The 57671-nt window shown below is 46.5% G+C and carries 58 protein-coding genes and 2 pseudogenes (1 of these 60 running past the window's edge); 12 read left to right on the top strand and 48 right to left on the bottom strand.

The window, feature by feature from the left end; genetic code table 11:
* Positions 1-216: 216 nt before the first annotated feature.
* Both AS030_RS16765 and AS030_RS23955 read right to left on the bottom strand, forming a co-directional pair.
* Entirely contained in the window at positions 217-399 is a 183-nt protein-coding gene (locus AS030_RS16765) for a hypothetical protein (RefSeq protein ID WP_061973716.1), read from the bottom strand.
* An 88-nt stretch (positions 400-487) separates the two neighbouring features.
* Positions 488-643 (bottom strand): hypothetical protein, encoded by a 156-nt coding sequence (locus tag AS030_RS23955; protein WP_162264561.1) that lies wholly within the window; start codon positions 641-643, stop codon positions 488-490.
* Between AS030_RS23955 and AS030_RS16760 the strand changes: the two are divergent.
* A pseudogene (locus AS030_RS16760) lies at positions 578-841 on the top strand (AAA family ATPase); the annotation flags it as partial. The gene AS030_RS23955 and the pseudogene AS030_RS16760 sit on opposite strands and share 66 nt — an antisense overlap.
* Before the next feature lie 9 nt (positions 842-850).
* Here the strand turns inward: AS030_RS16760 and argH are convergent.
* From argH to AS030_RS16700, 12 genes are all read right to left on the bottom strand, one after another.
* Positions 851-2359, bottom strand: a complete 1509-nt coding sequence (gene argH / locus AS030_RS16755) for an argininosuccinate lyase (protein WP_061973712.1) — start codon at positions 2357-2359, stop codon at positions 851-853.
* A gap of 21 nt (positions 2360-2380) precedes the next feature.
* Positions 2381-4066: an ABC transporter permease gene (locus AS030_RS16750; protein ID WP_061973710.1), complete on the bottom strand. Its 1686-nt coding sequence runs from the start codon at positions 4064-4066 to the stop codon at positions 2381-2383.
* Positions 4063-5175 carry an ABC transporter ATP-binding protein gene (locus AS030_RS16745; protein ID WP_061973709.1) on the bottom strand — a complete coding sequence of 371 codons (1113 nt, stop codon included), beginning with the start codon at positions 5173-5175 and terminating at the stop codon, positions 4063-4065. The genes AS030_RS16750 and AS030_RS16745 overlap by 4 nt, the downstream gene beginning before the upstream one ends.
* 26 nt (positions 5176-5201) lie before the next feature.
* Positions 5202-6290 carry an extracellular solute-binding protein gene (locus tag AS030_RS16740; protein ID WP_061973707.1) on the bottom strand — a complete coding sequence of 363 codons (1089 nt, stop codon included), beginning with the start codon at positions 6288-6290 and terminating at the stop codon, positions 5202-5204.
* Positions 6291-6358: 68 nt separating this feature from the next.
* Positions 6359-8866, bottom strand: a complete 2508-nt coding sequence (locus AS030_RS16735; RefSeq protein WP_061973705.1) for a PIG-L family deacetylase — start codon at positions 8864-8866, stop codon at positions 6359-6361.
* Between the two features lie 15 nt (positions 8867-8881).
* A complete protein-coding gene (locus tag AS030_RS16730) occupies positions 8882-10084 on the bottom strand; it encodes an ROK family transcriptional regulator (protein WP_061973703.1) in 1203 nt (400 codons plus the stop codon).
* A 376-nt stretch (positions 10085-10460) separates the two neighbouring features.
* A complete protein-coding gene (gene pdxA / locus AS030_RS16725) occupies positions 10461-11471 on the bottom strand; it encodes a 4-hydroxythreonine-4-phosphate dehydrogenase PdxA (protein WP_061973701.1) in 1011 nt (336 codons plus the stop codon).
* Complete coding sequence (locus tag AS030_RS16720) at positions 11455-12756, bottom strand: four-carbon acid sugar kinase family protein (protein WP_061973699.1); 1302 nt, start codon at positions 12754-12756, stop codon at positions 11455-11457. The genes pdxA and AS030_RS16720 overlap by 17 nt, the downstream gene beginning before the upstream one ends.
* Positions 12757-12791: 35 nt before the next feature.
* Positions 12792-13772 carry a 2-keto-3-deoxygluconate permease gene (locus tag AS030_RS16715; protein WP_061973697.1) on the bottom strand — a complete coding sequence of 327 codons (981 nt, stop codon included), beginning with the start codon at positions 13770-13772 and terminating at the stop codon, positions 12792-12794.
* Between the two features lie 160 nt (positions 13773-13932).
* On the bottom strand, positions 13933-15633 hold the full coding sequence (locus AS030_RS16710; RefSeq protein WP_061973695.1) for a sigma-54-dependent Fis family transcriptional regulator: 1701 nt from the start codon (positions 15631-15633) through the stop codon (positions 13933-13935).
* Positions 15634-15734: 101 nt separating this feature from the next.
* Positions 15735-16637 (bottom strand): AEC family transporter, encoded by a 903-nt coding sequence (locus AS030_RS16705; protein WP_061973693.1) that lies wholly within the window; start codon positions 16635-16637, stop codon positions 15735-15737.
* A 223-nt stretch (positions 16638-16860) separates the two neighbouring features.
* Positions 16861-17205, bottom strand: coding sequence for a winged helix-turn-helix transcriptional regulator (locus tag AS030_RS16700; RefSeq protein WP_061974183.1), 345 nt, complete (start codon positions 17203-17205; stop codon positions 16861-16863).
* A gap of 319 nt (positions 17206-17524) precedes the next feature.
* Between AS030_RS16700 and AS030_RS16695 the strand changes: the two genes are divergently transcribed.
* Positions 17525-18736 carry an MFS transporter gene (locus AS030_RS16695; protein ID WP_061973691.1) on the top strand — a complete coding sequence of 404 codons (1212 nt, stop codon included), beginning with the start codon at positions 17525-17527 and terminating at the stop codon, positions 18734-18736.
* A gap of 43 nt (positions 18737-18779) precedes the next feature.
* Here AS030_RS16695 and AS030_RS16690 read toward each other — a convergent pair whose 3' ends face one another.
* The 3 genes from AS030_RS16690 to AS030_RS16680 form a co-directional block, all read right to left on the bottom strand.
* Complete coding sequence (locus AS030_RS16690) at positions 18780-19718, bottom strand: pseudouridine-5'-phosphate glycosidase (RefSeq protein ID WP_061973689.1); 939 nt, start codon at positions 19716-19718, stop codon at positions 18780-18782.
* The gene (locus AS030_RS16685; RefSeq protein ID WP_061973687.1) at positions 19703-20806 is read right to left on the bottom strand and encodes a carbohydrate kinase; all 1104 of its coding nucleotides are present in this window, start codon (positions 20804-20806) and stop codon (positions 19703-19705) included. Before AS030_RS16685 ends, AS030_RS16690 begins: the two co-directional genes overlap by 16 nt.
* A gap of 85 nt (positions 20807-20891) precedes the next feature.
* Positions 20892-21386 carry a sigma-70 family RNA polymerase sigma factor gene (locus tag AS030_RS16680; RefSeq protein WP_061973685.1) on the bottom strand — a complete coding sequence of 165 codons (495 nt, stop codon included), beginning with the start codon at positions 21384-21386 and terminating at the stop codon, positions 20892-20894.
* Between the two features lie 258 nt (positions 21387-21644).
* Between AS030_RS16680 and AS030_RS16675 the strand changes: the two genes are divergently transcribed.
* The 3 genes from AS030_RS16675 (at position 21645) to AS030_RS16665 (ending at position 22359) form a co-directional block, all read left to right on the top strand.
* On the top strand, positions 21645-21860 hold the full coding sequence (locus tag AS030_RS16675) for a DUF1659 domain-containing protein (RefSeq protein ID WP_061973684.1): 216 nt from the start codon (positions 21645-21647) through the stop codon (positions 21858-21860).
* A 48-nt stretch (positions 21861-21908) separates the two neighbouring features.
* Positions 21909-22127 carry a DUF2922 domain-containing protein gene (locus tag AS030_RS16670; protein WP_061973682.1) on the top strand — a complete coding sequence of 73 codons (219 nt, stop codon included), beginning with the start codon at positions 21909-21911 and terminating at the stop codon, positions 22125-22127.
* 94 nt (positions 22128-22221) lie between these two features.
* Positions 22222-22359, top strand: coding sequence for a YvrJ family protein (locus AS030_RS16665; RefSeq protein WP_061973680.1), 138 nt, complete (start codon positions 22222-22224; stop codon positions 22357-22359).
* A 72-nt stretch (positions 22360-22431) separates the two neighbouring features.
* Here the strand turns inward: AS030_RS16665 and AS030_RS16660 are convergent, their stop codons facing one another.
* The 7 genes from AS030_RS16660 to AS030_RS16630 form a co-directional block, all read right to left on the bottom strand.
* A complete protein-coding gene (locus AS030_RS16660) occupies positions 22432-24039 on the bottom strand; it encodes a catalase (RefSeq protein ID WP_061973678.1) in 1608 nt (535 codons plus the stop codon).
* Between the two features lie 134 nt (positions 24040-24173).
* Positions 24174-25049, bottom strand: a complete 876-nt coding sequence (locus AS030_RS16655; protein ID WP_061973676.1) for an ROK family protein — start codon at positions 25047-25049, stop codon at positions 24174-24176.
* Between the two features lie 116 nt (positions 25050-25165).
* The gene (manA, locus tag AS030_RS16650; RefSeq protein ID WP_061973673.1) at positions 25166-26122 is read right to left on the bottom strand and encodes a mannose-6-phosphate isomerase, class I; all 957 of its coding nucleotides are present in this window, start codon (positions 26120-26122) and stop codon (positions 25166-25168) included.
* Positions 26123-26283: 161 nt separating this feature from the next.
* Positions 26284-26793, bottom strand: coding sequence for a M23 family metallopeptidase (locus tag AS030_RS16645; protein WP_061973672.1), 510 nt, complete (start codon positions 26791-26793; stop codon positions 26284-26286).
* A gap of 145 nt (positions 26794-26938) precedes the next feature.
* Complete coding sequence (gene panF, locus AS030_RS16640; protein ID WP_061973670.1) at positions 26939-28393, bottom strand: sodium/pantothenate symporter; 1455 nt, start codon at positions 28391-28393, stop codon at positions 26939-26941.
* Positions 28390-28668, bottom strand: a complete 279-nt coding sequence (locus tag AS030_RS16635) for a YhdT family protein (RefSeq protein WP_082635860.1) — start codon at positions 28666-28668, stop codon at positions 28390-28392. Before AS030_RS16635 ends, panF begins: the two co-directional genes overlap by 4 nt.
* Before the next feature lie 126 nt (positions 28669-28794).
* Positions 28795-29208 carry a CHRD domain-containing protein gene (locus tag AS030_RS16630; protein ID WP_162264560.1) on the bottom strand — a complete coding sequence of 138 codons (414 nt, stop codon included), beginning with the start codon at positions 29206-29208 and terminating at the stop codon, positions 28795-28797.
* A gap of 309 nt (positions 29209-29517) precedes the next feature.
* Here AS030_RS16630 and AS030_RS23735 point away from each other — a divergent pair, with 309 nt between their 5' ends.
* Positions 29518-29679 (top strand): Spo0E family sporulation regulatory protein-aspartic acid phosphatase, encoded by a 162-nt coding sequence (locus AS030_RS23735; protein WP_162264559.1) that lies wholly within the window; start codon positions 29518-29520, stop codon positions 29677-29679.
* Between the two features lie 29 nt (positions 29680-29708).
* Here the strand turns inward: AS030_RS23735 and AS030_RS16625 are convergent, their stop codons facing one another.
* The 3 genes from AS030_RS16625 to AS030_RS16615 form a co-directional block, all read right to left on the bottom strand.
* Positions 29709-30110 carry a thiol-disulfide oxidoreductase DCC family protein gene (locus tag AS030_RS16625; protein ID WP_061973668.1) on the bottom strand — a complete coding sequence of 134 codons (402 nt, stop codon included), beginning with the start codon at positions 30108-30110 and terminating at the stop codon, positions 29709-29711.
* Between the two features lie 18 nt (positions 30111-30128).
* Positions 30129-30899 (bottom strand): VOC family protein, encoded by a 771-nt coding sequence (locus tag AS030_RS16620; RefSeq protein WP_061973666.1) that lies wholly within the window; start codon positions 30897-30899, stop codon positions 30129-30131.
* A gap of 73 nt (positions 30900-30972) precedes the next feature.
* Positions 30973-32169: a M20 family metallopeptidase gene (locus AS030_RS16615; protein WP_061973664.1), complete on the bottom strand. Its 1197-nt coding sequence runs from the start codon at positions 32167-32169 to the stop codon at positions 30973-30975.
* A gap of 152 nt (positions 32170-32321) precedes the next feature.
* Here AS030_RS16615 and AS030_RS23730 point away from each other — a divergent pair, with 152 nt between their 5' ends.
* Entirely contained in the window at positions 32322-32483 is a 162-nt protein-coding gene (locus AS030_RS23730) for a hypothetical protein (protein ID WP_156412589.1), read from the top strand.
* A 55-nt stretch (positions 32484-32538) separates the two neighbouring features.
* Here AS030_RS23730 and AS030_RS16610 read toward each other — a convergent pair whose 3' ends face one another.
* From AS030_RS16610 to AS030_RS16580, 7 genes are all read right to left on the bottom strand, one after another.
* The gene (locus AS030_RS16610) at positions 32539-33495 is read right to left on the bottom strand and encodes an ABC transporter permease (RefSeq protein ID WP_061973662.1); all 957 of its coding nucleotides are present in this window, start codon (positions 33493-33495) and stop codon (positions 32539-32541) included.
* Entirely contained in the window at positions 33470-34420 is a 951-nt protein-coding gene (locus tag AS030_RS16605; RefSeq protein WP_061973660.1) for an ABC transporter ATP-binding protein, read from the bottom strand. The genes AS030_RS16610 and AS030_RS16605 overlap by 26 nt, the downstream gene beginning before the upstream one ends.
* Positions 34421-34588: 168 nt before the next feature.
* The gene (locus tag AS030_RS16600; protein WP_240482377.1) at positions 34589-36619 is read right to left on the bottom strand and encodes a beta-galactosidase; all 2031 of its coding nucleotides are present in this window, start codon (positions 36617-36619) and stop codon (positions 34589-34591) included.
* Positions 36620-36740: 121 nt separating this feature from the next.
* Positions 36741-37733, bottom strand: a complete 993-nt coding sequence (galE, locus tag AS030_RS16595) for a UDP-glucose 4-epimerase GalE (RefSeq protein ID WP_061973656.1) — start codon at positions 37731-37733, stop codon at positions 36741-36743.
* Positions 37733-38911: a galactokinase gene (locus tag AS030_RS16590; protein WP_061973654.1), complete on the bottom strand. Its 1179-nt coding sequence runs from the start codon at positions 38909-38911 to the stop codon at positions 37733-37735. The genes galE and AS030_RS16590 overlap by 1 nt, the downstream gene beginning before the upstream one ends.
* Positions 38912-38913: 2 nt before the next feature.
* Positions 38914-39894: a galactose-1-phosphate uridylyltransferase gene (gene galT, locus AS030_RS16585; RefSeq protein ID WP_061973653.1), complete on the bottom strand. Its 981-nt coding sequence runs from the start codon at positions 39892-39894 to the stop codon at positions 38914-38916.
* A 171-nt stretch (positions 39895-40065) separates the two neighbouring features.
* On the bottom strand, positions 40066-40452 hold the full coding sequence (locus AS030_RS16580) for a VOC family protein (RefSeq protein WP_061973651.1): 387 nt from the start codon (positions 40450-40452) through the stop codon (positions 40066-40068).
* Positions 40453-40581: 129 nt separating this feature from the next.
* Between AS030_RS16580 and AS030_RS16575 the strand changes: the two genes are divergently transcribed.
* The 4 genes and pseudogenes from AS030_RS16575 to AS030_RS16560 all read left to right on the top strand — a co-directional run.
* Positions 40582-41784, top strand: coding sequence for an ROK family transcriptional regulator (locus AS030_RS16575; protein WP_061973649.1), 1203 nt, complete (start codon positions 40582-40584; stop codon positions 41782-41784).
* Positions 41785-41896: 112 nt separating this feature from the next.
* Complete coding sequence (locus tag AS030_RS16570) at positions 41897-43465, top strand: hypothetical protein (RefSeq protein WP_061973647.1); 1569 nt, start codon at positions 41897-41899, stop codon at positions 43463-43465.
* Positions 43466-43471: 6 nt separating this feature from the next.
* Positions 43472-44164: an OmpA/MotB family protein gene (locus tag AS030_RS16565; protein ID WP_061973645.1), complete on the top strand. Its 693-nt coding sequence runs from the start codon at positions 43472-43474 to the stop codon at positions 44162-44164.
* A 6-nt stretch (positions 44165-44170) separates the two neighbouring features.
* A pseudogene (locus AS030_RS16560) lies at positions 44171-44461 on the top strand (phenolic acid decarboxylase); the annotation flags it as partial.
* A gap of 14 nt (positions 44462-44475) precedes the next feature.
* Here AS030_RS16560 and AS030_RS16555 read toward each other — a convergent pair.
* The 3 genes from AS030_RS16555 to AS030_RS16545 form a co-directional block, all read right to left on the bottom strand.
* The gene (locus AS030_RS16555) at positions 44476-44985 is read right to left on the bottom strand and encodes a GNAT family N-acetyltransferase (protein ID WP_061973643.1); all 510 of its coding nucleotides are present in this window, start codon (positions 44983-44985) and stop codon (positions 44476-44478) included.
* A gap of 109 nt (positions 44986-45094) precedes the next feature.
* Entirely contained in the window at positions 45095-45772 is a 678-nt protein-coding gene (locus tag AS030_RS16550; protein ID WP_061973641.1) for a class D sortase, read from the bottom strand.
* On the bottom strand, positions 45773-46825 hold the full coding sequence (locus AS030_RS16545; protein WP_061973639.1) for a processed acidic surface protein: 1053 nt from the start codon (positions 46823-46825) through the stop codon (positions 45773-45775).
* A gap of 319 nt (positions 46826-47144) precedes the next feature.
* Between AS030_RS16545 and AS030_RS16540 the strand changes: the two genes are divergently transcribed.
* The gene (locus AS030_RS16540) at positions 47145-47417 is read left to right on the top strand and encodes a hypothetical protein (RefSeq protein ID WP_061973637.1); all 273 of its coding nucleotides are present in this window, start codon (positions 47145-47147) and stop codon (positions 47415-47417) included.
* A gap of 241 nt (positions 47418-47658) precedes the next feature.
* Here the strand turns inward: AS030_RS16540 and AS030_RS16535 are convergent, their stop codons facing one another.
* The 11 genes from AS030_RS16535 to murA all read right to left on the bottom strand — a co-directional run.
* On the bottom strand, positions 47659-47865 hold the full coding sequence (locus tag AS030_RS16535) for a hypothetical protein (RefSeq protein WP_061973635.1): 207 nt from the start codon (positions 47863-47865) through the stop codon (positions 47659-47661).
* A 216-nt stretch (positions 47866-48081) separates the two neighbouring features.
* A complete protein-coding gene (gene fabZ, locus AS030_RS16530; protein WP_061973632.1) occupies positions 48082-48510 on the bottom strand; it encodes a 3-hydroxyacyl-ACP dehydratase FabZ in 429 nt (142 codons plus the stop codon).
* A 134-nt stretch (positions 48511-48644) separates the two neighbouring features.
* Positions 48645-48953, bottom strand: a complete 309-nt coding sequence (locus tag AS030_RS16525) for a DNA-directed RNA polymerase subunit beta (RefSeq protein WP_061973630.1) — start codon at positions 48951-48953, stop codon at positions 48645-48647.
* Between the two features lie 14 nt (positions 48954-48967).
* A complete protein-coding gene (locus AS030_RS16520; RefSeq protein ID WP_061973628.1) occupies positions 48968-49789 on the bottom strand; it encodes a flagellar hook-basal body protein in 822 nt (273 codons plus the stop codon).
* 15 nt (positions 49790-49804) lie between these two features.
* The gene (locus tag AS030_RS16515) at positions 49805-50623 is read right to left on the bottom strand and encodes a flagellar hook-basal body protein (protein ID WP_061973626.1); all 819 of its coding nucleotides are present in this window, start codon (positions 50621-50623) and stop codon (positions 49805-49807) included.
* A 112-nt stretch (positions 50624-50735) separates the two neighbouring features.
* Positions 50736-51737: a rod shape-determining protein gene (gene mreB, locus AS030_RS16510; protein ID WP_061973624.1), complete on the bottom strand. Its 1002-nt coding sequence runs from the start codon at positions 51735-51737 to the stop codon at positions 50736-50738.
* Between the two features lie 191 nt (positions 51738-51928).
* Entirely contained in the window at positions 51929-52195 is a 267-nt protein-coding gene (spoIIID, locus tag AS030_RS16505; protein ID WP_026677325.1) for a sporulation transcriptional regulator SpoIIID, read from the bottom strand.
* A gap of 735 nt (positions 52196-52930) precedes the next feature.
* A complete protein-coding gene (locus AS030_RS16495) occupies positions 52931-53716 on the bottom strand; it encodes a stage II sporulation protein SpoIIQ (RefSeq protein WP_162264558.1) in 786 nt (261 codons plus the stop codon).
* A 311-nt stretch (positions 53717-54027) separates the two neighbouring features.
* Positions 54028-55050 carry a stage II sporulation protein D gene (gene spoIID / locus AS030_RS16490; RefSeq protein WP_061973618.1) on the bottom strand — a complete coding sequence of 341 codons (1023 nt, stop codon included), beginning with the start codon at positions 55048-55050 and terminating at the stop codon, positions 54028-54030.
* Between the two features lie 335 nt (positions 55051-55385).
* Positions 55386-57047 (bottom strand): M4 family metallopeptidase, encoded by a 1662-nt coding sequence (locus AS030_RS16485; protein ID WP_061973616.1) that lies wholly within the window; start codon positions 57045-57047, stop codon positions 55386-55388.
* Between the two features lie 263 nt (positions 57048-57310).
* On the bottom strand, positions 57311-57671 hold the 3' end of the coding sequence (murA, locus tag AS030_RS16480; RefSeq protein WP_061973608.1) for a UDP-N-acetylglucosamine 1-carboxyvinyltransferase. 956 nt of this gene lie beyond the right edge of the window; 361 of the gene's 1317 nt are visible here — the last part of the coding sequence; the start codon falls outside the window, past its right edge; it ends in the stop codon at positions 57311-57313.

The following is a 57671-nucleotide window of genomic DNA, read 5'->3' as shown; positions in this document are numbered from 1 at the left end:
AGAAAGAAATTTGACTCCGATAATGATAAAAGCGATCATGAGTATGATTCTAAAGAGCAGCGTTAAAAATCCGCATATACTCACCTCCTATTGCTTACTTCTAAAATTCACTATATATGGAATACCCTTCGTAAAAATTTCGAGTACTAAATAAAAAAGCCCTAACATGGAGGGGCTTCCACTTGCTATAGAACCTTATGTACGGTCTGAAACTCATTAACAATTCTTTGGTTCCTCCCTTTTTCCTTGTGCAAAGGCAGCCGCAAGGAGAAAAAGGAAAGCGAGTCCATAGCCAATGGTTGGCGCATACTCAACGTATTGATGGAACCCCATACCCCCTGAGACCGATGCAGAAGAAAGAAGAAGGAACATGACCGTGTAATTTTTGGATCGTTTCATTTCAGGCACCTCCTGTTTCTCTCATTATACTATAATATGAATATTATCTTTTTAGATCGGAGGTAGATATCTTGGATCTGTATTCTCCTTATTTCCGAAGCATCCGGCTGAACCGGGACAAGGTTCCGGGATTCAATTCTTTTCCTTTCAATTTGGCGGCTGTAAAATCGTTGAACGAATTCTGGACGAGCCGGAAGCTGCCCTTTCTCCCCTCAGGCAGCTGTCCATGGTTTCCAGGATTCATGAGCTCGTCAGCGACCATTCGCAATTTATTATTGCAACCCACTCGCCCATTATAATGGCGTATCCTTCAGCTAAAATCGTGGAACTGACTGGAGATGGGATGCAAGAGGTGAACTTGGAGGAAACCCAGCATTATCAAGTGATGAAGCAATTTTTTGATGATCCTGACCGTATGATGCATCATTTGCTTAAGCCCTGAATCTCTTTACTATTTATCTGCAATCCTGTCTTGAACGGCTGTATCCAGCAGCTGGCTGCATTGATTTAAGTAAGATTGTTCGTCTGCAAGTCTTTGGACCAGCTTCTCATGGGTCTTTTCGCGTTCCGAAATCATTCTGCTGACTTCCACGGGGTTTGTGCCTCCCTGAATCCTTCGCCGCTGCACAAATTCCAGGGGATTTGTGATTGCCGCCCACTCTTCGTTGGTTAAAGTCACATCAAAAAATGGTTTGATCCAGCCGTTTACCGTGTCTGCCGAGACTTCATACAGCTCTTTACCGGCTGCTGCGCAATTTTTAGAAACCACACTGGCAATTTGGTGGGCTTTGCGGAAAGGCACTTCCTTATCGCGGGCCAGCACATCTGAAAGCTCGGTGATCGTGATGAAGGACTGGTTTGCCCGCTGTTTCATTTTTTCTACATCCACTTCCATCGTTGTGATTACAGCTTTCATGAGCTTAAGGACGCGGGAGGCTTTTTCATAGCTTCGGTACAAGTGAGGCTGCAGGTCATCCTCTGTATCCACGATATCTCCAAACGGCGTATTGTGGATCATATGAATGGCGGCCATCGCTTCGGCAGCGGCCGAACTGGCCAACGAGCGGGAATGTTCAATCGACACCGGATTTCGTTTTTGCGGCATGATGCTTGAAATCTGCACGTAGGGATCGGCTACACGAATAACACCAAACTCACGTGTAGCCTGCTGAAGAAAATCCTGAATCCAGCGGCCGGTATCGGTCATGAGGATCATTACAGCAGATGCCGTCTCCAATAAGTAGTCTCCTCCTGCAATGGCATCATAGGAGTTTTCAACAATACTTCTAAACCCAAGAAGTTCACGGATCCGGTCTCTGCTGATGGGAAAGCTTGTCGTGGAGAGCGCAGCCGCGCCCATCGGAGAAGCATTAACCGTGTGATAAGCTGACCAAAGCCGGCGAATGTCCCGGTCCAGTATGTCGTAGACCGCCAACAAATAATGGCCAAGCGTGGTGGGCTGGGCCGGCTGGGTATGAGTATAGGCGGTCATCACAGTTTCGGTATGCTCCTTTGCCTGTTCCAACAGCGCATCACCAAGCCCGAGTGCATGATCAATGAGCGTTAAAATATGCCGCCGTAACACAAGCCGGTACATCGCGACACCCATATCATTCCGGCTTCTGGCGATGTGAACTTTCCCAGCAAGGTCCGGACCGATTTCATCAGCAAGCCTGCTTTCCATCATAAAAAATAGGTCTTCAAAAAGAGGATCATAAATCAGCTGGCTGCAGTCGATCTGCCTTACTTTTTCCACACCGGCCAGAATCCTCGCCGCTTCCTCCTTTTTAATGATATTCTGCTCGGCAAGCATCACGACATGCGCCCTGTGAATGGCAAACATCTCTGTAAACAGGTAATCGCGCTGATCATTGAACACATGCTTTAGTAAATGTTCCTCATACGTTTTCCCCGGAAATGTTCGTCCTTCTTCCTTTATAAATGCTTCCTTAAATTTCATTTTTAGTGTCCTCCTTCTGCATTAGAGGGACCGCTCGGCTTTGATGCCGAAAAACTTGTTCGAAATGAACAGCACCAGGCCGATCAGGCTGATTTGAATCATTCCATAGGCGGCCGCCTGCCCCATGTTGAACATGCGGAGCTGGTTCATAATTTCAATTGAGATCGGCCGGTTGCCGAGCGTATACAGCAAAACCGACGTGGGAAATTCGCCGACCGCTTCCACAAATGCCAGCAGCGTGCCGGCCATCACTCCCGGCATCACAAGTGGAAGCACGACTCTCCGAAACAGATAAAACCACTTGGCCCCGAGGTTGCGGGCCACTTCTTCAAGGGAGTCATCCAGCTGTTCGAGTGTCGCGTTAGTCGAGCGGACAACCAGCGGGATATGCCGGATAAAATAGGCAAGCGGCAAAATCCAGAAGGTGCCCACCAGGATATGCCCAAACGTAAATATGGAGGATTCATTAAACGCCAGCACGAGATTCATCCCCACCACCGTAGCAGGCAATGCCCACGGAAGCATCACCATAATATCCAGCATATTCTTGCCGACAAACTTTCGTTTCACGAGGACATAGGACGTCAGCACGCCAAACACCAGATTTCCGAGCGTGGCCAGAAACGCCAGAATCAAACTGTTCCGCACCGGGTTCCATATTTTTGGCTCTGTAAATAAAAATAAATAATTTTCTCCATTAAACGCGGAAGGATAGGTTTGATACGTCCACGTGCCGTCCGGGACGAGCGACAGGATCAAAATGGTCATGTGCGGAAGAAGAAGAATGATGACACCCACAATCCCAACCGCAACCATCAGTCCTTTTAACAAAGGATTTTTGATTTCACTGCGGTGAGCGCCAATCCCTTTGGTGGCCATCCGGTAATCACGACGGTTCTGGTACCATCTCATGAACAGCAAAAATGAGATGGATACGATGGATAAAATGACAGATTGGGTGGCAGCCATGGACAGGTTGCCGTTGACTTTTGAAAAATAGATTTGCAGACTGAGCACCCTGAAGCCCCCCGCCAGCAGGAAAGGAGCACTAAAAGAAGCCATGGAGGTCATAAACACCAAAAGCGATGCTCCCACAATCGCGGGGGTCAAAAGGGGAAGCGTCACCTTTCTGAACACGGTCATCCGGCTGGCGCCCAGGTTGTATGCCGCTTCCTCAAGAGAGGGATCAATGCTCCGGATTGTGCTCGAGACGGTCATATAAAAGTAAACGTACATCGTATACGCATGAACGATAAGGATGCCGGACACACCGCCGATTTTAAACGGCACATTTTCCAGTCCGAACAGGTCTTTCATCGCATTGGGAACAAGCCCCGACTCTCCGTACAAAAACATGAACGCCATTACTCCAACAAGTGACGGAAGAACAATTGGAAGGATGGCAGCGCTCGAGAAGAAACTCCTGCCCGGAAATTCATATTTGTTAAAAATAAAGGCAAGCGGCACACCGATCAGGGCGGAAAAGAAAACACTCAAAAGGGAGATATAAACCGAATTCCAAAGCGCCTGCAGGTTGGACCGGCTTTCAGAGGCAAAGAAATCTTTGTAATTTCCGCCGCTCCAGCCTTCCTTGTTTTGAAAGCTCTCAATCAGTGTGCGCAGCGATGGATAGAGAACGTACGCCACCAGAACAAGAACAACCGGGATTAAAAGGAGAAGTGTGAAACGATGGTCCCGGTTCTTCATGAAATCCTCCGTCCTTCCTTTGGCTCCAGCACACGCGGAACGACACGCACACGGGATTCAGGGAGCCTTACCCACACCCGGTCCCCGGGCTCGGGCTCCGGTTGTGCCATGGTGTTCAGCACCATCGCCTGCACCACTTTTCCACCAAGTGAGATAAAGAGATTAAGAGAGGCTCCCGTGAACTGGGCCAGCTCGATGGTCCCCTCATACACGTTTTGCAGATTTACAGGGGGCTCCCCGTACACCTCTACTGCCTCGGGCCGTATCGAAACGGACAAAAGCTCTTCTTCAGAAAACGCAGCCGGCATCTCTGCCATAAGCCTCTTGTTGTTGTCATCCTCCCATGAAAACTGAAGTATTTCTCCTTCCCGCCCCTCCATCTGGATCGGAATCAAGTTCGTCTCCCCGATAAAAGAGGCCACAAAGTCATTGGCCGGTTCGTTGTAAATTTCTTTGGGCGTGCCGATTTGCTGGCATTCTCCCGCATTAAACACAGCGATCCGGTCGCTCATCGAGAGCGCCTCGATCTGGTCATGCGTAACATAAATGGTGGTAATTCCATAGTCCCGCTGCAGCCGCAAAATTTCCGTTCTCATCTCATCTCTCAGCCTGGCATCCAGGTTACTTAGCGGCTCATCGAGCAACAGGATTTCCGGTTGAATGACCAGAGAGCGGGCGAGGGCCACCCGCTGCTGCTGGCCCCCGCTCAACTGGCTAACCTGCCGCTTGATAAAAGCATTCAGCCGGACTTTGGCAAGCGCTTCCTCTACTCTCTTTTTCACCTCGGCCGATGCCAGCTTCCGGACCTTCAAACCGAATGCGACATTTTCATAAACCGTCATGTGCGGAAACAGGGCATAATTTTGAAAAACCATGCCGGTATTACGCTTTTCCGGGGCGACTTTCGTCATTTCCCGGTCCCCAAAGAAAATGGAACCTGTTGTAGGGTAATAAAATCCGGCAATCATCCGGAGTGTCGTCGTTTTTCCGCAGCCGCTCGGACCCAGAAAGGTAAAGAATTCCCCTTTTTGAATGTCCAGACTGAGTTCTTTTACCGCCTGAACGGTTTTAAATGACTTTGTGATGTTTTTCAGCGTTACGGATGACATGTCCAGCTCCCCCTCTCCTCGAAAAACTACTCTTTTTGTTCTTTTTCTTTGTTTTTAATGTTGTTATCCCAATATTCCATCCACCCGTTGGACTTGCTTTCAAAGACCTTCCAGTCAATGTCCATGGGCTTGATTTTTGTTTCTTCAATCCATTTTGGCAGGTTATCAATATCCGTACGGGTCGGGATGCGGTAATGCTTTTCAGCGAGAATTTTGTTGGCTTCCTTGGAATTCACAAACTCATAGAACGCTTTCGCTGCTTTTGGATGTTTGGCATTTTTCACAAGAGCGATTCCTTCGGTCAGTACAGGCGTCCCGCTCTCGGGAATGACAAAGTCAAACGGATAATTTTTTTCTTCCTTCAGCATGACAACGTCCGGCATATCCCAAACCGATACCGTTCCTTCCCCTTTAGCCACTTTGCTGTACATGATTTCAGGGTTCGCGGAATACTCTTTCGTGTTGGCATCAAGCTTTTGCAGCCACTCGTAGCCTTTCTTGGGATCCTTTGAATCTTTGTAATCGCGGTATATCATTGCGGAGAAAATGGTATTCATCGTTCCGGATGCGAGAGGATAACGAATAATAATTTTATCCTTCCATTTGGAATCCAAGAGGTCATCCCAGTCCTTTGGCGCTTCTCCCTTTGACAGCTTCTTGCTGTTGTACATGATGACTTCGGGCGTCTGGCTCGTTCCGCTCCATGCCCAGTCTTTGTCATGAAACTCATCTTCGAGTGCCTTGGCGTACGTTGGTTTATACGGCTCGAGCAGCCCTTCCCCCTTCGCCTGGTTGAACATGACAGAAGGAGCGCCCCACCAAACATCGGCCTGAGGATTTTTCTTTTCCGAACGAACCCGGTCCAGCACTTCCTGGGATCCGATATCGAGCCATTCCACATCGACATTCGGATTTTTAGCTTCAAACTTTTTTTCAAATTCCTGCAGAATATCCTTGCCGTGCGGTGAATAGATGACAACCTTTTCTTCCAAATTACTCTTGCTTTTATCTCCGCTCGCTTTGTCAGTCTGGCTGCCCGCCATGCATCCGCTTAAGAGCAGCGATAAACTGACAACAGCACCTGCTATAGAGGATAATGCTTTTTTTCCAGCCATTACGGTTCACTCCTTTAAAAAAATAATTAGGGAAAACAGGAGAGGCGCTGCTCTCCTGCTTCCGTTCCTTACTGCTCTTTGGAGTAATCAATTAAATTCGTAAAAATCCGGTATCCGCCCGGCACGTTGTTTTGGATTTGGCGGTACCATACGAGATTGGTATACAAATAGCTTCCTTTTCCATAGTCCGTCATCAAAATGCCTCCGTTAAATGGCTGCTCACCGGGATCGGCCATACTGACAAACGTCTCAAAATGGTTGTCCCAATCACTTGGGTAATAGAGACCCCGTTCCTGTACCCAGTGGTCCCAGTCACTGTCGGTAATTTTGTTTGGTGTATTAAATAAAGGATGTTCCGGCTTTGTCATCGTTACCTTTGCATTCTCGTCCGTTACCCTCCAGCGGATAGACGGGCTGCCGATCACAAGCTTGTACGGCGCTGATTTTTCAGCATCCCACTTGTCTTCCGGCTTGTGATATTGAACCACCAGGTGACCGCCATTTTTCACAAAATCCAGCAGCTTGCTGTTATTTTGAAGCAAATCCTCCCTGGAGAGGTATGCCCTTATGCCGACCACAATCGTGTCGAATTGGGAAAGGTCCGCTGATTCCAGCTCACCCTTTTCAAGGGAGACAACGTTCATTCCTACCGCACGCAGCTTGCCGGACACGCTGTCAAACCCGCTTTCCACATAGCCGATTTTTTTATCCACATCAAAGTGGAGTGGAAAAGCGGTTGCTTTCGTTCCCGCATCATACAAGTAATAGAAGGTGCCAATATGAGGGTACGAGATGACCTGAACCGATGTGCTCAGCTGTTTTCCGTTCACCCTGGCTTCCGGCTGGAGGTTGTAGTCGTTCTCTTTTACCGATTGAGGAAGGTCTATGGTAAACGTGGCACTTTGAACTTCACCCTTCTCCTTGAAGGTAATCTCCTGATCATTGTTGGTCACGTTCCAGCCTTCTGGGGCATTAAGATGCAGCACCGCTGATTCTTTTCCGGCAGTATTGTTTTTCGCTTCTACCTTCACTTGGATTGAATCTTTCAGGTCGGCCGTATTGACCACCAGGCTCTCCGGATCATTTGTAACCGATACATCCGGCAGGACCGCTGCTGTCTGTTCCGGTTCATACGTTTTTTGTGATGTTGTTCCATGAACCTTATAAGCAATACTGGCCGTGATGACAGAAGGATCATACGGCTGATAATAAGAAGCATTCTTCGCAACCTTAATTCCGTACGTGAATTTTTGCGATTGGCCGCGCTTCAGCTTTGTTTTTGGTACATTCCCCGCCTGTTTCCAGCCTTTTGGCAGGTGAAGGGCTGGCTTCACGTATTTGAGCGTTTGCTTTCCGTTATTTTTTACAGTGACGGTGACTCTTGCAGAGCCGCCCTGAACAAGTACAGGCTGGTTGAGATCCACACGCACATCCACATTGGATGCTTCTGCCGCCAAATTCATAAGCTGCTTTTCTTTAATATCGAGACGGAAAAGCAAATCACTCTTTGTTTCCGTTGGCATTGAGCTGTTTTTCACAAGTTTCTCCAGCTTTTCGGTATGCTTGATGGCCGGATATACATCTTTGGCAATCGCCGCTCTGTTCGGATATTCTTCAATCATCCCATCAAACTCTTCCTGCAGCTTTACCAGCTTCTTCTTCACACGTTTATCGCTGAGCGTGCCGGCATACTCTTTAAAATCATAAGGAATCTCATTAAAAAGAGTTTGTTCTTTTCCCGGTGTTCCCACTCTGGATTTCTCAAGCTTCAGGTTGATGGTTCTTGGTACAGCAGGTATGTCCTGGCCCATCCCCTGGCTTTTGTGTAGAAAACGGGATTCTTCACCGATTTGCGGATAGGTTTTGCCATATACGTCATCCATCATGCCGATTTCAAAGGAAGTGGTCGCATTTTTCTGGTCGGAGGGCAGATAAAGCTTCTTGATGGCCCATGGCTTGAGCCCTTCTTTCAGCTGCTCCGGAAACACATTGGGATCTGCAGCATCCTGATAGGCTTTAATCGTCAGGTAATTCATCGTTCTGTGGTGGCCGTGCTCCGTATCCACATCCAAAAACGAGGGCATAACAATATCCGGGCGGTATGTACGAATCATGCGGATGACCCGTTCATAGGCAGTTTGTTCTCCCCATTTCGCCAGCGTTTCTTCTTTTGATTTGGAGAACCCAAAGTCATAAATTTCATCGCTCGGTTTGCGGCTGAGGTGGTACACCGTTACCCCTGTCACTTTTGAGGCTTCAATCAGCTCTCTTGAACGAATGATGCCGAGCGCATTTCCGAGCTCGTTACCGATTTCATTCTGGCCTCCTTCTCCACGGTTCGCGATCAGGCTCGCCGTCCTTACCCCTTTTCCACGGGATAAGTAGGCAAGCAGGTCGCTTCGCTCATCATCCGGATGGGCGCCTGTATTGAGGAAACTGATGATGGTATCAAGGGGCTTTAACGCACTCCATAGATCTTTCGGCTTTTCACTTGCTGTTTGTTCCTGCGCACTCGCTGGAACCATCAAGATAGAGGTCAACAGGACAGATATCATAACAGCCATGAAACGTTTCATGAATCCATCTCCTTTTTACAGCTCTTTAAGTACACTTTCCGTTTCCCTAAGCACAAGCGATACAGCACCGACAACCCCGAGGTTTTCTCTCAAAGCTGTGGGAAGCACCGGGGCCGATACCGGAGCAAAATCTTGGATGGTCTTCTGAATCCTGGGCAAAAACCAATCTGCACTTCTTGAAATGCCACCTCCTAAAAGAACAACTTCAGGATTTATAATTGAAATCATGTTGGCTGCAGCAAATCCAATATGATCAATTACCTCATCAAGGACCTTACCTGCTGCCCGGTCTCCATCCTTCGCTTTTTGAAAAACATCCTTTGCGGAGAAATGATTTGGAAAGAGCGACTCTGGCTGGTCTTTTAGTTCCTGCTTCATGCTCTGGACGATTCCGGCGCCTCCCACATATTGTTCTAAAAAGCCGTACCCCTCATGTGGTGGCGGAAGGTCTGCACATCTCGCTTTAGCCATATCCGTGACCATATAGCCGATTTCGCCTGCAGCCCAAGTCGCTCCACGGTAAAGCTGGCCATTGATCAGCATTCCGCACCCTACTCCAGTACCAATGGAAATCAGCACCACATGGTCCATCCCTTTGGCCGCGCCAAGCCACTGTTCACCAAGGACAGCCACATTCACATCGTTATCCACCATGACCGGCCACGGAAATAAAGCCTCCGCCTCTTTTTTTAAAGGATACTGCGTCCAGTTCAAACTAGGGGCATCAATTACTACTCCTCTTTCTGTATCCGTCATTCCGGGCGCGCCAATGCCCATGCCGAGGATGTCATCAGGATTTAGGGAAGCTTGATTCAAAAGGTTTTCTACGTTTTGCTTCAATGCTTTCAAAAGCGATTTCTTTTGGGTTTGGGTTGGAAATTCATCGGCAGCAAGCAATTGGCCATCGAGATCACAGATGCCCGCCCTTACCTTTGTGCCCCCCATATCGATTCCGATGACGTGAGCCGCCCTGGAGTTGAATAACAGCTGGATAGGCTTTCGCCCGCCAGCCAGGCCGGCGCTTCCCGGTCCGACTTCTTTTAGCCAATTTTCCTGAAGAAGCTCCTCCACAAGGGCAGAAACGGTCGGTTTGGACAGCTGAAGCTGATCGGCGACTTCAGAGCGTGAGATCGGTCCTTTTTCTTTTACACAACGGAGAACACATCGCTTGTTCTTTTCCTTCATAAAGGCGGTCCCGCTCTTGTGATTGGATTTCATCACTTCTCTCCTTTTATTTAGTCTTCCTTTGATCAATGGGATGATGAAGCCTCTTGATGTGGAAATAAAAGTGGGGATAAAAAAATGGTTAGTTAGTAAAGATGCCTAACTTTGCGTCCATTGTAAGAGACGTATTCTGAAAATTCAATCACAAAGGCTTCGTTTTTCCAAAATGAGGAAATGGTCGTGGGTGTTAGGCAGGGGGAGGTAGATAGGAAGCAGGGTGGCATAGTAAGTTGGAACCAAGGTGGGTGATTAGTTGCGGATTGGAGCACATTACTAGCGGTTCGACAAAAAATAGTTGCATATCACGTCATTTTCATAAAGAACAAAAAAAGAGAAAGCATCTTCTGCCTTCTCTTCCTCTTTTAAATGATTAAACTCTTTTTGGAGCCAGTTCAACCGCCTGGCGAAGCGCCTCGGACATGCTTTTTTCTTCGGCAATGCCTTTTCCGGCAATATCGAAGGCTGTTCCATGATCGACGCTGGTACGGATGATCGGAAGCCCGACGGTAATGTTCACGCCTGCATCGAGCCCGAGCACTTTTACCGGCCCGTGGCCCTGGTCATGGTACATGGCGACGACGATATCAAAGTCACCGCGAACTGTGCGGAAAAACAAGGTGTCTGCAGGAAGCGGGCCAACTACCTTAATGCCCTCTTCCTGAGCTTTCCGGACGCCTGGGATTACTTTTTCTTCTTCCTCCCCATAGCCGAACAATCCATTTTCACCGGCATGCGGGTTAATACCGCAGACCGCAATCCTCGGTGTTTCAATGCCTGACTTTTTCAATGTATCATGAGCCAGTTTGATGACACGGTACACTCGTTCAGGATTGATCATCTTCACCGCATCCAAAATGCCAACATGAGTGGTCACATGAATGACTTTTAAATTCGGCGCAGAAAGCATCATGGAAAATTCGTCGGTGTTGGTCAATTCAGCAAGGATTTCGGTGTGGCCAGGATACTTGTGGCCGCCTTTATGCAATGCCTCTTTATTAAGAGGAGCAGTACAAATCGCATCAATTCTCTTTTGGTTGGCCAGGTCAATGGCTTTGCTTAAATATTCAAACGCAGCATGTCCGGCAATGGAGGACACTTCTCCTACCGGAAGATCTCCAGGTACAAGATTCAGATCCAGACAGTAGACCGTTCCAAACTGAAAATCAGGGTTGTCCAGTTCTTCTTCTGTGATCGTTTGAACGGCAAGCTCACTGTTCACATAGCTTTTTGCACGCTCGAGTATTTTTGCATCACCGATCACAAACGGTGCACAAAGATCATAAATTTCCTGGTGAGCGAGACTTTTTAAAATAATTTCCGGTCCAACTCCGGCTGCGTCTCCCATAGTAATTCCGACAATACTTTTATGATCTTGACTCATATTCCAGCACCTCTCCTGTCATGTATTTCAACGCGTGTACCAAGGATTGTTCGTTTCCGAATCCACCAGCCTTGGTGACCGCCCAATATTCACTGTTTTCGTTGCTTAATTTGCCGATCGGCAAGCCTGCCTCGATTTCGGACCGGAGCTCCATCCTGTCCATGCCAAGCTCTGAACATACCGCCTTAGCCGTATCTCCACCTGTCAAAACCAGTCCCTGTATGGCAGGAAACTCAATTAAAAGGCTTCGGGCAATGCGGCCAAGCTCTCTTGAAATGGCTTCACCAATCTGATTTTTGTCCATGTTCAGTTGAACACTGAGCTTTTCTGCAGCTTTCCTATTCTCCTCGCAGCTGTCAACATAAAGGAGAAAATGCTTTTGTTCCTTCTTTTGCTTTACCTCATCCACAATCGTCTGCACATCATATGTTTCTTGGATAAGATCGGCAGGATCCATTTCGAGCATGCAGACGTCATTCATTTCTTTTACCCTGTCAAGCTGGGTTTTTGTTGTCCCTGACAAGCTCGCAGAAACGGTCAGGGTTTTTCCGATTTCCCTTGTTTCATCATTCGCTTCTTTGGGGGGTTGCAGGCCAAGCGCATCCGGAAGGTATTCAATCAATCCTGCTGATCCTGCCCACAGCGCTTTTTTTTGGAAGGATGCAAATACAGATGCTGTTTTCTTTAAATGCTCTTCGGTTTCAGCATCACAGACAAACCATGTTTTCCCTTCATCCAGCGCTTGAGCGACAGCTGCTTTGACCTCCGGAATCGAACGGGACAGCAGCTGTGTATCGATCGTTTGAATCTGACCAGTAGCATGCCCCGTAAGAAGTGTGGGAATATGGCTTTCGTTCACTGGCGTTTTTGGGTCTCTCCCAAACTCCGTTTTTTCCACAGGACATCCGTCAACAAACAGAGTGCCGTTGATGGTCTGCCTTTTGAGCTTCGGGAAGGCCGGAGAAATCACTACCATTTCCGGCCTGTAGCCGTCACTTACGGCTTTCAGCTCGCTTCCGATATTCCCCCTGAGGGTAGAATCCATTTTTTTATATACATGGACATCCTCTCTGTTTTCAAGAAAGGTAACCGCCTGCCGTGCCCGGTCATATGCTGTTTCTTCCTGTACAGCCCGGCTGTCCGTATCATAAATCACCACATCAGCCCGATCTCCCTCTCCCCGGGAGGCATCAAACCAAACGTTGGACCGAAAGCCTTGTTTTGACAATTGGACGCCGGAATCATTTGCACCCGTGAGATCATCCGCCAGTATAAATAATTGCATGTAAGAAAACCCCTTTTTTAAAAACTTTTTGATCGTTAATGTGAGACGTTGACTTCTCCCCGGGTGTTTTTCTTTTGTGTGCGTTTAGCGAGCCATGCGGTCAGGATTGGCGTAAGAATAGCGGTGACAACAACCGCTGCGGTCACCTGCAGTGTCGCAACCGCCGCCACTTCTTTATAGCCTGTAAATACGGCCGCCACTGCCAATGGCACCGCAGAAGCGTTGCCGGCTGTAGATGCAGCTGCCACCCCTGCTACACCGTCGCCTCCAGTTATACGGTCTGCTGTGAAAAGAACAATGCCTGTGATAAGAACAACACCCAACCCAAGGATGATTCCGGAGGCTCCAGCCTGGACAACCTTGGTTAAATCAATACCCGCACCCAGTGCAAGGGCAAACAGTGGAATAATTACATCTGAAGCCTTGCTTAAGAAAGTACGCATGTCTTCGTCCAGGTTTCCAAGGATCATACCGAGAATCAACGGAAGGATGGCAAAGACAAATGCCAATAACGGGAAGCTGGCGAGACCTGCCACCCCAAGAATCAACATCGTAAAGAATGGTCCTGACTCCAATGACATAATGGAATAGGCTGCGACGTCTTCATTTTTCTTGCCGAGCTGGCCCATTAATGCCATGTATAATCCGCCGTTTGTATCCGAGAAAGCGGCTACAATCGCAAGCGCGGAAAGTCCGAGAAATAAATGATTCTGATCATGAGCGAGGGCTTTGATCAGCAACGCTACAATAAGAGCGGTTCCAATTTTACCAACCCATAAGGATACTCCCTTTTTCAATATATAGCCAGTCGCCTCAAACCGAATGGTTGAACCGAGGCACACATAAAATGCCGCCAGTAACGCCGAAGTTCCAGTTAACAACCCGCCCGTAAAGGAGCTTTTGAATTCCGGCAAATCAAATAGTTCCGGGAAAAATGTTTTTATCAATGCACCAATCAGCAATGGAATCAACATCATGCCGCCGGGAATGCGTTCAATCGTTTGTTTAATCTTCATGTTTTAACCCCGCCTTTTTATCGTTTAAATATTAAACATCAATTATTGAGGAAAACGTTTTCACTCATGATAATAAACCTCTTTTATAAAAAAACGCAAGAGAAATGTTTAAATTCAATAAAAATAGTTTAATTTTTAAACACAAAAAAAGAAAGCTGAATTATTTTTTCAGCTTCCTCCATAAGGTGGCACGGGTAATTCCCAGACGCTTGGCCGCCCGTGTTTGATTGTATTCTTCTTCCTTTAAAACGAGATGAATGATTTTCTCTTCGATTTCGTTCATGGTTCCCTGCAGCAGATGAGAGACATCCTTTTCCTCACTTGCTTCATTCTGCTTAAATAGTTCGAGAACAGCCTTTTTTTCCAGACTGTATCCTTTTTCTTTGACGACGGCATCCTTAATCAGGGCCTTAAGCTGTGACACATTTCCTGGCCAGTCGTATTGCACCAGCTGAGAAAGAGCATCTTCTCTGATCCGGATGGCTGTCGTACCCATTCTCTGGTGGAAACGGGCCATAAAATAGGAGACAAGTTCGGGTATATCCTCTCTTCGTTCCCTAAGGGCCGGCACTCTTATTCTGTTAAGACGGTCATGATACAGCAGACTGCTCCATCTTTCTTCGTTCGAGGTCAAGGAAGCAATAACCAAAACCCCGGATTTGCTGATTTCCATCACCTTTTGAACAAATGCTTCAGCCTGTTTTTCATCCAGCCTGTGAATCGAATGGACATAAACGGTTGCAATCGCCTGATCGAATGATAATTCCTGCAAAGTCAGGACATCACTTGCCGAAATGGATGCGAACAATCCATGAGATCCAAATTGCAGATAGTGAACATAATGGGCCAGCAGCCTCTTGCCTGTCCCTCTTTCTCCAAGCAGCAGAAGTGGTTGTGAAGATGTATAAGACGAGGCTTGCTCCACACACTCCATCATCGCCTGACTTTGATGAATCAGGAAAGGCCGGTGAGCAACGGTTTGAACCTCCAACTGGTTTTGGTCACTTGAGGACATTGTCCGCTTCACCAAAAACAGAAGAAATTCTTCCTCTCCAATTGAGATGGAATGAACGGCCAGATGCAGCCGTTCTTCCTTCTGCTGAAGAATATGATGATACGTTTTACCCGGGGAATATTCCGGCGCCTGCAAGCTTTCAAGCAGTTGATCGCTCAGTGGCCGAGCAGAAAAGGTATCCCAGTTTTCATATAAAATGGCGCCTTCTTTTGATAGAACCATCCAATCTGGCGCTGCGAGCTTGAGGATCGCCCGCTGCAGCCCTGTTTCCTGTATTTTTTTCTGCAGTACCCGATGCATGGTGCCGGCCCGCCCGAAAGCATCCATAATGGCTTCCTTGCCCGACTGGATCAATATTCCCGTTATTCCATTGTGTCCAGCGGCATCGACAGTGACCACATCCCCCATGATCAGCTCATACCCTTCCCGCTTCAGCCGCTGTACAAGAGGAATCGTCTCCTTTTCCGTTTCGATGGTGAACACTTCGATCGAAATATCCAGCACGTCCGTGATCGCCCTGGCGCCGAGCGTAATGTTGGAGAAGCCGACGATGGCTTTTTTTCCGTTAAAATCATTGGCCAGTGTTAATACGCGAAGCATGTCGTATCCGGAAACGTGAACATCGATCACAGGAATCCCCACTTCGTCCTGAATCAGTTTAGCCGTACCTCCACGGCTAATGATCACCTCATAGCCTTGCTTTTCCGCCTTCCTGGCGATTTCCACACCTTCTTGCAAATTTCCGATTTCAATATGTACATCCAGCTCATCCTGCTCACTGGCGCTGTTTTCTATTAAATTTTTCATGGTGGCATATGGAGCCACGAACAGTGTTTTGATTTTCATTAGGCGACACCCGCTGTTTGTAAGATGATATTCTTAGTATAGCGTAAATCCGGTGAAGGTTATAAACGGATCACTGGTCGTCTGGGCAGAGACCCTGCCGGCTAAATCATGAAATAAAGAAAAAACGGCAAGGTAACGAGACTTAAAAGGGTGCTTACGAGGGTGGCACTCGAAACAAATTCCGGTTCGGTACCATATTGAAGCGCATAGATGGTCGTGTTTGCAGCTGTTGGCATGGCGGCCATCAAAATCATGATGGATTTCAAGAGATTGTCTATGGGAAGAGCAAGCGTGATCAAAAACGCAATAAAAGGCGACAATCCGAGCTTGATGGCAATGGAAAGCGAGATTTTTTCCATCTGAAGCTTTTTGATGGAGATGTTGGCCAGTGTCATGCCGAGAACAATCATGATCATAGGAATCGTTGCATTCGCAACAAGATCGATGGCTTCTGACATAGTCTTACTCAATGAAAAAGGCAACATCTGAAGTATTAAACCAGCGAAGGCTCCATACACAATGGGCAAACGGACAACGGCTCGCAGCGCAGAGCGGAAACCGTCGCTGTCAGGGCTTCCTTTAGCAGCAAAGTAAACCCCTACTGTACACATGACAAGCTGCTGGGCCACCATAAGAACAATGGCATAGTCCAATCCTGCGGCACCAAAGGCAAACAGGGCAACCGGTGTACCGTAGTTTCCATTGTTCATAAAAGCGGATGCAAGAATCATTCCACATGCCTGGCATTGATTGTATCCGCGGATAAAGCTGACCAGATAGGCCGCACCGATTAAGACAAAACATAAAGCAAAGGTAAAGATAAACATGTACACATGGGTGTGGGTAAAATGTGTTTCATAGAATGTACGAAACACCAAAAAGGGCGAAAGTAAATACACCGACACTTTGGACAGCGATTTAGGATCCAACCCAAGCGTTTTTTGCCCGACAAACCCAATGCCGAAAATAAAAAAAACCGGCAGCAATATCCCCAGTAATTCCATCGTCTTCATCCCTTATCATGTGTTTGAATTTATTATAACACCTCAATCAGAGCGACTGGACCATTAATTTACCAAAGTATGGATTTAAGCAAGATGCCGATCATTCGCTTCAGTTTTTCCATGCTGTTTTTTTCAGGTCATATGACCCTTTCCCATCCCGCCAAAAGCATAAAAAAACGGCAGACTTTCTGGCTTTTTAAGCCTTAAAAGTCCGCCGTCTGTATTATCCCTCGACTAAAACAAGGGATTTATCATCATAATTTCGTTCAATGTGTTTTTCTCCCCATGCACAGAGAGAATCAAGAATTCCCTTGAGCGACCAGCCGTATTCAGTAAGTGAGTATTCAACTTTTGGAGGAATCTGCTGATAAATCTTACGTTCAATCACACCGTCCGCCTCCAGCTCGCGAAGCTGCTGGGTCAGCATTTTCTGAGTAATCGTGGGCATGGAACGTTTAAGCTCACTTGTTCGTTTCGTTCCTTTGATGAGATGGCATAAAATCACGACTTTCCACTTTCCGCCGATCACTTCCAATGCTGCTTCTACAGGAATGTTATACTTCTTCACCATGTTTCCTCCTTACAGTTACTTTTTTGCACCTATATGTCAATAAAAACCCTATATATTTTTAACAACCGTATAAAACCTTTCACATCATACCATAAGATTCACGGTGTTTCAATAACCCGGGGACAGGCACTTTAAAGTACCTATTGCACTTATCAGTTCCTATAGAACCCGGGAGTATCTGCAGCACTTTAAAGTACGTACTTCTCAATGCGTCCGTTCTGCCCCATAATAACCCTAGTCAGCGGCACTGATTTCCGGGCCCATGTGCAGATTGAGCTGATTTATTATGGTTTACAACTTTGAAAGGAGAATTCTTATGTCTTCACATACATTTCCACAACAAACACAAACAGCTGAGAAGAAAGGAACATTTGCCCTGCTGGCACTGGCGATCAGTGCTTTCGGCATCGGCACGACAGAGTTTGTACCGGTCGGGCTCCTCTCCTCTTTGGCTGATGACTTATCGGTTTCCATTACCCTTGCCGGTCTTCTTATTTCAGGCTACGCGCTGGGTGTTGCTTTTGGCGCACCCGTCCTTACCGCGCTCACCAGCCGGCTGAACCGAAAAACGCTATTATTGCTTTTAATGATTGTCTTTATCGTCGGAAATACGGTCGCATCGCTTAGCCACAGCTTTGCTTTGCTGCTTATCGCACGCGTAATCACGGCATTTTCGCATGGTGTCTTCTTTTCCATCGGATCTACGATCGCTGCTGATCTCGTTCCGGAAAACAAAAGAGCCAGTGCGATTGCCATTATGTTTACAGGCCTTACCGTGGCAACTGTCACCGGAGTGCCGCTTGGAACCTTTGTTGGCCAAACCTTCGGCTGGAGAGCGACATTTGCCGCAGTAGCCTTATTAGGTGTAATTGCCTTTTTCGCCAGCTTGTTTCTCATACCAAACAATTTAAAAATGGGAGCAAAATCTTCCTTCCGTGACCAGTTAAAACTCGTGACAAACGGCAGACTGCTTCTTGCCTTTGCCATTACTGCTCTTGGATATGGTGGAACCTTTGTCGCGTTTACCTTCCTGGCACCTATCTTAGAGAACATCACCGGTTACCAGCCAAAGACCGTCAGCATCATTTTGCTTGTGTACGGTGCTGCCATTGCGATCGGCAATACCATTGGGGGAAAAGCAGCCGATACAAATCCGATCAAGGCGTTGTTCTGGATGTTCGTGGTTCAGGCGATCGTCCTCTTTATCCTATACTTTACTGCTCCCATGAAAGCAGTTGGAACGATCACAATTGTGATTATGGGGCTCTTTGCCTTTATGAACGTACCTGGACTGCAGGTATACGTGGTCCAGCTGGCTGAAAAATACGTCCCATCGGCGGTTGATGTTGCTTCTGCGATCAATATTGCCGCATTTAACGTAGGGATTGCGATCGGCGCCTATGTTGGCGGAATTGTCGTTGACTCCATCGGGTTAATTCACACCCCATGGGTCGGCGGACTGATGGTCGTCGGCGCTGTTCTTCTTACAGCATGGAGCCGGGCATTGGAACGAAAAACAGTTAAATAAGAGGATTTAAAAACGGGATGCGCTGGAAGCATCCCGTTTTTCATTAAACAAACCCCACCTGGGCCCTCGGCTGCTGTTTCACAAAGGCGACGGCTATCTTCGCTGCCACTTCGGCATTATGCTTGATGAGTGCGATATTGGTTTCCAGGCTTTTTCCTTCGGTCAACTGCTTGATGCTGTTCAGCAGGAACGGCGTGATGTCTTTGCCGGTTATGTGCTGTTCATCCGCCTGATGAAGGGCTTTAAGGATTACATCCTCCATGTCTTCATGATTCATCGCATATGCTAAAGGCACCGGATTGGCAATCACAGCACCGCCTTGCAGGTTAAGCTTCCACTTGGTTTGAAGCATGCGTGCAATTTCTTCAGGAGTATCGGTCCTGAAATCCACCCCAAATCCGCTTTCTCTTGAGTAAAAGGAGGGAAATTCATCCGTTTGGTAGCCCACAACCGGTACGCCCTCTGTTTCAAGGTATTCCAGTGTTCTACCGATATCCAGTATGGACTTTACCCCTGCACAGACCACGGCAACGTTGGTGTGAGCAAGTTCTTTCAGGTCCGCCGAGATATCCATCGAATTTTCCGCTCCCCGGTGTACGCCGCCAATACCGCCTGTTGCAAATACAGAAATGCCGGCCAAATCAGCAGCGATCATCGTGGCAGCCACGGTTGTGGCCCCTGTTTTTCCAGAGGAAAGGATGTAAGGAAAATCCCTGCGGCTTACTTTTTCCACCTGTCTGCTCTCTGCAAATTCCTGCAGTTCCTCGTCATTTAAGCCAATCTTTATTTTTCCGTTCATGATACCGATGGTTGCCGGCACCGCTCCATTATCTCTAATAATCTGCTCCACATCCCGGGCCATTTGCACATTTTGCGGATAAGGCATGCCGTGAGCAATAATGGTGGTCTCCAGAGCTACAACAGGGTTTCCTGCAGTAAGGGCCTGTTTCACTTCTTCTGTATACGTTAAATAGAAATGCATTCGTTTTCCTCCACCAGTTTCGTCATCCTCTCAGCGGTAAGATGCGGGTAAACGGATAATCCGGTCTGCAAGGTTAAGGAGGCCAGTGCGAGTCCATATTGACAGGACTGAACAAACTCCATTTTCTTTGATAAGCCAAACAAATAGCCCGCTGCAAAGGCATCTCCGGCTCCGGTGACATCGACCGTTCTTACCGGAAAAGCAGCCAGGTGAACTGCTTCTTGTCCGGATGAGGCAAACACCCCCTGGCTTCCGAGTGTGATGATGACGTTTTTTACGCCGAGTCCATGAATTTTCCGGGCAGCTTCTTTGCAGTGATCCAGCCCGTGAATCTCCATGCCGGCGATGACTTCTGCTTCCTCTTTATTCGGCAGTATACTGTGAATGCCGCTTAAGGATTTCATCAGTTTCTTCGATTTTATTGTGGAAACCGGGTCAACAATCACCGGTATGTTTTCCAGCTTGCAGCGTTCTGTAAGATAAAACAATGTCTGTTCAGGAAGGTTCGTGTCCAGTACCACCAGGCTGGACTCGGCGATGTGCTGCCATTTTTGCATAATGAACGGCACGGTCATCTGTTCATAGATGTTCATGTCGGCAACGGCAACCGCCATATTTCCGTTTTTGTCCAAAATTGCAGTGTATGTACCTGTTGCCTGTTTCTTATCTTTGTGAATCTGGCTCGTATCGACGCCGTACTTGCCAGTATTCTTAATGACCCATTCTCCTTCTTTATCATTGCCCACCATACTGATCAGGCTGACGATTGCCCCGAGCCGGCCGAGATTTTCACTAATGTTTCGAACGACACCGCCGCAGGTCTCGGCCATGGTCACCGGGTTGGACGTTTCATATTGGATCGTTTCTCTGCAGGTGGCTTTTCTATCCAAATGGGCCCCGCCAATACAAGTAACTCCTTTTGGCTCCGGCAAAATGTAGGCACGCCCTTTGATCTTGCCGCTTTTTATCAGGCTGGCAATATAGCCGGACACCGCGGGGCGGGCCAAATCTAATTCGTCTGCGATTTCTCGTTGGCTGATGAAGGGGTTCCGTTGGATCATACCAAGGATTTGAGATTCCTTATCCATAAACTACATCCTTTCCCAACCATTTTTCACTAAATTAATTTTAGTTTAAACGTCAGATAAAAGGTCGTCTACTGATTTCTGAAAATTAAAAAATATTATTCGCTTGCAGTCCGCGAAGTTTTGCGAGTGCCTGTTTTCGCCAGGATTTAACGGCACTGATACTTACCCCCTCCTCATCCGCGATCTCGGTCTCTTTCATTTGATAAAATAACTTCTTCACCACCCATGTTCTCTGTCTTGCGGTAAGCTTGGACAAATACAGCTCCAATACCTCCTGTTCAAGGGGAAGAACACCGCCTTCATAAGGGATGGTTTCCGTCAGTTCCAAAGAAAAACCCACATGTACCGACTTGAATTTCGTTTCTTTTTTCAATAGTTCCAGCATTTTCCCCCGTACTGTTCTGTACGCGAATGGCCCGAATTCCCCCTTGCTTTCGTCAAACCTCAGGCTTGCTTCCCACAGGCCAATCAGTCCTGCCTGGTAGTACTCATCAAAACGGTTGACCACACCAAGTGTACGGATCTGCGATTTGATCAAAGGCTCAAACTGTTGAGCCAATTCTTCAAACGTAATATGCATCTTCCATAATCCTTTATCAGACACGTGCCTTCTTTTATTCCGCCGGTACCTTAAAACTACTTTCTGATACAGCGCCTGTCATATTACGAAAATCGGTAAATAAAGGGGTTAAATCCTCCGGAAAACCGATTTTCACACTATGAAACATGACTTATGAAGGCTTGCTGAGTGAGGAAAAACAAAAAAGAAATCTTTTTTTGTGAAGATGCCTCCTTTTTCACCAAACGGTCTACTTATAGGTGAAAGGAGGTGAACGAAATGGCCACAACAGCAATCCTAAGCACACAGCTTCGATTGGTTTTTGACGGAGGAATGGACGGCGACAAGCAAATTTACAAGAATAAAAATTTCTCCAACGTAAAAACAAGCGCAACCCCTGATCAGCTTTATGCGGTAGCCAATGCCCTTGCTCCTCTTCAGCAGCTGCCGTTGCTCTCGGTGGAACGCAATGATTCTCACAGCATCTATGCTTAAGACATTCACCCTCTTAAAAATGCTTAAAAAGAAAGGAGGTTTTTATCCATGGCAAAAACGTTGGAACTTCAATTTATCAATGAGCAGGACAAAACCGTCACTATCTCGCTTGACTCCCCGGCAGAACCGGTGGATACGGCAGCGGTTAAAGCGGCGATGGACGCTGTTATCGCCCAAAACATCTTTGTTTCCACAGGCGGCGATTTTGTAAAAAAGAAAGGCGCGCGCCTCACGGACCGATCAACCAGTGACATTGTACTTCCATAATCAAAAATAACACCAAATAAGGGCTGTTGACCTCTTGTGTCAGCAGCCCTGTTTTTTAAAAAGCGGGTGATCTCGTGCAAAGGAGGAAGCGAAAATGGAAACATGGCTCTCTTTCGTAAGCGATGTTGGCTTTCCGGTCGTAGTGACGCTGTATTTGCTGCACCGTATCGAAGGCAAACTTGATACATTGAACCACTCGATCCTGTCGCTGGCCGAACGGATCCAACGATAGCAAAAACAAAAAAGCCAGGCACTCCGCTTCATGGAGTGCCTGGCTTTTTTTGATGCCTTTCTTTATCGTTGATCAATAAGGATCTTCGGAATGTCCTTTTTCTTCTGCTTCCTTGACCGCGTCGGCTGCTCCCTCTGCCCCAATCGGTTCCTGGGTGGAGCTGTTGCCATCAGATGCCATGCGAAGTCCTTCTTCCAACCTTTTTCCGTAATCTTCATCACATTGGTGACACATTTCTATCATTTTGCTCTTGATGCGTTCATCACAAGGAGCAAGTGTATTCACCAGGTTGGTGATGAGTTCCTCGCGCTCCCATTCTTCAAAATGACGGTATGTGTCACCCGCCTGTCCAAAGTTGTTCGGACGATCAATGCTTTCCCGCACAACATGGCCAGAGGCAAACGGTGTATGCTCCTTGCCGCTTTGCTTTGCTTCTCTTAGTCCATCCGTTGTGGAAGGTTCATAGTTCACATGCGGATTTTGATTTTCGCCAAGGTCAACCTTATATTGCATTTGGCCGCCCCGCTGATTGGTCGCCACCCGCTTTTTCGGAGCATTGATCGGCAGCTGGAGGTAATTGGCCCCGACCCGGTAGCGCTGTGTATCGGAATAGGAGAAGGTGCGTCCAAGCAGCATTTTGTCATCCGAAAAATCCATGCCGTCCACAAGCACCCCGGTTCCGAACGCCGCCTGTTCCACCTCATTAAAATAATCCTCTGGGTTGCGGTCGAGGACCATTTTTCCTACAGGCAGCCATGGAAATTGGTCTTCCGGCCATAGCTTGGTATCGTCAAGCGGATCGAAATCCAGTTCGGGATGCTCGTCATCACTCATAATCTGAACAAGCAGCTCCCATTCCGGATACTCTCCTTTTTCGATATGCTCATATAAATCCTGTGTCGCATGGTTGAAATTCTTCCCTTGAAGCTCTTCCGCATCTTTCTGCGTCAGATTTTTGATGCCCTGCTTCGGCTCCCAATGATACTTTACCAGCACAGCCTCTCCCTCTGCATTGACCCAGCGGTACGTATTAACCCCTGATCCCTGCATCTGGCGATAGTTGGCCGGAATGCCCCACGGAGAAAACAGGAACGTAATCATGTGCATTGCTTCAGGTGAGCTTGAAATAAAATCAAAAATCCGTTGTCCGTCCTGAATGTTCGTTACCGGATCCGGCTTAAAGGCATGAATCAAATCCGGAAACTTAATGGCATCACGAATAAAGAAGATTTTCAGGTTGTTTCCAACAAGGTCCCAATTGCCATCTTCGGTATAGAATTTGACCGCAAATCCACGCGGGTCACGCAAGGTTTCCGGAGAATGGGTTCCGTGGGTAACGGTGGAAAAACGGACAAACAATGGCGTATGCTTTCCTTTTTCCTGAAACAATTTAGCTCTTGTATATTTGGAAGGATGTTCATTCCCTACTTTTCCATACGCTTCAAAATAACCGTGTGCTCCTGCCCCTCTGGCATGTACGACTCGTTCCGGCACACGTTCACGGTCAAAATGACTGATTTTTTCCAGAAAGTCGTAGTTCTCCAGCGTGGCTGGCCCACGATTGCCTACGGTCCGCATATTCTGGTTGTTGGTTACAGGATGTCCCTGACGGTTCGTCAGCGTTTGGTCATTTTCTTCTTTAGACTTTTTTTCATTCGGGTTGGACTGATCTTTATTCACGTTCGTACCTCCCTGGTAATATGTAGTCGCAATACCTACATTTCCCTTTACATGGTAAAAAAACACCTCGTTTTCTAAAATTAGATAAATATAGAAAAAAAGCCCGCCTGAGAAAAGACGGACCTGTGTAAAATTTAATGTTTGAGCGTTTTGGCGAGTGCCAATGCACCGCAAAGGCCGGCATTGTCGCCAAGACCCGGAGGAACAATATAATTCCTGATATTTTCCTCTGTCAGCTGGCTGTGCTGCACATAACCGTTCAGCTGGCTGATCACCTGCTGACGTACCATTGGGAAAAGATGCTCTTGTTTCATCACGCCACCGCCGATCACCATCTTTTTCGGTGACAGGATGAGAATATAGTTTACAAGTGCCTGGGCCAGATAATACGCCTGCAATTCCCATACTTCCGGTCTGTCGGCAAGTTCAATTCCTTTCTGTCCCCAGCGCTTTTCAAGCGCAGGGCCAGCCGCCATGCCTTCAAGGCAATCCTTATGGTACGGGCAGTTCCCTGCAAAGCTATCTTCCGGATGACGCCTGACCAGGATATGGCCCATTTCAGGATGCGTTAAGCCGTGCAGCAATTTGCCTTCGGTGATGGCTCCGACGCCGATTCCTGTTCCGACCGTCATATAAATACAGCTGTCCAGTCCTTTGGCCGCTCCCCATTCCATTTCTCCCATAGCGGCAGCGTTTACATCTGTGTCAAAAGCAACCGGTACGCGAATGTGCTTTTGAATCTCTCCGACCAAGTTGTATTGAGCCCAATGCGGCTTTGGCGTGCTGGTGATATATCCGTACGTATCGCTGTTTTTATTCAAATCTACTGGTCCAAACGAACCGATTCCCATCGCGCTGATTTCCTTGCTGCGAAAAAACTCCAGAACCTGTCCGATGGTTTCATCCGGTGTGGTGGTCGGGATGCTGACCCGCTCCAGCACCTTGCCGTCCTCATCTCCAATGCCGCAAATAAACTTGGTTCCTCCCGCTTCAATTGCCCCGAGCTTCATTCCGACTTCCTCCTCGCATTCAGTTCTTTTCTTGTTTAATGTACCATATTCACCGACCGCCAGTCGTACTTTTTCGCGGTAAAAAAAAGGCAGCCTCCTAAAAGAGACTGCGGCTTTTATTTGGTGCTGTGCGAAGTGATGAAGGAAGCATTTCCTTTTAAAGAAAATTTCTTTACCGTTGAAGGAACAATAAAATGGTCCCCCTTTTTGAATGACGAAGATCCGCTTTGCGTTTCAATTTCGCCTTCACCGTCAAGCACACTGACAAGAAGATACATCGGGTTATCCAGGTTCTCTGCTTTTCCATCCAGGTTCCAGTGGTAGACCGTAAAATAGGATTCTTTGATCAGCTTCTTGATCTCCAAACCGTCCCGTTTATCTTCAACCGGCTGGAAATCCGCATCCTGGTGGGGAATCATCGCTACCTCAATCGACTGCTTGATATGAAGTTCCCTCGTATTCCCCTGATCGTCCTTGCGATCATAATCGTATACACGGTACGTGACGTCCGAGCTCTGCTGCGTTTCAAGGATCATCGTACCGGCACCAATGGCATGAATGGTGCCGTTTGGAACATAAACAAAATCCCCAGGCTGAATTTTCACTTTGCGGAGAAGCTTATCCCATTCTCCATCGTCGACCATTCGCTGAAATTCACTTTTCGATTTGGCATGGTGGCCGTACACGAGTTCAGCATTTTCCTCGCAATCTATAACATACCAGCATTCGGTTTTTCCAAATGGTTCGTCCTCTTCTTGTTGCGCATAGTCATCATCAGGGTGCACCTGAACAGACAGATTGGTCTTGGCATCCAGGATTTTTACAAGCAAAGGAAAATCGTTCCCCTCCTGTCCGGCGAAAAGCCCCCTGTGCTTTTGCCACGCCTGATCAAGCGTCATACCTTGAAGCGGACCATTGAGTATCGTGCTTGGACCGTTTGGATGGGCTGAAATTCCCCAGCACTCCCCGGTTGTTTCCGATGGAATCTCATAACCGAAAACTTCCCTGAGCTTCGTTCCTCCCCAAATCCGGTCTTTAAAAACAGGCTGCAAAAAAATTGGTTCCGCGTACATACCAACATCCCCTCATCATTTTCATCCAATAACAAAAGATACAGCTTCTATTTTACCTTATTCCCGTAAGATAGTGAAACCGTGAACAACGGAATCTTTTGTGGCAAAACTTCAAAAATTTTGCTTCGATGAAAAGAAATAGAGAGGATATGCTTGTGCTTTTAGCTTTGATAGGTCTTGCTTCCCCAGTAAAAGATACTGTGCCCCCTCCATCTGATCTGCTGGGCTTTGCCATTGTACCGCTGTTCATAATGAAGATGCGCCCCTGTGCTTGCCCCGCTGCTTCCCACCGCTCCTATCTTTTCGCCGCGCTTCACCTGTTGCCCGAGCTTAACTTGAACACTGCTCAAATGAGCATAGAGCGTCTCCCATCTGCCGCCGTGTGAAATTACGATATACCGCCCGTAACTTCGATTTCCCAGGTTCCTGATTTTTACGACCTTCCCTGGCGCCGATGCGGTTACCTCGTCCCCCTCGTCATAAAGGCGGTTTAAATCCACTGCATTTTGAGGATTGTGGTTCATCCGTGTCTGGCCGATCCACACTTGTCCCGGAGGAAAAGGAATCTGGAAAACCGGGGATGCCGCCGCCTTTTCAAACGGAAGATCCAGCATCACCACCAGGCTGATCAAGAACATACCACCGATTAAAAGCATTTTGTATCGATTCAAAGATAAAACCTCCCGGAAGCTAACATGGTATATTTATTAGCTTGCTGGAAAGTAGTAAAAATACATATGGGAAAAGGTGTAAAAATCGATTACTTGCGGTTCAAGAAAAAAACAGTGCCCCTATAAGAGGCACTGCTGTACAAAACTAGATGATATTTTGCCTTGAAAGCTCGTTTTCCGTATTTTTCTGAAACAGCAGGCTAAGCACGATATAGGCGGCCAGTGATATCGCCACCGGCAAAACGACCGTATGCATTCCCCACAGGTTCGGGGCGAGCTGGTCCAGAAGGATATAGGACACTACGCCTCCCACAATCGATCCTGCTGCACCTGCGGCATTTCCTTTTTTCCAATAGAGTCCGAGAACCACCGGCCAGATAAACGCAGCTTCCAGCCCTCCAAAGGAAAACAGATTCAGCCAAATCAGAAGATCAGGCGGATGAAGAGCCACAAAGAAAACCAGGACACCGATAATGGTGGTCACCGAAAAACTGAGTCTCTTTACGGATTGCTCGCTCGCATCCGGTTTAATGTAGTTGATGTAAACATCCTTCACGATGGAGGAACTGACAATCAACAGAATCGAATTCACCGTGGACATGACTGCCGCCAGTGGTGCCGCCAGCACGATTCCGGCGAGCCATCCCGGCAGTACTTTCAATGCAAGAAGGGGCATGACTGTGTCTCCGACCTTAATACCCGGAATCACCACCCGCGCAAAGACACCCGTCAAATGCATGCCAAGCATGATGAATCCGACGACAAACGTGCCAATAATCATCGCCTGATGCATCGCTTTGGAATTACGGTAGGACATCGCCCTTACCGTAATTTGCGGCAGCCCGACAACACCTACCCCCACAAGAAGCCAAAAGGAAGACAGATACAGCGGCGTTAACGATTTGTCTGCGCCAAATGGCGTAATTAGATTCGGGTTCTCTGCCGAGAGCGTCGAAATAATATGAGGAACACCCCCGCCGGCAACAATGGTTCCGGCAAGAATGATCAATGTGCCGATGAACATCACGATGCCCATTAACGTATCGGTAATCACAACGGATCTGAATCCCCCAGCTACCACATACACCAGAACCGAGAACGAAAAAATAATTAAGGCTGTTGGATAGGAAACACCGGTAAAGGATTCAATCAGCCGGCCTCCGCCTACCCACTGCGCAGCGGTGGAGGAAAACAAGAAAATGCTTATGCTTGCAGCGGAAAAGATCACCACCCATTTGTTTTCATAGCGGGCTTTCAAAAAATCGATAAGGGTCACCGCATCAATTTTTCGGGCCACAATGGCAAATTTCTTCCCGAGGACCGCCAGGGTAAAGTATCCCGTAACTAGCTGGGCCATCGAAAGAAGCACCCAGCCAAGGCCGAGGTTATAGGCAATCCCTGGTCCTCCGATAAAGCTGCTGGCACTTCCGTATGTAGCAACCATTGTCAATGCCAGAACAAACCCGCCAAGATGCCGGCCTCCCAAAAAGTAATCTTTAAGAAACCCAGGTCCTTCTGTCACTTGGCGCGCTGTAAATAATCCTGCCAAAAACATAAGTATTAAAAAGCCGATCAAGGGGAGGAGTACTTCCCAGTTCATTTTTCCTCCCCCTTTGTCTCTTGATAGGTATCTTCTTCAAAGGGCAATTCTTTAAAGAAAACCTTCACCATAACGTAAACAAGAATGGAAAAGACCACGAAACCGGCTACACAGCTGTAGAAAAACCACGCAGGCAATCCCCATATGTACTGATATTCTTTAACGGGTTTCCCTCCGAGTCCATAGGCAAACGCGTACCACCAGATAAAATTCAGAACTGCAAGGCCTATTCCCATGAGTGCTTCACGGTTGGATACTTTGAAACGAGGATCCATCGAAACAGCTCCTTTCACTCTGTCACTATAACTCATCATTTGTCTATTATACATAAGATCATGGACAAAATCTAAAAGTGGAAAAATAAAACAGCCTAGCTGAGTGAAGCTACGCCGTTGATATTTTTATTTAATTGGATCAATCTGGCCGCGCAGCTCCCCGCCCGTGCAGAATTCGGAATATACATTAACATAAGCGTTTCCCGCGCTGATTTCTTCAATAAGTTTGGATAAAGGCATGCCTTGAAGTGGCCCAATTAAATCTTTGCTTGTGATATTGCCCGTTACAATCCCGGTGTTGATGCTGATCCCAGGATTGATGTTACCAAATAAATACGCTGCCGCTGGACCATTTTTTCCAGCCGGTCCAATATGAATACGCACTTGGGTCAACTTTCTTACATTGTTGACTTGAATGCGGTAATGCAGCTTGTTGCCGTTGGAGCTTAGGACAAATTCGGTGGTGCCGGATGCCCGGGTATGAACAGGCGAAACTTCATTATCGCCTTTTAACCTGCATAAAAATTGCTTTAACAACAATCCAACCACTCCTTTCCGATAGCTATTGACAGTATATTCCGGAATGGAAAAGAGGCTTGTTTATTTATCTAGCTTTTAGAAAAATAGTGTATTTCCCAAGGAATTTTTGAAAAATGGCCATACATTTTTTACAAAAATGAACAAACCGTGAATTTTTACGTAAAAACTATGAAAAAGGCTTAAAAATAAACTATATATTGTGAAAATTAAATAGACAGCATTCTATATCTAGTATAAAATGGGAATATATAGTGATACATACTTGAGGTGTGCAGTTATAAAACATTTTTCTGTATAGGGGGAATGGATATGACTCAGCAGAACATGGTTACGTTAAAACTTGAGATCGATGCCATCCGCTTAACAATGTACGTTATGAGCTCCACTGTAACCAACCTCGCAGACCCGCTACTTGTACAGTTAAGCCAGTTACTAGACCAAAAACTAAATGAACTTCACAATTGTGCTTAAAGCTGTCCCCTTGTTTGGGGACAGCTTTTTTAATCGATGAACCGCCGGCGCACTTCCGGTGAAGGAATCATGCATTGGTCTTTCTTTCCGAACCATTTATAGCGGTTTCTGGCAACCCATTCATAGAGCGCATCACGGGCCCGGCGCGGAATGAATTTGGCCAGAACCGCTAATTTCCACACGCCTCCAAGGTCTCTTGCAATCACTATCGCCGCATCTGACTTTTGGTAGGCTTCGCCGTCTTTTATATAAACCACGCTTTCAAATGAATCCGCAGGAAGAAGGAAGTGCTGCAGAATCTGCTTCCCGGCTTCTGACTGCAGCGAACCATAGGAAATCGTCCCTTTTTTATCCTGCTTAATTAAAAAGTTTACGATGCTGTTGCAGAAGTTGCACACACCATCAAACAATAATACCGGGCCATTGCGCATGATGCTATCTCACCTTCCTTATATCGTCATCCCGTTTGAGAGCACTAATTTGTACGGCCGCTCTCCCCTCTCTTCCAAAAAGCGCTGCGCCTTACCTTCAGAGGATGGCGAACAAAAGTGAAGGTCGCAGTCCTTCAGTTTCAACACAAAGCAATCGGCTTTGAGATCAGAATCGTGATACGATCCGCCAGCCGGCAGATCCAGCCGCTCTTGCCACAGTGAAGAAGACACCCTGCTGTTATCTACCATAATTTTTAGATGTTCCATAGTCAATTCACCGGCAGGGTGATTCCCAATCATACCGCTCTCCTTCAATTCCTTTTCCCTGCTCTCGTCAGGCTTCAGCCAATCTATGAAAAAAGGAGGAGCTAATGTACCATCTGCCGCATTATACTGCAAGAAAAGGAGTTTCCATTCCAAGGTGGATCCGTCCTCACTCTTCCGGCTTCCGGGAAACAAACGGGTCTTTACTCCTTTTTGCTCAAACTGCTTCTTTACCTCTTGAATCCTGTCTGTACGAATGGCAAACTGTCCGGGACCTGGTTGATCAGGAAGATCCCTCAACAACTGGCCAATCAAAGGGTTTTCTGTCGCTTTTTGTGCAATCCCTTGTTCTTTTATCGCTAAGTATTCAACATAACGGAGGCCAAAATAACACAATGCATTGTGGGTTCCCCAGCTCTCGTGGCTTCCTCCAAATATCGGGTGAAGCCTCTGTCTCTTTAATTCTTCCATATGGCTGTCCAGTGACTCGCCGGTAAAGTACACCAGGTGATCAAATGCATACATCTTCTTTCTCCTTCCCACATCATTCCTTTAGTAAAAAGGCAGCAATGCTTTTACATTGCCGCCATTGAGTTTTCTATACAGTTACTTCTTCCTTTTTACCAAGCATTTTTTCCGCTGTTCTGACAAACATGGCGACTCCCCGCTCCAGGGCGTCCTCATCGATTGTAAAACGGGCGTGATGATGGGGATAGGTAATGCCCTTCTCCTCATTTCTGGCACCTGTAAAGAAAAAGCAGCCGTCGGTTTGCTGTAAAAACGCAGAGAAGTCCTCTCCCACCATCGTAGGCTTCATCTGTTCCACGCTTTCTCCGCCGTATAGTTCTTCAGCGGTTTCCTGCAGCAGCCGTGTAACATTATCTTCATTGATGACGGCACGGTAGCCTTTTTCATACTTAAACTCATAGGCCGCACCGTGGGCTTCCGTAATTCCTTTGATGACCCGCTCCATAAGCAGTGGAGCCTGGTCCCGTATTTCAGGATCAAAGCTTCTAACGGTTCCGCACAATTCCACCGATCCCGGGATAACATTATGGGTGGTTCCCCCTGCAAACTTGGTTACGGAAATCACCAGCTGGCCGAGAGGATCAATGTTGCGGGATACAATGTGCTGCAGGTTGGTGACCACCTGCGAAGCGACTGCGATGCTGTCAATGGTCTGATGCGGAAGTGCTGCATGTCCGCCCTTTCCTGTTACGGTCAGGAAAAAGGTATCCGGTGCAGCCATCATCGGCCCGTAAACGATTCCTATTTTGCCAACTTCAAGTGGTGACCAAAGATGGGTTCCAATGACTGCATCCACACCGTCCATGACACCCGCCTGAACCATTTCTTCAGCACCGCCCGGGAAAACTTCCTCGGCATGCTGAAAGATAAACCGGATTTCTCCTTTCATCTGATCCTTTTTTTGTGAAAGGATCTTGGCCGCTCCCAAAAGCATCGCTGTATGGCCATCATGGCCACAAGCATGCATTACACCAGAATTTTGGGAGATAAAATCAACGTCGTTTTCTTCCGTAATGGGCAGTGCATCAATATCCGCCCGAATGGCAAGCACACGGCCCTTTTCGCTCCCGGTCAACTTTGCCATAACACTGTTTTTTGTGGGGCGGGAGAGCTCCAGGTTTCCAAACGACTCAAGGGTTTCGTATATAAATTGCGAGGTTTGTTCCTCGTGGAATGACAATTCGGGATTTCTATGCAAATGCCGGCGCCATTCAATGACCTGATCCTTCAGTTCTCTGCTTTCTTTCACTGCGGGTAATACCTTCATGACTCGTCACTTCCTCTGTTGTATATGGTGGTCATTATATAAGAAATGAAATAATTTGAAAAGATTTAATATACTGACATCTTAATTGTACAAAAAGACTTTAATAAAAGTGCCTCTCAGGGAAAAGGATATGATAAAAGGAGGCGTGCGTCATGGATGAAAAGAAAGAAGGAATCGGGCAACCATCTGAAAGCAATCGTGAGGATGTGTCACCTGATGAGGTGTATGAAGAACTGGAGTTTTCAGATCAGGCGGTAATCAGCGGCATCGTTCATCATCTTGCTCACCCGAGTGAAGAGGAAGAAGAATGCTGATCACAACAAAAGACCAGTACCCATGCACACAGCATAAGGTACTGGCTCTTTACGTTTAGGCTTTGACGTCGCGCTTTTGAAAGACGGCAAAGGTAATAATCAAAAAGAGAGCTGAATAGATCGCAAGCATCCCAAGCGAAAAGGATAAAGACATTCCCTTTACCACTTGAAGTCCTTCATCCAGGTACTGGGTAAGATCCATGTTCGGAAACAGCGTGTATTTCGCCCATGACTTGCTGCTGATAAACAGAACGAGCGCATTTCCTGCAAATGTAAGAAACAAGGAAATCCCGATGGCTACAGAACTGCTGTAGAAAAGGGTTGAAACCATAAAGGCAAGAAAAACCGTTACCGCAAACTCGATAAACTCCAATCCCATGTTGGCCAGCACATATTCTGAGATGAGCTTTTCATGGACCTTGCCGTCAATCATTGACAAATACGGCTGATCCATCCCGCCAAACCCATACAAAATACTGCCGAACAGCCATGTAGCAACCACGAGAATCACCCAAAGGAAAAAGGCGAAGGCCAAGGTGGCGATCAGCTTGGAAAGGAGAATCTTCCACCTGCTGTATGGACGGATGAGCAGCATCTTGATGGTTCCTTTGGCAAATTCTCCGGCCACAATATCACTGGCTATCACAATTACGAACAAGCCCAGCAGGGAGGAAAGAGGCGCCATGTCTTTCATGAACTTCCAGCTTGTTGTTTCATAAGGAGAGATATCATTTTTCAATGCGTATTGATTTTGTTTATACTCGTTTTCGAGCGACTGGGCAACAAATTTTGGACTGTTGTCCTTTTTGGCTTCAGCAATCTGGCTCTTTAACTCTTTATTTTGTTGAGTAACCTCCTGCTTCCAGTTGGATTTTACAGTGTCGTCTTCCGTCACTTTTCCGTAAATGGCTACGCCTAAAACGATCAAAATAGGAAGCGCGATAAATACCCATGTCCGGGTTCTGCTGAAAATCTTGATCCATTCATTACTGACCAGCGACAGAAACTTCATTCAGATTCCCTCCTTTTCCAGTCATTTCAAGGAAGCGCTCTTCCAACGTTTTCTTTTTCACCTGGATCCCATACACCAAAAAACCGGCTTCAACGAGCCTTTTGTTGATATCGCCGATTTCCTGATTTGTGTTTGCTTCTACAATCAGTTCCTTTTCGGACACCTCCACTGTTTTTGCCGGAAAGTGTTCAGCAAGGAGAGATTTGGCTTCGTTCATTTCGTTTTCCAGCAGGAAGTGCACCCTGGCCTGCGCCTGATCGGTTACATTCGTCACATTATCAATTCGGACGAGTTTCCCATGTTGCATAACAGCCACTCTGTCACACATCAATTCCATTTCGGCCAGAATATGACTGGATACGACGACAGAAGTTCCCTGGTCGGCAAGCAGCCGCAAATAGTTTCTGAGATCGTGCATTCCCTGCGGATCCAATCCATTGGTCGGTTCATCCAGAATGAGGAGGGAGGGACGATGCAGCAGTGCCTGCGCAACACCCAGCCGCTGTCTCATGCCCAGAGAATAGGTTTTCACCTTTTTATGGATGGCCTGTTCCAGATCCACCAGCTTTACCACTTCATCAATCCGTTCCCTGGTGACGCCGGGCAACATGCGCGCATATTGCATGAGATTCTTATATCCGGTTAAATAATCATACATCTGTGGATTTTCAACAATGGCTCCAATCTGTTCCATTGCTTTTTCATAGTTTTTACGGATATCAAGACCGTTTACCAGGATTTCGCCCCCGCTCATGGAGATCAAGCCCACAATCATGCGGATGGTGGTTGTTTTACCTGCTCCGTTCGGACCGAGAAGTCCAAAGATCTCCCCCTTCCTCACCCCAAAGGACAGGTGGTCCACCACATTCTTCCCTTTCATCTTTTTCGTCACTTCTTTTAACTCCAAGGTATGTACAGTTTCCATACTTCCTCCTTTAACTTTGTTACTGCCTTTACAACTTTTCCAAATACTAACATATTACACAATATAATACGGGTCAATAGGCGAAGAAGTTTCATGTTCTTGCCAGAACCAAAAAAACTCCTTTATGCGCGCTTGTCATAAAGGAGGAAAGTTTGTATTTCATTCGATCTATTGCATCAGGACATAGGAACCCAGTGAAGGCAATCGCACTACTCCATTAAAGATCTCTCCTGTCATAACATCCTTCCAGTTGCCCTTGGGCAGTGTCAGCCTGTGGCTGGCGGTGGTGGAATGATTCAATAAGCATAGATATTTCTTACCGCCTTTGCCGGTGCGGACTACCATTTCCACATCATCAGGAAGTTCAAGCATTCCAACACCGGCCTCTTTGAAAATATCTTTATAAAGGCGCATCAAAAAGTATTCTTCTACCGCAGTGCCAATGTAATAAACAACGCCTTTTCCGTATCTGTTTCTGGTTATAGCCGGTTCGCCTTCGTAATACGCATCGCGGTATACACCGATTACGTCTGCCGATATGGACTGAATGATATCACACCATACCGTTGCCGGTGACAGTATGTCCTTAATATTTCCCTTGGTGCCTCGTACCCTTGTTTGTTGACCGGGCTGAAGGGCTTCGAACTCTTTGACGTAAACGCCCGCAAGCTCTGCGAGCTCCCCGGGCAGGGTCAGCTCTGTCAACGCATTGTTCGGTTCTTTCAAGCCCGAACGGTAAGAAAGGACGACCGTGCCTCCCTCCGCCGAAAACTTTTTCAGTTTTTCCGTAAATTCTGGATCTGTCAGGAAATATACAGGAGCAACCACGACTTTCAGGCCATCAAGGGTGCTTTTTGGTGATACGATGCATGTCGCACTGTTGAGATGATAAGCGCCGTAGTAAAAACGAAGAAGTTCCTGTTTGTAATCGAATGCCCCGCTTTGCGGCTGAATGCGCCATGCCCAGGCATTTTCCACATCGTAATACATCCCCACTTCAGGGATATAATCGGAAGCAACCCATTCATCTCCGAACGTTTTAAGTGCGGCAATGGTCTCTTTCACCTCTTCAAATTTCCGTTTTGGCTTTCCATCATGACCAAGGATGCCGTGGCTGAACTGCTCGGTACCAAACCGGGAAGAACGCCACCGGAAATAAAGAATTGCTTCGGCCCCGCGTGCAATGGCCTGATACGTCCAAAGCCTGATCTGCCCCGGCCGTGGAAGATAGCCGGTATGATTCCAACCTTGTGCCCCCGTAATCTCTTCCATAACCCAAAAGCCCTTTCCATCCTTTGTTGAACGGCAGATGTCATGCTGCATGGCTATGGACGCCGGTGTGGCGGGTTCGGGGCTGCTTCCCCACACCGGATAGTTGCCACTGGAAACAAAATCCAGGTTTTCGGCCATATCCCTCTGGTCGATGGCCTGTTCATTAAATACAAAATTATGGGTAATAAATTGGTGATCGGAAATCATTTCCCTCAACAGATCAACCTGCAGCTTGCTGTAGGCTGTATAGCTCGCTGCACAAAAACGGTCAAAATCAAGAAGCAACCCGGGATTATGCTGCTGGTACACGTTCAACGGCAATGGTATCTGCTCCCATTCCGTATAGGTCTGGCCCCAAAAGGCAGTTCCCCAGGCTTCGTTTACAGCCTCAAGGCTGCCATAACGATTTTGAAGCCAAAACAAAAAGGATGTACGGTCCTCATTTCCATAACTGCGGTCTGACTTCTCATGGCCAAATTCATTATCAATCTGCCATCCGATCACATCCGGATGATGACCATATTTTTCCGCCAGCTTATGCACTACTTTTTCTGTAAACCGTTGATAGGTTGTGCTGTTAACCGTATAGTGCCGGCGCCCCCCAAATGAAATGGGATTGCCGTTTCGATCCGTCGGCAGGATGTCCGGATACTTCTGCACCATCCATGCAGGAGGTGCGGCTGTTGGAGTGCCCAGTACGATTTTAATTCCATTTTCGGTCAATTCATCAATGATTTCATTCAAAAGACTAAAATCATAAACGCCTTCTTCCGGCTCAATCAAATGCCAACCGTATTCCGCCATCCGTACAACATTGACACCAAGCTCCTTCATCAATCTGATATCTTCAGTCCATCTTGATTTTGGCCATTGTTCAGGGTAATAATCCACTCCCATATACAAGCTGAATCGCTCCTTTGTCTGCATGCTCAGATTTCTCTCACATGCCGGGTGCTTTAAAAACAGGGGACATGATGATTTTTCATGTCCCCTCCAATGTCTTAGCTTCTTTCAGTTGTAGAATACCCTTTTTACGAGCCACAAATGCCTATTGAGCGGAATAACCATCCGGATGATTCACATGCCAATTCCATGCATGTTTGACGATTTCCTTCAAATCTGGATATTGAGGAATCCATCCCAGTTCATCCTTCGCTTTTTGCGATGATGCAATCAGGACAGCCGGATCACCCGCTCTTCTTGGCGAGGACACCGCTTGAATCTCCCGTCCGGTCACCTCCCTGCATGTTTCAATCACTTCTTTGACCGAAAACCCCGTGCCATTACCCAGGTTGTACACGCCGCTCTCCTCTGTGCGTTTGAGCTTTTCGAGGGCCAGATAATGAGCCTCCGCCAAGTCCATCACATGGATGTAATCGCGAATGCATGTCCCGTCTTCCGTTTTGTAATCCTCTCCGAAAATCGAAACATGCGGCCGCTTGCCGAGAGCCGCTTCCAGAACGATCGGAATAAGGTGGGATTCCGGTGTATGGTCTTCGCCAATTCTGCCTTCAGGATCTGCTCCTGCCGCATTAAAATAGCGAAGGGCTACCGACTTCAAGCCATAGGCCTGATCCGCCCAAAAAAGAAGTTTCTCTATAGCCAGTTTGGTTTCACCATACGGGTTTCCTGGAACCGTGCGGTCACTTTCCGAAATAGGAACCGTTTCAGGCTCACCGTATACCGCTGCCGTGGATGAAAAAACAATCTTTTTCACGCCGCTTTTCACCATGCGGTCTACTAAATTCAAAGACCCTGCTACATTATTTTGATAATAGGAGATTGGATGTTCCACACTTTCTCCTACCAGTGAATTTGCTGCAAAATGGATGACTGCTTCAATTTCATTTTCTGCAAACACGGCATCAAGCAGCTCACTGTCATGAAGGTCTCCTTTATAAAAGGAAACGCCCTCCATAACCGCTTCCTGGTGGCCTTTTTGCAGGTTATCGAATACAACTACTTTTTCCCCTTTATTCAGCAAATGCAGCACCGTATGACTTCCAATATAACCTGCACCGCCTGTAACTAAGATTGCCATTATCGTTTCACCCCGTTAAGTTCTTTCACTCCGTCTCCAATTTCGCAAACATAAAAGTCAGGCACTAAACCTGTTCTTTCCGTATATCGGCCAGCTACGTTTTCTTTGAAATCTTCCACCTGTTCCTCTTTTACAATAGAAATGGTACAACCGCCGAACCCGGCACCGGTCATTCTTGTTCCAATGCACCCGGGCTGCTCTTTTTGAAGATCAAAAAGCGTGTCGAGCTCTGTACCTGTCACTTCATAATCATCTCTTAGTGACATGTGGGATTCGTTCATATATAAACCGAAGGCAGTGATATCTCTGTTTTCAAGCGCAGCGACCGCCTTCTGCACACGGTTATCTTCGGTTACCACGTGTCTTACCCTTCTCCTGATCACTTCATCCTCTATATACTGTTCTACTTTTTTGAATTGAAAAGGAGTCAGCTCACCAAGGGTCTCTATATCTTTCAAATGCTGCTGAATGATTTGGAGCCCCTGCTCGCATTGGCTTCTTCGCTCATTATACTTGGAATCGGCCAGCCCCCTGCGTTTATTGGTGTTGGTAATCACAAGCTTGTAACCTTCTGTTTCAAGTGGAATCATCTCAAATTCATAGGTTTGGCAATTGAGAAATACAGCTTCATTCCTTTTGCCGAAGCCGACAGCAAACTGGTCCATAATTCCGCTGTTTACCCCAATAAATTCATTTTCCATGCGCTGACACAGCTTGGCAAGCTCCAGCATATCGATTTCACTGTTTTCAACCGCTGAAAAAGCAAACGCACTGACCATTCCGATGGATGCGGAAGAAGAAAGACCTGCACCATTCGGAATATTGCCATGGTATAACACATCTGCTCCAGAAAGAGAGATTCCGCTTTTCTGCAGCTGTAAAAGAATGCCCTTTGGATAATTAGCCCAGTCATCAGCATCGTAAAAAACGATAGGCTGATTGGCATCCACAGTTACTTCCTGCGGAAAATTTCCACTCTTCAAACGGTAAATCCCATCTTGTCTCTTGCGTACGGCCATATACGTGCCGATCGACAGTGCCGCAGGAAAAACATAGCCGCCATTGTAATCCGTGTGCTCCCCAATCAAATTGACCCTTCCTGGCGCAAAGAAAAGTCGAACCTCGTCGGTATTTCCCGGAAAATAGTTTAGAAATTGTTCTGCGAGCTGTTGCTCCATTCTTATTTCCCCCTCTTTTCATGATATCGCTGTATGCAGTTCCGCAAAATTTCTGCGTTGTCTTCTACTTTTGTCGGATTGGCCGCTGCCCATCCACCGGTTTCAGAGGAAGAATTGTATTTTATTTTATCACTTGCACGAAGCGGAGGATAAAATTCAATGTGGAACCGGTAAAAATCGTTATAGTCATCCTTTCTGTTTGAAGGCCGCTGGTGCATGACCATCATATACGGAAATAGTTTATCGTAAATCAAATCCATGCCGCCAACGAGTTCCTGAAGCATATCGCCAAGTTCCTTTTTTTCCTCTTCGGAAAACTCGGTGATGGCTGTTTTTTCATCTTTGCTGACAATATAGGCGCCATAGGGATAGTCTGTAAAAAACGGAATGAACGCGATAAAATGCTCGGTTTCCAATATCACCCGCTCACCAAACCTTTTTTCCTCTGCTATCATATCGTCAAACATGTTGCGGTTGTTCTCTTCGAAATACTCTTTGCAGGCATTGAGTTCTGTTTTTACTTTTAACGGGACAAATGGATAAGCATACACCTGACCATGTGGATGAGGCATTGTTACTCCGACTTCCTCTCCCCGGTTTTCAAAAATCATGACATATTCGTGGTTAGGATCTTGCTCCAGCTGTACGAACGTATCCGTCCACAGGTCCATCAGCTTCTTCATATGCTCCCGTGAAAGATCCGGGATGGTATCGTAGTGGCCGGGTGAATACAGAACCACTTCACATTTCCCATGCGCTTCTCTTGTTTGATACAGGCTTCCACCAACTGCATCCGGCTGCGGTGGATTCGGTGACAGCACAGGGAAGTCATTATGATATAAATGAACATCATAGTGATCAGGAACTTTTCCGGAACCCGGGCAAAACGGACAAAAGTCCTTCGGCATGTGCGGGCGGTTCTGCCGGCTTGCCGCTACCATCGTCCAGTCCTTTAATAAAGGATTATAACGTAACTCAGCCATTGTATTTCCTCCTAGAGTGTATTTATTAAGTGTTGTAAAAAACATCACACGTCTATCGAACTTTGTTAAATTAAATTATTAAGTTGATACCAGATTACCACAAGTGAAAAGGTTTGCATACCCAGAGACACCATTTTTACAATAAAAAACCGGGAGAGCTTCCCGGTTTTTTTAGCCTTCGATGTAATTGGAGATTTCAATCAGGTTCTCATCCGGATCACGAATATATACAGAAGTAATCGGTCCCTCGGCCCCCGTTCTTTCCACCGGTCCTTCGAGCAAAGATACTTCATGATTTTCCAGGTGTTTTATCACATGGTTTAAAGGGATATCCGTGATAAAACACAAATCCGCAGAGCCTGGCAAGGGCGTTCCAGCTTTTGGTTCGAATTCCCGGCCCGCTTGATGAAGATTGATTTTTTGGATCCCGAACGTAAGCGCTTTTCTTCCCTGTCGAAAAGTCTCTACCTTCATGCCTAACACTCTGGAATAAAATTCACAGGTCTTTTCTATATCCTTTACCGTCAAAACCAAGTGGTCCAGCCGCCGAATTTCCAAACTCAGTCCTCCATTTCATTGAATGATCTGTTAAGTAAATTTTATCAAACCCATCTCTTTCTATCCATAATGATAAAAAGAAGGTATACTATATGTTAATTAATTAAATTAACTTGAGGTGTCATAGCCATGCAACGTGGTACGTTTCAATTCATGAAATCGTTGAATCGAAGTATTATTTTAAATCGAATCCGTTTGGAGGGCCCGATCTCCCGGGCGCAGATTGCCAAGGATACAAAGCTGACGCCCCCAACTGTCAGTTCTATTGTAAAAGAACTGATCGATTCGGGTCTTATAAAGGAAAGCATTCAGGGAGAGTCACAGGGCGGCCGGAAGCCGACCATGCTGGTCATTAATGAAAAAAGCTTTTATGTCATTGGGCTCGACGCCGGGCCAAAAGATATTAAAACCATACTGACTGATTTAAATGGCGGCGTCCACCATTTTAGTGAAAAAGCCCTTTCGTTACCTGTTACGGCAGATGAGTTATTAAAAATGATGAAATCAGAAATACAGGGGCTTTTGGATCAGTACAAAGAGGAAGAAGATAAAATCATCGGCATTGGTGTGGCCATGCACGGTGTTGTCGATGTCGACCGGGGAATATCGCTCTATGCCCCGAATCTTGATTTAAGAAATATTCCTATAAAAGAGGAACTGGAAACCACCTTTAACCTTCCTGTAAAGGTGGAAAATGATGCAAAAGCGATTGCTCTGGGTGAAGTTTGGTTCGGCAGCGGAAGCGGCGCAGCCAGTGTAGTTGCCGTAAATGTCGGCAGCGGAATCGGGGCAGGAATCGTCATAAATGGACAATTGTTTCACGGGGAACATTTTATTGCTGGAGAAATTGGTCACATGACAATTGATATTGGCGGAAAACAGTGCAGCTGCGGAAATTATGGCTGTTTGCAGACGCTGGCTGCAGGCCCCGCGATTGCCGAAAAAGCCAAAAAAGAAGTGGCCATCGGAAAAGAAAGCCGGTTAACTGAACTATCGGGTGGAAATCTGGAAAATATCAGCGGCCGCCTGATTCACAAAGCTGCTATGGAGGGAGATCAACTGAGCAGGGACATTTTGCACTCTGCAGGGATTTACCTCGGCATCGGCTTAATCAACCTGATCCACCTGCTAAATCCCGAACGGATTATTATTGGCGGAGGTGTAGCCAATGCCGGTGAAATTCTATTGGACGCGGTAAAAGAAACCATTGCAAAGATGGCGTTGACAGAACGGGCAAAGCAAACCGATATCCGGCTCTCAGGGCTCGGAAATAAAGCCACCGCTATTGGCGCGGTTTCCCTCCTGCTTTCTGAGCTTTTCTCCATACAGTAAGTGGAAAAAGACGCCCGTTTCCTGCCAGGGAACGGGCTTTTGCGCGTAAACCCGGTGTACTAGCCAGTGCCTGCCCTTCATATGCTTGTATGGAAACGGAGGGGTGGACAGCATGGATTTGTTAACAAGTGCCGTTGTTGGATTGATTGGTATTTTGGTTCTTACCGGACTGATTGGTTACGCCCAGACAGGGTATAGACTGAAAAATTGGATCAGAGAGCTGCAGGAACTTGAAACCCGGACTGCAATGCAGCCGCGTTCCCGCTGGATCCAGCGTGTATGCTCGGATTATCGCCAATATCATTTGTCTGGTGTATCGTCCCTGAATACACAAGCTTTAATTGAAAAACATCTCTTTCAGGAGCGCATTCCCTTGGTCGGATTGATGCGTGTTCCTGTGGGCAATATTCAAAAAGTGATGCAGCAGCTTCCGGCTTTTACCATCATACTCGGGGTGCTGGGTACTTTTATCGGCCTCACCCTTTCCCTTCTTTCCATGCAGGATACACTGTTCCGACTTGGAAATGCCGCCAGCGGGCCGACCATGACCATGAATTCGATCATTTCCTCATTAACTGCTCCGTTTGAAGGTATGAGCGTTGCTTTTATTACGAGTATCGCAGGGATCGGCGGAGCTCTGATTCTCAATATTCTTCAAACCGGTTTCCTCTCCCGCGGCTCTTCCCTTACGTACCTTCAAGGAAAAGTCATGTCGGACTGTGAGGTTTACCTCGATCATGCCTTCAACAGCCTTTTATTGCAGGAAAAGCCCCAGGATTCAGCTGAACGTCTGCTCGACCGACTTGCAGTGAAAATCGAAGAAAGCTTCCAGCGAAGTGTGGGTGAATTCGGCAGCTCGATGACCGAATTTACAGCCGGGCTGAAAACGGCCATGGAGGATGTAAAAGGCATTCTGCATGCGCAGCGGCTGCACAGCGAGTCGTTTGCCGCTTCCACCAGCACACTCGAGCAATTCGGGAATCAGCTTCAAAAAACCACCGAAAAACAGGACAGCATGCATAAAGCGGTGGATCAAAGCATCAGTGTCCTGACTTCACAGATCAAAGCTTTTGAACAGCAGTTCCAAAAAGGAGCCGAACGCCAAAATGCCGGGCAGCAAAAATTCGAGCAGCTGATCCAGCGGTCGGATAAAATGCTTGTCGAATCCCAGCGCCGTTCGGAGGAGTTTGCCGGCAACCTCACCCGGGTGATGCAGGAGCAGCTACAGCATTATGTCAGCCAGCATGAAAACCTGGAAAACCGGCTGGGCCAGAAACAGGAAGAATGGTACTATCGCTATTCTGAAAAACAAGGGGAATACGGCAGGGCCGCCGCTGATTTTGCTTCTTCCGTACAGCTGCTTGAAAAAGGATTCTACAATGCGGTTGAGCATATCAAGCGGGATTTTGTGGAACAAATCCGCCACGTACTGGAAAGGGAAAGGCAGATCAGCCAGCAATCCCAGCCTCAGCGCAATGATGACATGCGGGAGCTTGCCCGGACACTGGAGAACCTTTTTCATGGACTGTCGCGCGACTTCACCAGCAGCAACCGGACGCTCGGGGACATGTACCAGCTGCTTCAGCGAATGTACCAGACAGCCGTGGACAATCAGACGGTCTATGATAACCGGGAACATGAGGCAAGGCTCATAAGCTCGCACGAACCAAGAAGGCGGTGATGAATCATGCGTGCCCGTAAAGATGTGTTTGCCGAACAGCACCAGGAAGAAATCTATTGGCCCAGCTTTACCGATATGATGGCCATGATGGTGCTCATCATGATTTTCATCGCCATTCTTGCGTACGTTCAGAGCATTTATAATGCGTATGACCAATCACAGATCAAACAGGAGCTTCACCAGGTGGCCGATGTGAAAAAGCACATTTCGGACCTGATCGAAAAACAGCTTGAAAAAAATGTGGGGAAAGATAAAGTGGTTCGTGGGCCAAACAATACCATATCGGTCGAGGGCAATATTCTGTTTGATACGGGAAGCGCAGAAGTCAGCGATAAGGGGAAGAAGGTTCTTAACCCCCTGGCTGATGCGCTCGCGGAGATTATCGATGAAAAAGACATGAGTAAATACCTTTATATTATTCTGGTAGAAGGCCATACCGATTCCGTTCCGTATGACAACTGGTCCCTCTCTACAGAACGGGCGGTCGCCGTCGTAAAATATCTGGCAAAAGCTAATCCGAAACTCTCACGCCTTCCCTATGCCCAGTATCTCGCTGCCACCGGATACAGCGAATACAAGCCGATCGCCAAGGGAAGCTCACCTGCCGCTCTGCAAAAAAACCGCCGGATCTCGTTTCAGATCATTTTGGATGATAACAAATGGCAAAACAAACTCAAGAACATTGTGAATCAGCAGTAAAAAAAATTATCGCTGAACTTTATGCCAAAAGAAAAACGTATGCATGGTGTCATCTTCATTCAGAAATGGGTTCATGAACATCCAGAGATTACGGTCTGCTACCAAAACGATCACATTGACCTTATGCATGAGTCCGGTGAGAATTATGAAACCTATCCAAAATATGTAATTCATGAATTTGCAGATATCACATTTATTGAAAATGCCGGCGTACACAATGAGAACATGGTAGCCCAAGCTTCATACGAAGAAATGACAGACGACATTCATGCCGGAAAACTTAAAATGCTGAAATAAAAAAACGAAGGGTGCTATCCCTTCGTTTTTTCAGTATCCAATATAAGCTGATAAAAATGAACATCCTGCCACCGATCAAATTTGTGCCCTACTTCCTTCAAACAGCCAACAAAATCAAAGCCGAAACGTTTGTGCAGGCGAACGCTTGATTCGTTCCCTCCTGTAATCCCCCCGATTACCGTATGGTAACCAAGATTGCTGGCCCTCTGAAGGATTTCCTTCATTAATTCTTTCCCTATTCCCTGGCCCCGAAATTCTGATGAGATATACAGGGAAACTTCTGTCGTACGGGCATAGGCTTCTTTATCCCTGAAAGGACTGAGAGAGCCATAGCCGGCAACCTTTCCGTCCACTTTGGCAACGATCAGCGGGAAAGCACCCCCGTATTTTTCAAACCATTTTTTTCGCTGCTCCAATGTTTGCTCCTCCAGATCAAAGGTAGCCGTCAATGTCCGGATGGCTTCATTATAAATATCCAACAACGCGGGTAGATCGCGAGGAAGGGCATCCCGAATATGTACCATGGTGTATCCTCCTTTGTAGAATCTTTCGCATCTCTATTACTTTATCAAAATTTACTTTCTCCAGACAAAATAAAAAAGCGAAGGGAAATGATACCACCCCTCGCATGCGTTATGATTTGCTTACTTGTGATGAAACCAAAAAGGCCTCCAGAATATATCGCTTTGGCGCTGCACCAATGTAATCAAACGGGTAGCAGGTGCTGACCGTCAAAACCGCACGCGGCTTCGGCACAATGATCGTCCGGTCGTCTTTATCAACAATCCTGACCTTTTTTACTTTATAGGTGAAGGTGCCGGCAGACGTTGTCACTTCCAGCGTATCTCCTTTTCCGACCTTTCCCAGGCTTCGGAATACCGTGTCACGGTGTCCTGACAGAACAGAATTATCTTTCTCCCCGGGGAGAACACTTCCCTTATAATGTCCGACTCCCTTGGCCAGTTCATCCTCGTTTGTTCCATGGTAAATGGGGAGCCTGGCTTCGAGCTTTGGTATATAAAGAGTGCCCATCTTCTCTCCGATTTCAGGTCTCTTTTTATACAGCGGTTTTTCCCTGGCAGGGACCGGAACATTCTTCCTCACCTTGGCCGTTTCCTTGCCCGTGTCAGCTTCCTTTTTATGCTGGGCATATGCTTTGGGCTCTACCTTTTCACCAGCGAAATATCCTTTGGAATACTCCATAAGATATTTCGAAAAGATGCCGACACCCAATATAATAACAATGATTGAAAAAGAAAGAAAAAGCCCTTTTTTCCGGCGTCTTCTTTCCATTTGATTTCTCTCGGTCATTTATGACATCCTTGCTCTGCGGTATAGAAATAATCCGGCTCCAATAATGGCCAATCCTGCCAGCGCGCCATCCAGGTTGTTGGAATCCGTTTTTGGCAATTTTCCGCCGTTTACGGTGCGCGGCGTTTTTTGACTTGGTGCTTTAACCGGCTTTTGCGGGGCAGAAGCCACTGCTTTTTCTACCGTTTTTGATACCTGACCTACTGTCCCGGCACTGCCCTTGGCAATATCAGACGTGATTTTCATATCTGCCAAAAGATTGCCTTTTAAGTCATAAAGCTCGATTAAAAGGTAATCTCCCTCCAGCACGGTCATCTGCATAAGTTCCGCTGCAGTCACAGCTGTTTTCTTGTTCCCATCAACAATATAAAACTTAGCTTTCATTTGAAAGATGGACAGCAAATCTTCAAATGCCTGTCCAACCTGCTGAATCTGCGCCTTTGTCGGATGATCCGAATCTATGGCAGCCATACGGTCCATAATGGCCATCAATTGTTTTTCAGTTTCCGGGTTATTGAGATCCTTTTCAAGGGAAAGCAGATGGTTCATCAAGTTATCGATCTCTTCTGGTGTCAGGTCAATCTCCGCCAAAGCGCCCTGCATTTCCTTTTCGATGGCTGCAAGATCTTCTTCGCTTGGCATCTCATCTGAACCTGCGTCGCCGTACATGAGGCTGGAGACAGCAAAATCAAGATCATCTACATAAATGTAATCCTCAATTTGTTCGCCATTCTTTGCCAACAGATCCTTTAGCTTCTGTTCGTTCAAATCATATTCGCTGTAGATTTCATTAAGGTTGCTGTTGTCGCTTTTGATCACAGGCCCCAAGAAATTTTTTAGTTCTTCCACTGTGTTAAAATCCGAAAGGCTGCTGTCGGCATAATCGGAAAGGTAGTTCTCATAGTCTTCTTTGCTAATTTCATAGCCGCGTTCCTTGCTTATTTCTGCTAGATAGGCCGTAAGATCAGTATCCTTGACCGCCGCAAATGCATTTGCAGGCAAGAAGTAAAAGGTTAAGAGAACAGCCAGCATGCTTAATAAAATCTTCTTCATTCGTTCCTCCTGAATATGTTTTAGTTTCCTAATCCTAGTATAGATTATTACGGTTTTATTACATGGTTCTTTAGACCTATTTAATAGGTGAATATTTGGTAGAATAAGCCAGGAAGGAACCTGAAAAAGGCAAAAAAAAGCCGCCTCTTAAGGAAGCGGAGACAAAAAGATATATAAAAAAGGGGGTACTTCTATCATTCCCGAAATCTCGCTTTTTATCCCTGATTTGAAAAAAAGTTTTATAGTTTTTTATGTCTCCAACTCCATCAAACCGGGTATGACTAGTAAGACAGGAAATGGATAGAAAGGAGAATGTTCATTGCGTTATTTTATCAATATGAATAGAGAGTTTAAAGATGAATTCGGCAGAGTCTTTACCTTCGATCCCATCCAATGCCGGGAAAAGGAAGATGAAATCGAATTAATGAATGAGTTGGATACCAAGGATATCGGCAAGCCTTATATCTTTCCCAAAAATTCGGTTGCGGAAATTACCAAGGATGAGTATGACCTGCTCGTTTCAGCTATACGGTCAGGAGTGGAAGGCGCCGACACCCGCGAGGAAATCCTGGCCAAATATTCAAGAGACTGACCGCTTGCAAGAGCGGTTTTTCTTTTTCCTCACATCGGACTATTGCGGAGTACAGCACAAGTATGGCAAACACGGTTTTCAATCCCTAAAAATAGTTCATAGTTAACGTTTATGTAAACGTTAATAAAGCCACCAAGCTGATGGAATATTTGATTCACGTCAACACATGGCTGAAAGACTATCACATCAAGCTTGTATAAATGAAAAAGCACGCCCTTATCCGGGCGTGCTTTTTTAACATTTATTGATCAGACTTTTCAGTATCTGTACCTGTTTCTTTTGTTTCGCTGTCAGTGCTTGTCTGGTCAGCCTTCTTCTCGTCATCTACCTTCTGTTCTGTACCTTTGCTGGAATCCTGTTTTTCGGTGTCGCTGTTGCTGTTACAAGCTGTCATTAACATAATCGCCAAAAGAGAAGCCCCAATTTTCATTAAAAAGCTTTTGTTCATCCCATCGTTCTCCCTTCGATCAGTTCAGATTGGAACCGCCACGCTACACCTGATCATCAGCGGTTCTATCCCTACTATATCAAGAAAAAACAAGGTATAAACCCGATTTACCAATACCTTACACAGGCTTTACAGTAGGTTAAAGTTATTGATACGCGCTTAAAAAAAGACGACAAAAAAGGCCGTAAACCGCTGTTTACTGGCCCTCTCTTCACTTTATTTTCCCACTGCAAAAGTAATTTCAGCATCCATGGCAAGTTCTCCGTCAACCGTAGCAGTCACTTTGCCTTTGCCGATTCCTCTGCGGATTTGAAGCAGCTCCACTTCCATTAAAAGTGTGTCTCCCGGTCTTACCTGACGCTTCCATCGTACTTTATCTGCACCGGCAAACATGGCAATCTTACCTTTGTATTCTTCCATGGAGAGAAGAGCCACCGCGCCTGTTTGCGCACAAGCTTCCAATGTCATAACGCCCGGAAAGATATTATAGTTGGGAAAGTGACCATTAAAGACTTCTTCATTGGCAGTGATGTTCTTCTTACCGACTGCACGCTTTCCCGGCTCCAGTTCTTCAATCGTATCCAGCAATAAAAACGGATAGCGGTGGGGAATAATTTCTTTAATTTGTTCAATGTTTAATTTCATGGAAATGACTCCTTTACCTCTAATTACGTAGTTAGCTTTCTATGTGTCTCTGGACATTATACATGATTGAAAAAGGTTAATCCAATGGCTCAAAAAAAGAAGGCTTATAGCCCCCTCTTTCTATCTGTGATTCATTACTTTTTTTGATTAATCAAATCGGAAATATGCATCCATGTTTCCTTCTTGAAGACATCTCCAGCTTTCCCGTCGCCTACCACGGAATAGCCGATGATTGCTCCAGCCATAAGGCAAACTACCATTAAAACAGCAATAACAATCAAGCGAAGCCAAATCGGGAAGCGCCTTCTTCTTGACTTTACGGTTTCCGTCTCTTGATTCTCGCTTTCTTGTGGATTCGGTTCCTTTGTCTTTACCGCTTCCTTCTGCCTGGATTCTTCTATTTTATTTTTACGGTACTCTTCCCTGCTGAGTTCGTTAGCCATCTTTTCATCACCTGTTAACGAATTCCGTTGACCAGTCCCATCATTTGGTCCGCCATCGTAATGGTGCGGGCGTTAAATTGGTAGGACCGCTGCATATTGACGATCTCCGTCATTTCGTTTCCTACATTCACATTGGACATTTCAAGGGCGCCCTGCTTCAAGTCCGTGTTGCCCGGGTTTGCAGCCCGTACCACTTGATTGGTATTTACACCAGCCGGAATTCTAAAATTGTGCCCCGCCGCGATAAACTGCTGGGGGTGGACCGCCTCAACCAGTGCCAATCGGCCGCTGTTGATGATCCTTCCATTATCTAACGTTACCGAAAGATTCCCGTTTTGTCCAATAGAAATTTCTTTATAGTTCTCAGGAATCCGAATCGGACCATTTTGGCCGATAACCGCATTGCCGTCTGAAGTAACAAGATCCAGCTCACCCTTGGCGCTGCCTGGCTTCAGATAAAATGCTCCATCCCTCGTATATTCAATACTGTCTTCACCGTCTGTACCCGTCCCCTGAACTTGAAAAAACAATCCAGGCTTTACCAGTGCAAGATCAAGCGCGCGGTCTGTTGTTTTCAATGCCCCCATCTCAAGGTTCAATCCGGTAGTGCCAACCCTTGCTCCACTGCCCGAGCGGATCCCTGCGGGTGTAAGCCGTCCCTGTTCATTCCGTCCGTCCAGTTTGTTGTTGATCTGCTGAAACAACAGGTCGGAAAACTGAACATCTCTTGATTTAAAGCCGGTAGTATTGCTGTTTGCCATATTGTTGGCTGTCGTATCCAGCTTGTGCTGAAGCTGCCCCATCGTTACCGATGCATTAATCATGGATGTGTTCACTAACGTATCCTCCTATCAGATTCTGCCCACTTCATTCACCGCTTTTTCCATGCTCCTGTCATATGCCTGAAGTACTTTCTGATTGGCTTCAAATGAACGGTAGGCCGACATCATATCTGTCATAGCCTGCTCAGCGTCCACGTTAGAGCGCTCAATAAATCCCTGCTTGATCTGAAAGCCGGTCCCCGTATAAACGGCTGCTGAACCGGGGTGTGTAAGCCTGAACAGGCCGTCTCCTTCCTTGACGAGATCCATTGGATTCGAAATCAGTGAAACACCAATCCTGCCTGCGTTACGGCCCTGATCGAGGATCGTCCCATCCGGGCTGACCGTGAAATTCTCACTTGATACCGTAATCGGGTTTCCTTTCTCATCCAGTATAATGTTCCCTTCTGCAGTCACCAGATGATTAGCGGTATCCACCGTAAAATGCCCGTTCTTGGTGTATCTTGTCTCTCCGTCTTTCGTCTCAACAGTATAAAACAGTGAGCCAGGTTTTCCGGTTTTCCGGTCCACGGGAAGTGATCCCTGCAAAATGGCGAGATCGGTCCCTATGCCGGTTTCCTGCAGGTCTCCCTGAACAAAATTCGGTACCGCATCTTGTACGTAAACACCTGTGGCCAGATTGCCAATCGGCCGTTGCCCAGCCTTTTGGCCTGCCACCCCCTCTGTGCCTCCCATTTGCTGCTGCAGCATGGTTGGAAACGCCCTCAGTGATGTTTGATCGGCTTTATAGCCAGGTGTATTGATGTTGGCAATATTGTTGCTCAGCATTTCCTGCCGCCGCTGCTGAGCAATCATACCGGCCGCTGCTGTATAAAATCCTCTCAGCATAATTGAGCCTCCTCTTTCCGAACAGTCTGTATACGTTTAGTATCGGCAGGTTTTTTTCAATATGAAGGAAAAAGAGAAAAGCCCGCCTTTTTTGACGGGCTTACATTATCATTTATTTGAATCTTCGCTTTGGCAATTTATCCATGTGTTCGAGCATAAGACCCGTTCCATTGGCCACGGCTTTCATCGGCTCTTCCGCAATAAAAATCGGAACTCTCAATTCTTGTGCAAATAATTGATCAATTCCGTGCAGCAAAGCCCCGCCGCCCGTTAGAATTATACCGCGGTCAATAATATCCGCTGATAACTCAGGCGGTGTTTTTTCAAGCACACTTTTGGCCGCATGCACCATCATCATAACCGGCTCAAGCAGCGCCTGTGTAATTTCTTCCGAACGAATGGTAATGGTACGCGGCAGCCCCGTTACCATGTCCCGGCCCCGGATATCCATTTCTTCATCCCGTGCTCCAGGGAATACAGTAGCCACATTCAATTTAATGTTTTCTGATGTTCTTTCTCCGATCAAAAGCTTGTATTCTTTCTTTATATAATTAAGGATTTCGCCGTCCAGCTTGTCCCCTGCCATTTTTAACGAAGAGGCAGTAACGATATCACCCATGGACAGAACCGCCACATCCGTTGTTCCTCCACCGATATCAACGACCATATTGCCGCTTGGCTGGAAAATGTCCATTCCGGCACCGACAGCTGCCACTTTTGGTTCTTCTTCCAGATAAATCGCCTTGCCGCCGCACTTCTCGGCCGCTTCCCGTATGGCTTTTTGTTCTACAGAGGTAATGTTCGCAGGGGTGCATATCAGTATTCTCGGTTTGGTAAACATGCCCTTTACATTTATTTTATTAATAAAATGTCTTAACATTTGCTCTGTTACTTCAAAATCGGCGATCACGCCGTCTTTCAGCGGGCGGATGGCCACGATGTTGCCGGGGGTCCGCCCCACCATTCTTCGGGCTTCTTCACCGACAGCCAGCACTTTTCCCGTGTTCGTGTCGATTGCGACCACGGATGGCTCATCCAGTACAATGCCTTTGCCCTTTACATAAATCAATACATTGGCCGTACCGAGATCAATACCAACATCCCTTGAAAACATTCAAAAGTCCTCCCTGTATGTTTCAACCAGCACATCTTACAAATTTCGTCAATTTTCGAATTTCTATCCAATAAAACATTCTATCATAACTTTTGTTGAACTGGGAAAAAATATGTTAATTTTTTAAGACATTTTCTTTAAGCATAACTCAGCGGCATGCAGATTTGCATGCCGCTTTCAGGTGAGCCCTCTTATTGGACGACTTCCTCCGCTCCTTTTTTGTATTTTACACGTGTCGCTTCACCACCCCGCAAATGTCTGATGGACTTATGATACTCCAGAATCTCTTTCACATTGTTCGCCAAATCCGGGTTAATCTCAGGTAATCGTTCCGTCAGATCTTTATGAACGGTGCTTTTCGAGACACCAAATTCTTTTGCGATCATACGCACAGTTTTTCTTGTCTCCACGATATACCTTCCTATCTTGATGGTTCGTTCTTTGATGTAATCGTGCACACCACTCGCCTCCCCAAATTGGATGTGAGAGATGCGATAGAGACTTCTATGTTCAAGCTACGCGACCTGTCCTTGTGTGTGTTTTTCATGATGTTTAGAGTGTCCCGTCCCCTTCTCACCGCAGCCATACTACGTCTTCTCACCGCTCACCCTCAAAAGAATTGTAGGTTTTGTATCATCTTATTAAGACGAACGGACATATATGCCAAAATCTCAACTGGGACAAGGAGAAAAGCTGAGGCAGGCGTTAAGAGGCGATCAGCATTGGAAGGCTTTTTCATAAAACGCTTTTTGTTTTCTGAAAAAGACTGAAATGATTGAGCCTCTGCCTGCTGAAGCTGGATCAGGAAAAGCTGAGGTGACCGTTTAAAAGCGAAGACGTTGGAACTCTCGAACACAAATACGCTTTTTGTATTTTGTGAGAGAGTGAAACGGCATAGCAGGGACGAAAGTGAACCTTTTTCGTCCTATTTGGTCCCCGAAGCTAGATCAAGAAAAGCTGAAGCAGGCGTTCAAAGGCGATCAGCATTGGAAGGCTTTTTCATAAAACGCTTTTTGTTTTCTGAAAAAGACTGAAATGATCGAGCCTCTGCCTGCTGAAGCTAGATCAAGAAAAGCTGAAGCAGGCGTTCAGAGGCGATCAGCATTGGAAGGCTAACCAATCATTTTCATAATCGCAAGACTGCCAAACAACAAATAAGCAGCCTGCGCTATGCAGGCTGCCTATCGTTTTCCTCAATTATCATTGGTTGAGGATTCTTTTGTATTTTCGCTTGTTGAAGAAGATTCTTTTTCCTGTTTTTGCTTAGGAGCTGCGCTGCTTTCTTTTGCAGCGTCAGACTTTTCTTTTTCAACGGAAGCTTTTTCATCTTTTTTGCTTGCTTGTTCTTGCTTGTCCACTTGCTTCTCGATTTGGGAAGCAGACTGGTTCCACGCTGATACAGGATCAACGGCGATTCCGTCTTTGCGGATTTCAAAGTGAGCATGGATTTTAGCATCCTTGTCATACAGGTTCTGGCCGGCAGCACCGACAACTTCACCTTGATTTACCATGTCGCCTTCTTTTACCTTAACGGAAGCAAGCGAAGAGTAGTGAGTGATTAAGCCGTTGGCATGTTCAACCTCTACCACATATCCAAGCTCAGGGTCTTTCACGGATTTTGTAACATTACCACTCATAGCAGCAGTGACATCAAACGTTTTTCCGCTCTCAGTAGACAGGTCAATTCCTTTGTTTTGGTAGTAGATATTATTATAAAATACGAGAGCAGCTTCTTGTTCTTTTGCTGATGCATCCGGGTTAAAGAATTCTTTTTTGATCACTACGCTTTTTGGATCCTTGGCCGGCATTTTGAAAACTTCCTTGGAAACACTGACCGGTACGGCTTTTTCATTATTTTGGAATGCACCATTCGGCGTATCTTTAGAATTGGAAGCACCGTTTTGATACCAAAGCACAGAAGCCAGAACGACAGCAGCAAATGCGAGATAGATTGCGGGATATACCCAACGTTTTTTCATGAATTTCCCCATTCTCCTCCCTTTTAGAGGAACTGTTTTTTGGGTTTGCTTTTCTTCATCTTTCATTTTTATCATCACCTCAGCAACCATTCTGAACAGAATTCAGAAAATATATACTTTGGCATGAAAAATTTCCGGAATTTATTTTTCGACAAAAGGAAGAAATTTATGCATGACTTTTTTCAAGAGGGATTGACTTTCGTTCCAGGAGTCTCGCCCCTTTCCCTTCAGTCAACAAATCAATGATAATTTTTGCCCCCTGTTCCAAAGAGATGTACAGCAAAAAACCCGGCCAATTGCGCCGGGTTTGATTATTTTTTTACGGTGGATTGTTCTTCCTGGGGATGATAAGCGGTGATGGCGATACCTTTATAATAATACTTGACGATCTCTTTATAATTCTTACCGTCCTTTGCCATTCCGTTGGCACCATACTGGCTCATGCCTACGCCATGGCCAAACCCTTTGGTATCCGCGATTACTTTGTTACCCTTTCTTGTCAGGGTGAAATCCGATGAACGAAGCCCCAGTTTTTCACGGACGTCTTTTCCTTTAAAAGTTTTTCCGCCAATGGTGATGCTGGCTATTCTGTTACCCTCGGTTCTGTTGGTTACCTTACCAATTAATCCATTGTCCTTAATCCCAACTCCCAATTTACTTTCCACCTCTAAAAGAGGAATCTCCTGCTTCTGTGAAAACTTAGGGGTGTTTTTGTCCCAGGGGCTTTTCACACTTTTGAGATAAGGATATTTTGTGCCCCAATAATCCTCACTGTTCTCGGTATATCCATTGCTGGTCGAGAAAAAACTGGCGAAAATGGGCTGTCCGTCGTACGTTAGAATATCTCCCCGGGTTGCTGCTACGGCCTTGGTGATTTTCTGCATCTTCTTCTCATAATCACTGCCCCAGAGCTTTTTCAGCTCATCATCGCTCTTATACACCTGGTAGAGGATGGAATCAGTGACCGCTGCTCCGCCTGGTAGATTCACATCCTTCTTGTTCGCAAGCATACGAGCGATATAGGTTCTCGCTGTCAGCGCCTGTGCTTTTAAGGCTTCCATTTCAAAATCAGCAGGCATTTCCGACGCGACAACCCCTTTTACATAATCTTCGAGCGGCACCTTCTCTACCTTTTCTTCCACTGTCCGGTATACCGGAACAGCCAGGGTAGAGGAAAGCGTTTCTACGGATTTCTGCTGCATTTTCTTTGGCTTTGCTTCTAGCAATTGCGGTGCTTTGGAAGAATAGGGAAGCACGACGAGAGCTGGAATCAGAACAAGAACCAGTACAAAAATAGAGAGATAGAAGCTGATCGGCTTCAGTCGTATGAACATTCAGGCTGGCCTCCACTAATTTGATTAGTCTTTACAATTTATGGAGTACCGCACCCTATTAGAACTTGTTTTTTACTCTATCGTTTTGCTTCATAGAAAGAGGGGCTGTCCAAGAAGTCTGGAAGCCGTTGATTTTCGTTCCAGGCCGCTCGCTTTCCGTGGGGCGTGCGGTGAGCCTCTTGGCGCAGGCGCCTGCGGGAGTCTCACCTGTCACGCTAGTCCCACAGGAGTCTCGCACCCTCCACTTCAATCAACTTTTCATGGAAGCTTTTTACGCAAAAAAGAGCTGCCTGAAGGTCAATTTCTGACTTTCAGGACAGCCCCTTTCATGCATTTTAATAGACACCTACAGCATCAAATGATTTGTTTACCGCGTTCACTTCTGCCGATCCGGCTCCGTAAAGATCGACCGCTGATTGAACAAGAGCGGCTCTAGCCTGGCTGAACGTCGCATTTGCCGTCAGATAAACCGTGTTGGCACGATAGTACAGGGCTCCAAGCTTGCTGTTTCCAATGCCGGGAACGGTTACGCCATAGTGGGTTCCCCCAACAGCGAGCAAGTAGGCTTGCTTATTGATAATTCCGCTGTTTGTGTGTACGCCTCCGTTATCGCTTGTACCTGTGTATCGCTTAGAGTAATGATCAGGATCACCATACTTTGTGGGATCACTCATGGAGCGGAGTGCATCATTTGCAACCTTTGGCGTATAAATATCCTCACCGATCTCATAATCGGGATTGCGGTTGTCGTAATATTCGACGAGTGTACCAAAGATATCAGAGATGGCTTCATTTAGTGCCCCAGATTCATTTTGGTACACCAAGTCGGAGCTGGTGTCTGTAACCGCATGGGTTAATTCATGGGCTACAACGTCAATTCCCCCGGAAAGAGGAACAAAAGTCGTTCCATCCCCGTCTCCGTAAACCATTTGCGATCCATTCCAGAACGCATTATTGTAATTCCGGCTGTAGTGAACCGTTGATTTTAAAGCGCCGCCTTTATTGTCATAGGAATTTCTTCCGAATACATTTTTATAATAGTCGTACGTGACGCCGGCATAATAGTGAGCATCTACAGCAGGCGCATCATATGTGGCGTTATAAGCATTATCCGCATCGGCCCATAGAGAGCCTGGCAGAGACTGGCGGTTCTTTCCGTCATATGTAAAGATTCCGCTTCCCCTTGTGTTATCCTGCAGGTAATACGTAGAACCGGACAATAAGGTCCTCAATGTTTTGGAATCTCCCAATACACCTTTTCCTGTTCCAGTCGCATTGGTTCCCGTCAGTGTTCCGCCCGGCTTGCCGGCAGCCTGCTGTCCGTGAGCTTCATCAATATTGTTATATTTATTTATAATTTTACCCGTTGCCGCTTCCACAAAATAATTGTAGTTCCCCGGTTCAGGAGAAAGGAAGTTTAAATTGACAAGATAGGCATAGACCGCTTCTTTGCCGGATGTATAAACAACGAGATCGGCAGTCGGTGCTTTTTCATAATCAGGCGTGTAGCCTAAGTCGCTTACAGCCTTAGCAATGGCTTTCTTTGCAGAAATCTTTTTTGTATTCTTCAGGCCGCTCTTTTGTTCAAGGTTTGGGGCCACCGAACCAGACACCGCCTTCAAGACGCCCTCCTTGTCCACTACTGCTGCCTGTGTAGAGCCCCAGACCGGAACCCCTTGATACACTTGCTGAAGTCGCAATACCGTTGATCCGAGCTTGTCTTTCTGTTTAGACGCTACGGTAAATGAATCCTGAGCCTTTTGTGATCCCAATTTATAGGCACTCTTCTGCTGGTCCAAATATCCCAATACAACCGCTTCCGCTTTGTGCCCTGAAGCTTTAGTCAAACTGCCTGAAACAAATTCCGGCGTTCCTTTTTCCTGGCTGACCTTGTAGCTTGAAAATACATTTTTGGGTGCAGCCAGCGAACTGACAGGAGAAAGTAAAGAAGCTGCCATACCGACTGATAATCCTAATGCCAGAGCCTTTTTCTTCATAAACAGTATCCCCTTTTTCTAATAGAATGGCAAGGCAATCCACTTGGTGGATTGCCTTGCCATCTAATAGTACACTATTTATTTTTAAATTCACACTATTCAAAAAATTTTGATTATATTTTACTAAACTAAAGTGACTTCAAATGCCACCTGGGTCTATATCCCTGCATTTCCATAAAGTAGAATCTGCTATTGGCACTATTGACATGACTCAGACGTATAAAAAGCTTCCCGCAAAAATTGCGGGAAGCTCTCAATATGAATTATGCAAGATTAGATTTTAATGATACCGATGTTTCTTCTTTTTCAACTTTCGTTGACTCTTCATTGACACGCTCAATATCAGCGCCCAGATCACGGAGCTTTTCTGTAAATCTCACGTATCCACGGTCAATGTGTTTCAGCTCGGTCACTCGCGTATAGCCGTCTGCGACCAATCCAGCAAGAACAAGAGCTGCTCCTGCACGAAGGTCTGTAGCAGCAACTTCTGCTCCCTGTAAGGAAACAGGTCCATTGATTACAGCAGAGCGACCTTCAATTTTAATATCACCGTTCATGCGGCGGAATTCTTCTACGTGCATAAAGCGGTTTTCAAAAACGGTTTCTGTAATGACACTTGTACCG

This window comes from Fictibacillus enclensis (assembly GCF_001457035.1).
In the GTDB taxonomy this organism is placed as follows: Bacteria; Bacillota; Bacilli; order Bacillales; family Fictibacillaceae; genus Fictibacillus_C; species Fictibacillus_C enclensis.
Note: the sequence above shows the minus strand (reverse complement) of the source record. Positions and strands in the feature narration are given on the sequence as shown.

What these genes read in the sequence shown, in the direction of transcription:
- AS030_RS16765 (WP_061973716.1), bottom strand. Translation starts at nt 399, where the DNA reads ATGAAACGATCCAAAAATTACACGGTCATGTTCCTTCTTCTTTCTTCT.
- AS030_RS23955 (WP_162264561.1), bottom strand. Translation starts at nt 643, where the DNA reads ATGAATCCTGGAAACCATGGACAGCTGCCTGAGGGGAGAAAGGGCAGC.
- argH (WP_061973712.1), bottom strand. Translation starts at nt 2,359, where the DNA reads ATGAAATTTAAGGAAGCATTTATAAAGGAAGAAGGACGAACATTTCCG.
- AS030_RS16750 (WP_061973710.1), bottom strand. Translation starts at nt 4,066, where the DNA reads ATGAAGAACCGGGACCATCGTTTCACACTTCTCCTTTTAATCCCGGTT.
- AS030_RS16745 (WP_061973709.1), bottom strand. Translation starts at nt 5,175, where the DNA reads ATGTCATCCGTAACGCTGAAAAACATCACAAAGTCATTTAAAACCGTT.
- AS030_RS16740 (WP_061973707.1), bottom strand. Translation starts at nt 6,290, where the DNA reads ATGGCTGGAAAAAAAGCATTATCCTCTATAGCAGGTGCTGTTGTCAGT.
- AS030_RS16735 (WP_061973705.1), bottom strand. Translation starts at nt 8,866, where the DNA reads ATGAAACGTTTCATGGCTGTTATGATATCTGTCCTGTTGACCTCTATC.
- AS030_RS16730 (WP_061973703.1), bottom strand. Translation starts at nt 10,084, where the DNA reads ATGAAATCCAATCACAAGAGCGGGACCGCCTTTATGAAGGAAAAGAAC.
- pdxA (WP_061973701.1), bottom strand. Translation starts at nt 11,471, where the DNA reads ATGAGTCAAGATCATAAAAGTATTGTCGGAATTACTATGGGAGACGCA.
- AS030_RS16720 (WP_061973699.1), bottom strand. Translation starts at nt 12,756, where the DNA reads ATGCAATTATTTATACTGGCGGATGATCTCACGGGTGCAAATGATTCC.
- AS030_RS16715 (WP_061973697.1), bottom strand. Translation starts at nt 13,772, where the DNA reads ATGAAGATTAAACAAACGATTGAACGCATTCCCGGCGGCATGATGTTG.
- AS030_RS16710 (WP_061973695.1), bottom strand. Translation starts at nt 15,633, where the DNA reads ATGAAAATCAAAACACTGTTCGTGGCTCCATATGCCACCATGAAAAAT.
- AS030_RS16705 (WP_061973693.1), bottom strand. Translation starts at nt 16,637, where the DNA reads ATGGAATTACTGGGGATATTGCTGCCGGTTTTTTTTATTTTCGGCATT.
- AS030_RS16695 (WP_061973691.1), top strand. Translation starts at nt 17,525, where the DNA reads ATGTCTTCACATACATTTCCACAACAAACACAAACAGCTGAGAAGAAA.
- AS030_RS16690 (WP_061973689.1), bottom strand. Translation starts at nt 19,718, where the DNA reads ATGCATTTCTATTTAACGTATACAGAAGAAGTGAAACAGGCCCTTACT.
- AS030_RS16685 (WP_061973687.1), bottom strand. Translation starts at nt 20,806, where the DNA reads ATGGATAAGGAATCTCAAATCCTTGGTATGATCCAACGGAACCCCTTC.
- AS030_RS16680 (WP_061973685.1), bottom strand. Translation starts at nt 21,386, where the DNA reads ATGCATATTACGTTTGAAGAATTGGCTCAACAGTTTGAGCCTTTGATC.
- AS030_RS16675 (WP_061973684.1), top strand. Translation starts at nt 21,645, where the DNA reads ATGGCCACAACAGCAATCCTAAGCACACAGCTTCGATTGGTTTTTGAC.
- AS030_RS16670 (WP_061973682.1), top strand. Translation starts at nt 21,909, where the DNA reads ATGGCAAAAACGTTGGAACTTCAATTTATCAATGAGCAGGACAAAACC.
- AS030_RS16665 (WP_061973680.1), top strand. Translation starts at nt 22,222, where the DNA reads ATGGAAACATGGCTCTCTTTCGTAAGCGATGTTGGCTTTCCGGTCGTA.
- AS030_RS16655 (WP_061973676.1), bottom strand. Translation starts at nt 25,049, where the DNA reads ATGAAGCTCGGGGCAATTGAAGCGGGAGGAACCAAGTTTATTTGCGGC.
- manA (WP_061973673.1), bottom strand. Translation starts at nt 26,122, where the DNA reads ATGTACGCGGAACCAATTTTTTTGCAGCCTGTTTTTAAAGACCGGATT.
- panF (WP_061973670.1), bottom strand. Translation starts at nt 28,393, where the DNA reads ATGAACTGGGAAGTACTCCTCCCCTTGATCGGCTTTTTAATACTTATG.
- AS030_RS16635 (WP_082635860.1), bottom strand. Translation starts at nt 28,668, where the DNA reads ATGGATCCTCGTTTCAAAGTATCCAACCGTGAAGCACTCATGGGAATA.
- AS030_RS23735 (WP_162264559.1), top strand. Translation starts at nt 29,518, where the DNA reads ATGACTCAGCAGAACATGGTTACGTTAAAACTTGAGATCGATGCCATC.
- AS030_RS16625 (WP_061973668.1), bottom strand. Translation starts at nt 30,110, where the DNA reads ATGCGCAATGGCCCGGTATTATTGTTTGATGGTGTGTGCAACTTCTGC.
- AS030_RS16620 (WP_061973666.1), bottom strand. Translation starts at nt 30,899, where the DNA reads ATGTATGCATTTGATCACCTGGTGTACTTTACCGGCGAGTCACTGGAC.
- AS030_RS16615 (WP_061973664.1), bottom strand. Translation starts at nt 32,169, where the DNA reads ATGAAGGTATTACCCGCAGTGAAAGAAAGCAGAGAACTGAAGGATCAG.
- AS030_RS23730 (WP_156412589.1), top strand. Translation starts at nt 32,322, where the DNA reads ATGGATGAAAAGAAAGAAGGAATCGGGCAACCATCTGAAAGCAATCGT.
- AS030_RS16610 (WP_061973662.1), bottom strand. Translation starts at nt 33,495, where the DNA reads ATGAAGTTTCTGTCGCTGGTCAGTAATGAATGGATCAAGATTTTCAGC.
- AS030_RS16605 (WP_061973660.1), bottom strand. Translation starts at nt 34,420, where the DNA reads ATGGAAACTGTACATACCTTGGAGTTAAAAGAAGTGACGAAAAAGATG.
- AS030_RS16600 (WP_240482377.1), bottom strand. Translation starts at nt 36,619, where the DNA reads ATGCAGACAAAGGAGCGATTCAGCTTGTATATGGGAGTGGATTATTAC.
- galE (WP_061973656.1), bottom strand. Translation starts at nt 37,733, where the DNA reads ATGGCAATCTTAGTTACAGGCGGTGCAGGTTATATTGGAAGTCATACG.
- AS030_RS16590 (WP_061973654.1), bottom strand. Translation starts at nt 38,911, where the DNA reads ATGGAGCAACAGCTCGCAGAACAATTTCTAAACTATTTTCCGGGAAAT.
- galT (WP_061973653.1), bottom strand. Translation starts at nt 39,894, where the DNA reads ATGGCTGAGTTACGTTATAATCCTTTATTAAAGGACTGGACGATGGTA.
- AS030_RS16575 (WP_061973649.1), top strand. Translation starts at nt 40,582, where the DNA reads ATGCAACGTGGTACGTTTCAATTCATGAAATCGTTGAATCGAAGTATT.
- AS030_RS16570 (WP_061973647.1), top strand. Translation starts at nt 41,897, where the DNA reads ATGGATTTGTTAACAAGTGCCGTTGTTGGATTGATTGGTATTTTGGTT.
- AS030_RS16565 (WP_061973645.1), top strand. Translation starts at nt 43,472, where the DNA reads ATGCGTGCCCGTAAAGATGTGTTTGCCGAACAGCACCAGGAAGAAATC.
- AS030_RS16555 (WP_061973643.1), bottom strand. Translation starts at nt 44,985, where the DNA reads ATGGTACATATTCGGGATGCCCTTCCTCGCGATCTACCCGCGTTGTTG.
- AS030_RS16550 (WP_061973641.1), bottom strand. Translation starts at nt 45,772, where the DNA reads ATGACCGAGAGAAATCAAATGGAAAGAAGACGCCGGAAAAAAGGGCTT.
- AS030_RS16545 (WP_061973639.1), bottom strand. Translation starts at nt 46,825, where the DNA reads ATGAAGAAGATTTTATTAAGCATGCTGGCTGTTCTCTTAACCTTTTAC.
- AS030_RS16535 (WP_061973635.1), bottom strand. Translation starts at nt 47,865, where the DNA reads ATGAACAAAAGCTTTTTAATGAAAATTGGGGCTTCTCTTTTGGCGATT.
- fabZ (WP_061973632.1), bottom strand. Translation starts at nt 48,510, where the DNA reads ATGAAATTAAACATTGAACAAATTAAAGAAATTATTCCCCACCGCTAT.
- AS030_RS16525 (WP_061973630.1), bottom strand. Translation starts at nt 48,953, where the DNA reads ATGGCTAACGAACTCAGCAGGGAAGAGTACCGTAAAAATAAAATAGAA.
- AS030_RS16515 (WP_061973626.1), bottom strand. Translation starts at nt 50,623, where the DNA reads ATGCTGAGAGGATTTTATACAGCAGCGGCCGGTATGATTGCTCAGCAG.
- mreB (WP_061973624.1), bottom strand. Translation starts at nt 51,737, where the DNA reads ATGTTTTCAAGGGATGTTGGTATTGATCTCGGTACGGCCAATGTATTG.
- AS030_RS16495 (WP_162264558.1), bottom strand. Translation starts at nt 53,716, where the DNA reads ATGAAAAAACGTTGGGTATATCCCGCAATCTATCTCGCATTTGCTGCT.
- spoIID (WP_061973618.1), bottom strand. Translation starts at nt 55,050, where the DNA reads ATGTTCATACGACTGAAGCCGATCAGCTTCTATCTCTCTATTTTTGTA.
- AS030_RS16485 (WP_061973616.1), bottom strand. Translation starts at nt 57,047, where the DNA reads ATGAAGAAAAAGGCTCTGGCATTAGGATTATCAGTCGGTATGGCAGCT.